This window comes from Endozoicomonas sp. OPT23, assembly GCF_009653635.1.
Taxonomy (GTDB): domain Bacteria; phylum Pseudomonadota; class Gammaproteobacteria; order Pseudomonadales; family Endozoicomonadaceae; genus Endozoicomonas_A.
The window spans coordinates 1-57,671 of record NZ_PPFD01000006.1 but is presented as its reverse complement, the minus strand read 5'-3'; the positions used below and the strand labels follow the sequence as shown (position 1 = coordinate 57,671).

General features: G+C 46.4%; 21 protein-coding genes (1 of these 21 running past the window's edge). 9 read left to right on the top strand and 12 right to left on the bottom strand.

Features of this window, described 5'->3' with window-relative positions; genetic code table 11:
• The 5 genes from EOPP23_RS14230 to EOPP23_RS14210 form a co-directional block, all read right to left on the bottom strand.
• Positions 1–845 carry the 5' portion of a nitrite/sulfite reductase gene (locus EOPP23_RS14230; protein ID WP_153766675.1) on the bottom strand. 811 nt of this gene lie to the left of the window's left edge, so 845 of the gene's 1,656 nt are visible here — the first part of the coding sequence; it begins with the start codon at positions 843–845; the stop codon falls past the left edge of the window.
• 374 nt (positions 846–1,219) lie between these two features.
• Positions 1,220–1,420, bottom strand: a complete 201-nt coding sequence (locus tag EOPP23_RS14225) for a DUF2970 domain-containing protein (protein ID WP_153766674.1) — start codon at positions 1,418–1,420, stop codon at positions 1,220–1,222.
• A 38-nt stretch (positions 1,421–1,458) separates the two neighbouring features.
• On the bottom strand, positions 1,459–2,820 hold the full coding sequence (locus EOPP23_RS14220; RefSeq protein WP_153766673.1) for a hypothetical protein: 1,362 nt from the start codon (positions 2,818–2,820) through the stop codon (positions 1,459–1,461).
• A 208-nt stretch (positions 2,821–3,028) separates the two neighbouring features.
• Positions 3,029–4,468, bottom strand: coding sequence for a hypothetical protein (locus EOPP23_RS14215; protein WP_153766672.1), 1,440 nt, complete (start codon positions 4,466–4,468; stop codon positions 3,029–3,031).
• 199 nt (positions 4,469–4,667) lie between these two features.
• Positions 4,668–6,629, bottom strand: a complete 1,962-nt coding sequence (locus tag EOPP23_RS14210) for a monovalent cation:proton antiporter family protein (protein WP_153766671.1) — start codon at positions 6,627–6,629, stop codon at positions 4,668–4,670.
• A 136-nt stretch (positions 6,630–6,765) separates the two neighbouring features.
• Between EOPP23_RS14210 and EOPP23_RS14205 the strand changes: the two genes are divergently transcribed.
• Positions 6,766–7,026, top strand: coding sequence for a glutaredoxin family protein (locus tag EOPP23_RS14205; RefSeq protein WP_370514771.1), 261 nt, complete (start codon positions 6,766–6,768; stop codon positions 7,024–7,026).
• Positions 7,027–7,106: 80 nt separating this feature from the next.
• Entirely contained in the window at positions 7,107–7,994 is an 888-nt protein-coding gene (locus EOPP23_RS14200) for a cation diffusion facilitator family transporter (protein ID WP_153766670.1), read from the top strand.
• On the opposite strand, the gene EOPP23_RS14195 is transcribed toward EOPP23_RS14200, so the two are convergent.
• Positions 7,972–8,775: a TatD family hydrolase gene (locus EOPP23_RS14195; protein ID WP_153766669.1), complete on the bottom strand. Its 804-nt coding sequence runs from the start codon at positions 8,773–8,775 to the stop codon at positions 7,972–7,974. The two genes, EOPP23_RS14200 and EOPP23_RS14195, sit on opposite strands and share 23 nt — an antisense overlap.
• Positions 8,776–8,859: 84 nt before the next feature.
• Here EOPP23_RS14195 and EOPP23_RS14190 point away from each other — a divergent pair, with 84 nt between their 5' ends.
• Positions 8,860–9,669 (top strand): MOSC domain-containing protein, encoded by an 810-nt coding sequence (locus tag EOPP23_RS14190; RefSeq protein ID WP_153766668.1) that lies wholly within the window; start codon positions 8,860–8,862, stop codon positions 9,667–9,669.
• A gap of 80 nt (positions 9,670–9,749) precedes the next feature.
• Here EOPP23_RS14190 and xthA read toward each other — a convergent pair whose 3' ends face one another.
• Positions 9,750–10,568 carry an exodeoxyribonuclease III gene (gene xthA / locus EOPP23_RS14185; RefSeq protein ID WP_153767210.1) on the bottom strand — a complete coding sequence of 273 codons (819 nt, stop codon included), beginning with the start codon at positions 10,566–10,568 and terminating at the stop codon, positions 9,750–9,752.
• A gap of 246 nt (positions 10,569–10,814) precedes the next feature.
• Between xthA and EOPP23_RS14180 the strand changes: the two genes are divergently transcribed.
• Together EOPP23_RS14180 and EOPP23_RS14175 are read left to right on the top strand one after the other, a co-directional pair.
• Positions 10,815–12,011: an efflux RND transporter periplasmic adaptor subunit gene (locus tag EOPP23_RS14180; protein ID WP_153766667.1), complete on the top strand. Its 1,197-nt coding sequence runs from the start codon at positions 10,815–10,817 to the stop codon at positions 12,009–12,011.
• Positions 12,008–15,112 (top strand): efflux RND transporter permease subunit, encoded by a 3,105-nt coding sequence (locus EOPP23_RS14175; RefSeq protein ID WP_153766666.1) that lies wholly within the window; start codon positions 12,008–12,010, stop codon positions 15,110–15,112. The genes EOPP23_RS14180 and EOPP23_RS14175 overlap by 4 nt, the downstream gene beginning before the upstream one ends.
• Here the strand turns inward: EOPP23_RS14175 and EOPP23_RS14170 are convergent.
• A complete protein-coding gene (locus EOPP23_RS14170) occupies positions 15,109–15,330 on the bottom strand; it encodes a KTSC domain-containing protein (protein WP_153766665.1) in 222 nt (73 codons plus the stop codon). The two genes, EOPP23_RS14175 and EOPP23_RS14170, sit on opposite strands and share 4 nt — an antisense overlap.
• Positions 15,331–15,891: 561 nt before the next feature.
• Here EOPP23_RS14170 and EOPP23_RS14165 point away from each other — a divergent pair.
• Entirely contained in the window at positions 15,892–16,221 is a 330-nt protein-coding gene (locus EOPP23_RS14165) for a MarR family winged helix-turn-helix transcriptional regulator (RefSeq protein WP_135514287.1), read from the top strand.
• A gap of 74 nt (positions 16,222–16,295) precedes the next feature.
• On the opposite strand, the gene EOPP23_RS14160 is transcribed toward EOPP23_RS14165, so the two are convergent.
• Positions 16,296–17,609 (bottom strand): hypothetical protein, encoded by a 1,314-nt coding sequence (locus EOPP23_RS14160; RefSeq protein WP_153766664.1) that lies wholly within the window; start codon positions 17,607–17,609, stop codon positions 16,296–16,298.
• A 14-nt stretch (positions 17,610–17,623) separates the two neighbouring features.
• Positions 17,624–48,661, bottom strand: coding sequence for an anthrax toxin-like adenylyl cyclase domain-containing protein (locus EOPP23_RS14155; protein ID WP_153766663.1), 31,038 nt, complete (start codon positions 48,659–48,661; stop codon positions 17,624–17,626).
• Between the two features lie 1,124 nt (positions 48,662–49,785).
• Between EOPP23_RS14155 and EOPP23_RS14150 the strand changes: the two genes are divergently transcribed.
• The 3 genes from EOPP23_RS14150 (at position 49,786) to EOPP23_RS14140 (ending at position 53,136) form a co-directional block, all read left to right on the top strand.
• Positions 49,786–50,862: a DNA-binding protein gene (locus EOPP23_RS14150; RefSeq protein WP_153766662.1), complete on the top strand. Its 1,077-nt coding sequence runs from the start codon at positions 49,786–49,788 to the stop codon at positions 50,860–50,862.
• Positions 50,862–52,004: a site-specific integrase gene (locus EOPP23_RS14145; protein WP_153766661.1), complete on the top strand. Its 1,143-nt coding sequence runs from the start codon at positions 50,862–50,864 to the stop codon at positions 52,002–52,004. Before EOPP23_RS14150 ends, EOPP23_RS14145 begins: the two co-directional genes overlap by 1 nt.
• A 112-nt stretch (positions 52,005–52,116) precedes the next feature.
• Complete coding sequence (locus EOPP23_RS14140) at positions 52,117–53,136, top strand: protein DA1 (RefSeq protein ID WP_153766660.1); 1,020 nt, start codon at positions 52,117–52,119, stop codon at positions 53,134–53,136.
• Positions 53,137–53,144: 8 nt separating this feature from the next.
• On the opposite strand, the gene EOPP23_RS14135 is transcribed toward EOPP23_RS14140, so the two are convergent.
• The gene (locus EOPP23_RS14135) at positions 53,145–54,479 is read right to left on the bottom strand and encodes a TolC family outer membrane protein (protein WP_153766659.1); all 1,335 of its coding nucleotides are present in this window, start codon (positions 54,477–54,479) and stop codon (positions 53,145–53,147) included.
• A gap of 94 nt (positions 54,480–54,573) precedes the next feature.
• The coding region (locus EOPP23_RS14130) for an Ig-like domain-containing protein (RefSeq protein ID WP_194842612.1) at positions 54,574–57,671 on the bottom strand (3,098 nt) is incomplete at its 5' end.

Sequence of the window (57,671 nt, the reverse complement as noted above, 5' to 3'; positions counted from 1 at the left end):
GGCAGGAGCGTAGCCCTTTCCTTCATAATTTCCCATTCAGCTTCAACTTTCTCTGCAAAAACAGCAGGCGTCAGAGCCTTAACCAGTATTTTAATTCGAGCTTTGTATTTATTATCCCTGCGACCATAGCGGTTGTAAACGCGTAGAATAGATTCCAGATACGTTAACAGGTATTCAGGTTCCAGGGATTCTCGAATCACACTGGCGGTCATAGGGGTACGACCAAGACCGCCACCGACAAGAATCTTGAAGCGAACGTCGTTGTTGTCATTTTTGAATGCATGCACACCAATGTCATGCACCATTGTCGCCGCCCGGTCTTCCTCTGCACCACATACAGCAATCTTGAATTTTCGTGGCAGAAAGGTAAATTCCGGGTGGAAAGTTGACCACTGGCGAATAACTTCACACCAGAGTCTTGGATCTACAATTTCGTCATGTGCAACACCGGCAAACTGGTCCGAAGTGGTATTTCGGATACAGGCACCACTGGTTTGAACGGCGTGCATTTCCACTTCAGCCAACTCGGCAAGAATATCCGGAACTTCTTCCAGAAGGGGCCAGTTCAACTGAACGTTCTGACGGGTCGTGAAATGCACATAACCCTTATCGTACTTACGGGAAATTTCTGCCAGACGACGAACCTGTTGCGTACTAAGCAGGCCATAAGGCACAGCAATTCGCATCATAGGCGCAAAGCGCTGGACGTAGAGACCGTTATGAAGTCGTAAAGGAAGAAAATCATTTTCGGCGATTTCACCGGCGAGATAACGGCGAGTCTGGTCCCGAAACTGACTCACTCTCTCGTCGACGATTCGCTGATCGTATTCGTCGTATTTATACATGAGATATTATTCTATTGTTTACCCTGAACACCTATTCATCACCAGTAGTGATAAGAATTTTTATATGTTCATGGCTGTTTACAGGCTAAGGCACCGACTGCCGTGACGATGAAAGATAACACCAAATAAACAAAGAGTAATAAAAAATATTTTTATATAACTAGATGAAAAGGGCATATCACCCTCAATAGAGAAAGTAACTTGCTGAAAAAACAACTATTCGCTAGCTTGATAGAAGCACTGAAAAGGAGACGATAGAGTATGGCGAAGAGTAAACCTATGACAGACAGTCAGGCAGACTCATGGGCTGCGGTCAGCATCATTTTTCTGGTAGTAGTAACAGCTATTTATTGGGTAAGCCATCAATAGGTAGATCACTCAATCTGACTGAGAACCAGTTTGACAATTAAACCAAGAATACAGATGAATGCGACGGTACCAATAACTCCGGCGATTATGAAGTGCGCTGGCTCTCCCTGACTAAAGTCTCTTTCCCTGTTCTTGTTACTCTGAACGCCAAACGCTGCTGCCAGCGCACTTTGCACTGTAGCGAATATACCTGTCCCTTTTTTCATACGGCTTACCTCTCATTCCAGATATGAGGCATAAGAACTTACTGACTGCTGAACATCATATAGCTCATGTAATAAATAATCATTGGCATGGTTACAGCATACACGTTACTCATACCATTCCTAAAGTCTGTTGCCGCAGGAGCAAAATATTGTGTTAAAGCACTGACGGACAAAGCACCTCCAGTGACAACAACCATTTCTGTCGCCTTGTTGACATACTGGTTATTCAGCAACTGTGAAACAACCCCTTTCAAAGCATAAGCAGAGCCTTTAAAAATATGCCCTCCAGATACAGCAATAAAGGTAACTGTTATGTCCGAACTGACCCGGTACTGCTTCATTTTCAGAGCAATAGGTATACCAATAAGAGCATGAATAGCTGTATTTAATAAGTGCGATAAAATCCCCGGTTGAGAACTGATTTCATTATTTTCATCAACAACTATAGATTTATCATAATCGCCAAGTAATTCATGTAATAACTTCTGTAATACCTTACCTTCATTACTCCATGCACAGGAGAGACAATGCCCCATAGGAACAGATACAAGAAGATTATTACCGTAATCGTCACCTCTTACCGCTTCGACAAAGAGGTAGCTCACCACAAGAGTTGTACTTGAGGTTATTCCTGCCTTCACCTTCTGATAGACAGTATTTGCATCGTCATAGAACTGGGCGTAAAACTTATTTAGATATAGGGTCAGCATATTTGCTGATACTTTCGACATCATCATCAAGATAACGACATCATGGGTTACTTTCGTTTTGTCTATAGTCGCACTGCCTTTGGCTGCACAACCTATAACTACTCCCGCATTCATCAACAGGCATGTATCGATTTCCGAAGAGCCTGTCAGGCTCACAGAGCTTTCTGACAAAGCTTCATTAGTTATCCAACCTGCATACAGAACCTCTGAGAGAGTGTGCGTTTCAACCATATGGCCGTAATAGCCATCTTTCAGATTAACTTCTTCGTCCCCTGTGCCTGTATAGAAATACTGGGTCAACATAAAGTCAGCCAGTAGTGCGACTATTTTGCTGACAAAATCCGTAAAATCCATGGGTTGGCTATCGGTACCGTCAAGGACGGGAGCACTTAAATCACGACAGTGCCTGCCAGGCTCAACCATAGGTATTGAGGAGCTGGCCATTTTTGGACCTTCAGGCCAGAAAAGTGAGGGGGGCAGAGGCCTGTAGCCATTAGCTATAGAATTCGATTTATTATCCAATTCATTTAGATTCAGATATTGAATAGTAGGTTCAACGAGAGATGTTGAACTGGGCATATAGCCTGAATGAAAAAACAACACTGCTGGTGGTCTTCTATCACCATCAAACGGCCATTCATGTGTTTTCCAGTAAACTTCATTTTGGTCACTGAAGAAACCTGACATCATTATTAATGTCGGGATGAGAGAGTCACTATCCTGAGTCTCAACCTCTCTTTCCTGAAAAGCCAGTGCGTTGAGACTGATCGTTAACAGAACCCAATAAAGGGCTGCATGAATCACACTACTCACCATTAACTACAGCTCCACAGGGACATTCATAAGTATGGCAATCTTAGACCAGAATTATTATTAGCTTTCAATCAGAACTCTTCTTTTAGAAAGAGGTGTTTTCAGGCAAACAGTAGAAGGCGCCGTCCTCTGTATCTCTTCTTTCATAGCCGCCCAAAGATACAGGGCGCAGGGCATAGCCATGAGACAGTATGGCGTTGGAAGCTTCCAGAAGCATTAACAGTCCTGCACCGTGGACAGCATTAGTGGTCAACAGAGTATTAAAAGTTTGATCCAGTTTAACCAGCACTCCTGTATAGCCCGCTCCTAATGACAAACCGGCCAAATCACCATAAAGGGGGTCATCAAACCTGCTGCGACCATAACTGATCAATGCCTCTGTAAACACCAAAGAACTTGCCTCTGCATAGTTCTGCAGGAAAAGTGATTTGAATGAATCTTTACTGAAACGTATCAACCCCTTATCTACCAGTAGTGCCAACACAGTAGATGTAGAGAACTTACAAATCCGAACTTTTGCATCATGGTTAAAGTTCTCTGCATCTGGATAAAAACTGTCAAAACTGGCAACACAAGTGTTTTCTACGGCTGATTGCAGCGAATAGGCCGCAGAAATGACCATCGCCTGAGGCAGCAGGTCATAACCAAAACCTTTGAGTCGCTCTGCCTTCCCTACAGATGATTTTAAGCTGCCTTTTTCCATGGCACCTAAATAAGAACCCAGAGATACGATGCCACTGTAAACTGCAAAAGTACTGAATGAAGCCAGGGCTTGCGCCTGCTCATCTTTCAAGCCATGGTTTCTCAGAGCATTATTGGCTGCTCGATTCAACTGCGCTTCAACACCACTGGTAAGGGCTATGGATTTGTATCCAATGGCGCCAGTACCTGCCAATGACAGTCCTGAGCTTGGAGTGCTCGACTGGTGAGTAAATCCCAGTTCGAGCAACATATTCAAACCAAAGTTTATAGTTCCTGTAGCGCCTGCGGTCAGCAGGGGAGTGATAACAGGACGAGCATTGGCCTGCCTTAAAACATCGCAGGCATCTGCAGGGCAGCTATTTTCAAACTCGGCAGGGTTCCAGCCGTGGATAAAAGCCTCATCAGCCGACATTTTCTCCCAGTTTTCAAGGGGGCATTTGGTATCAGGAACATAGCTGACTTCATAAGGTGATAATCCTTTAGTAACTGCCTCAGTCTGCAATTGCCGAAAGGTAAAGATCGATGAGAAGAGCGCTAAAAGCGTAAATTTACCCAAACCATGATTATTAGGGTTTACGCTCTGACCAGAAACAAAATAACCGACCGCTGCAGCACCAAAAAGCAGTACCAGATTGCCACCTTGAACAAAGTAACTTTGTTTGGCCTCATCATGGATGTACTTGTAAGGCATGCAGACTCGATCATCTATGAGTCTGATATCTGTCTGATTAAACAATGCGCTTATGGTACTGGTGTTTCCAGCAAATGACTGGGAAGAAAATAATAAAGATGTCGTAAGAATTACCGCTAAGAGTGCTCTCATTACTTTCTCCCAAGAGTTCCATCTACTTTATTGATCTAAAAGAGGAATGAATTATAGGAGGTTTGACATAAAGGATTAAAAAAGGTGTCTAAGTAATTAGAATAAAAGGAAATTAGTAACGAATGAGTATATATAAAAAGTGATTATCAAACCGCTTTCCCGCACATAACATCATGAACAGGAAAGCGCAGAAACTGCTTTAGCTCAGGTTTTTCTCCGTCTGCTGGAGAGCACCCAGAGAACCAGAGAGGATCAAAATATCACCAGCCTGAATCTGACCACACAGGTCTAGGGAAAGCGCCTGCTTCTTCCTCTTTACCTCAATTACGGAGACGCCATCTTCTATATCAAGCCCTGAGACCTCTTTACCAACAGACTCACTTTTATTAGAAATGGTGACCGCATGGCGCAACGCACCTTGTCCCTGCTCAAGGAGAAGGTCTTCATAACCGGGGTAGAAACCACTGAGAATATCGTAGTGCTGTTCACGGGCTGCAATAATCTTGTCACGCACCTTCTGACGATCCATACCCAGCATGATCAATACATGCTTAACAATCATCAGACTGGATTCCAGTACTTCCGGGATAACCGCTGTGGTACCTGCAGCTTTCAGTTCATGACTCAGGCTGTCATCACGGGTTCTGACCAGAATAGGTACTTCAGCATACTCACTGCGAATGGTCTGGACGATTGCCAGTGCGCTGGCACTGTTATCAATGCAGACAATCACCTGTTTCGCTCTAGCAAGGCCCAAAGACTCAAGCAATTCAAGCCTGCGACAGTCGCCATAAAACACGGGTTCACCCGCCAGGCCAGCTTCGTGAACGTGCAGTGGGTCATCATCAAGCGCTACAAAAGGCAGTTTTTCCTGAGACAGGAAACGGCTGATGGTCTGTCCGACACGGCCATAACCACAAATCAGGGTATGACTGTTAATGTGCTCAACCTGCTGCTTCACTCGCTCTACATCGTCATCCACTCTGGCCTTCTGCTGCTCACCGTAGAAAAGGTTGCAAAGGCGATCACTGTTACGAATCAGTAACGGTGCAACGATCATGGATAGGATAGTTACTGCCAAAACAATGGAGGCTTTCTCACCACCGGTCTGGCCATATTGAGTAGCGAGAGCAATCAGGGCAAAGCAGAACTCACCGCCCTGGCTGAGAGAAAGAGCGGTTTTGAAGGAGGTCGTTTTCTTCTCCTTCATCAATCTGGCCAGCACAGTGATGACACCAAACTTAAACAGGATCAGCGCAAGGGTGCCGAGCAGAACGGCAGGCCAGTATCGAATCAGAATATCAAGGTCGAGCATCAAGCCAACGGAGACAAAAAACAGTCCCAGCAGAATATCCCGGAAAGGGCGGATATCGGCTTCAACCTGATGTTTATAGTTGCTTTCGCCCAGCATCATACCCGCCACAAAACCACCCAAAGCCATGGAAAGCCCAAGTACATGGGTCATCCATGCCGCCATCAGGGCAATCATCAGTGCGGTAAGTACAAAGAGTTCTTCAGAGCGTACTCTGGCCACTTCATTAAAGATCGCAGGCATAAACCATTTGCCGACAGCGGTCATTATCAGGACAAAAATCAGCCCCTTAGTCAGTGCCATACCGATAGTGGTGAAAATAGACTGGCCTTCCGAGCCCGCAAGGGCAGGGACCAGAATAAGAAACAGCACCGCAGCAATATCCTGAAACAGCAGAACGCCGATCGCCAGTTGGCCCTGACGGCTGCGAATCTGATTACTCTGGGTTAATTCCTTGGAAACAATCGCAGTGGAAGAAAGGGCAAGCGCTGCAGCAACGATAATGGCTTCCTTAGTTGGGCTCTGCAGAACCATCAAGGCGGCAAAAATACCGACACCGCAAAGAAGCACCTGTGTTCCACCTAAGCCAAACACTTCCCGTTTCATGGATTTAATGCGCTTAACGGAAAACTCAAGTCCAAGAGTGAACAGGAGAAATACCACACCAATCTCTGCCAACAGGGTAATATCGAAATTACTGTCGATAAAGCCGCTAGCTGTTGGGCCAAGCACTATACCTACCGCCAGATAACCGAGACTTTCCGGCAAATTCAGGCGGTGAAAGAGGGCGATAGTGGCCACCGACATGGCCAGAATCATCATTAACTGGTTAAAAAAGCTAAAATCCATATTTCGACCTGATTATCTTTATTCGACGGGATTAGACTGTACTGAGTCATTTCAGATGATTATCAGCCTAGTCCCTTAATACTGAGCCCTGATACAATTGTACCTAATTTTTTTGTGTCATTGTTCAGGTTACCCTGTGATTTCTTTCTCCTTTTACACTACAGCTGGCTGTCATCTCTGCGATGATGCTGAATCCTTACTCAAGGTTCTCGGCCAACACCCGCAACTGGCCAATCAGTTTCAGTATCATCCGGTAGAAATCAGTGACACTGATGAACTCATAGAAGCTTATGGTGTTCGTATTCCAGTACTGGCTAACCGTCAGGGTGAAGAACTGGGTTGGCCTTTCAGTATCGAAGAGCTCGGCCAGTGGCTTCTTGATCAAATTGAGCCATAACGAACAAGTACAGCCTTGCCCAACGATTCGCTATTCCAATAAAGTAGTGAAAAGGATTTAACTGATTCAGGCGGAATTGAATGCCTCAAACCAACACATTAGACCAGGCCAACCATGAAAGGTTGATGAAACTGGCTTCAAGAGCCTCGGTTTTTACCGCAGCTACTCTAATCATCGTAAAGCTGGTGGCCTGGTTTATGACAGGTTCCCTCAGTGTTCTGGCAACACTGCTGGACTCAGTCATGGATATCATCGCTTCGGTGATTACGCTGGTAGCCGTAAGAATCGCTCTGGCTCCGGCCGATGCCGAACATCGCTTCGGGCACGGTAAAGCTGAATACCTTGCAGTACTGGCTCAATCGATGTTCATCTGCGGTTCAGCCATCATTCTGTTTTTGAGCGCGATTGACCAACTACTCGCAGGCGAGAGTCATCTCGAAAACGAAGCCGTCGGCCTCTACGTTATGCTGTTTTCCATCGTAGCAACCCTTGCTTTGCTGACTATTCAGTCCTACGTAGTGAAAAGAACCGGCTCCGCCGCCATTGCCGCAGACTCCATGCATTACAAGGTAGACCTGTTAACCAATATCACAGTGATTGGTGCCCTGATCGGAGCCAGTTATGGTTATTTCTATTTTGATGCCGGCTTTGCCCTGATCATCTCTGTCTATATGCTGGCCAGCGTTGGCAAAATGGCCTGGGATGCCACTCAACAGCTGATGGATCACTCCTTACCTGAAGAACAGGTAAAGGAGATAGAGCAGATTGTCATGTCGGTAGAAGGCATTCGAGGCATTCATGAAATGCGGACTCGAATCTCAGGACGTGTACCTTTTATTCAGATGCACCTTGATCTTAATGGTGACCTGCCTCTGAGAACAGCCCATGATCTGGGGCAGATAGCTGAAGACCGCATCCTCGCCTACCTGCCAACAGCGGATATTATTATTCACCTTGATCCAGATTAAAGAACCTCTTCGCTGTTAAAGAGGTTTCTTCTGCAATCAACGCTTCTGTTTTACCGGTCTGTTCAGCAATGGTTTTAACAATCCATGGCAGAAAGGCCGGTTCATTTCTACGCTTCTTCGGTTTTGGGCTCATGCTTCTGGGTAGTAACCAGGGTGCATCGGTTTCAATCATCAAACGATCTGCCGGAATATTCTTCAGCAGAGGATGCAGATGCGTGCCCCGTCGTTCGTCACAGACCCAGCCGGTAATACCAATATGCAGGTCGAGATCCAGATAACGATAGAGCGCTTTTTTATCCGCCGTAAAACAGTGAACCACAGCCCCTGAAAGATCATCACGAAACTCTTTGATGATCTCGGCAAACCGTTCAGAAGCATCCCGTTCATGGCAAAAAGCAGGTAAACCTGAGTTAACAGCCAACTCCAGTTGCTGCTCAAAAACCTGCTCCTGAACCGGTCTTGGTGAAAAGTCCCGATTAAAATCCAACCCCATCTCACCCGCAGCAACTACTTGAGGAAATGCCAGTAACTCCTTGATAGTTATATATTGTTCATCTGTCGCATTCTTTGCGTCGTGGGGGTGAATGCCCGCCGTCGCATAACAATAAGGAGCAAACTGTTCAGCCAGCTCTGCGACTTCAATAGACTCCTGACAGTTCGTGCCAGTCAGAATCATCGTTGTCACGCCAGCTTCTACCGCTCGTTCAACAACGGCTTCCCGGTCACCGGAAAATTGTTTATCGGTCAGGTTCACGCCAATGTCTACCAGTGTCTGCTTCATGAATCCCCACTGAGCAAATGAATAAAATCTGGTACATTCTCTCATCAACGCTCTCTGATCAACACTTCTCTGGAATGCCTTTTTATGCCTGATAGACACCTGACCATCAGTGACTTGATTATCTATCCGATCAAATCCACTAAAGCCATTCACTTACAGCAAGCTGAAGTGGAACAGCGAGGCTTCAGCCATGACAGGCGCTGGATGCTGATTGACAGTGACGGGCAGTTTCTCAGTCAGCGCAAGCATCCGGCCATGGCTTTGATTAACTGTCAGCTGACGAATTCAGGCATAACGATTTCAGCACCAAAAAAAGCTGAACTAGAGATCAGCACGCCTGACCATAATGCTCTGTCTATTTCAGGCACCGTCTGGGGAGACGATTGTCAGGCTTTGGATGCAGGGGAACAGGCGGCGCAATGGTTCAGCGATTATATAGGGTTTGAATGTCGACTGATCTATATGCCGGACTCTACTCAACGGCAGGTAGACACACGCTTTACCCAACAGGGTGACATTACTGGCTTTGCTGATGGTTTTCCGTTCCTGCTGACAACAGAAGCATCTCTGAAAGAACTGAACAGTCGTCTGGAACAGCCCGTCAATATGCTGAATTTCCGTCCAAACATCGTGATCAAGGGTGCTGGTGCCTATGATGAAGATAACTGGAAACGTATCAGGTTAGGGGGAGTCATCTTTAACATCGCAAAACCCTGCAGCCGTTGCGTAATGACCACTGTCGATCCTGAAACGGGAACGAAGCAAGGCAAGGATCCATTGGCCACACTTGCAAAATATCGAAGAACAGAACATGGCGTGATCTTTGGCCAGAACCTGATTCAGGAAAATAACGGCATTATTCGACTGGGTGACGAAGTGGAAATTCTGGAATAAAGGTTTGATAGAACAGAGGCGACAGGTCACCGCCTCTTAAGTTAAAACCGGGGCTTTTATATCTAATCAGTGCCTTCTAATCAGTAGTCAAACTCAACCCAGAGCGGCGCATGATCTGAAGGTTTCTCCATACCTCGGATATCATAATCAATGCCTGTTGCCTTGCAGGTGTTATTCATAATATCAGTGGCAATGACACCATCAATTCTCAGGCCACGCCTAGGCTCACGATCGAAACCACGACTGCGGTAATCAAACCAGCTGTATAGCTCTTCACTGTCGCCAGCAATTTTTTCCCGATAACAGTCAATAAAGCCCCAGGCCAGCAGTCGATCAAACCATTCTCTTTCTTCTGGCAGGAAACTGCATTTGCCAGTACGCAACCAGCGTTTGGCATTATCAGGACCAATACCGATGTCTGTATCGGTATGGGAAATATTGAAATCCCCCATCACCAGCACAGGCTGATCAGCTTTGTAATCCTTATCCAGCGTTGCCATCAGGTCTTCATAAAAAGCTTTCTTGGCAGGAAACTTGGTTGGATGATCACGGCTTTCGCCTTGTGGAAAGTAGCCATTCAATACGGTATAAGGTTGTCCCTGTTCAGAAACGTAGGAACCGATAATCATACGGCGCTGGGCGTCATCGGCATCTGAGGCAAAGCCTTTCTGGATAGAAACCGGCTTGTTTTTGCTCATCAGGGCTACGCCGTAATGGGTCTTCTGACCAAAAAACTCTATGTGGTAGCCAAGCTCATTGATAGCTTCGACCGGGAAGTCTTCATCGGTCACCTTGATTTCCTGAAGGCCAATAACTTCCGGCTGATGCTTTTCAATCAATGCTTTCAACTGGTGCATACGAACACGCACACCGTTGACGTTAAATGTAATAACTTTCATAGCCTTATGATCACAATCCCTGAACTGATTGAAGTGGATAGCTGTATAAATAGCCGTGTAGATACACGTAATCAAATAGTGATTCAGCCCAGTTTAGCTGTGATGATCCACTGAGTGAACTTTTGAGTAGAGATTCTGGGCAGGACTTTTGGTAAAGCGTTGAACCAGTAATAAAGCAACTGACGTCAATAAAGTGAAAAGATTGCCAAACACTCCGCTGTTTTCAATACCCTATTACAGAATACGGTGGAACTGTACGACATCAATAAAAATACTAACAGCGGCCCTTTCACTATGCGCTTTACGACGCCTTTCAAATTGCTTCAGCAAGTCGACATTAACCGTTCATGGTTACTTGCCGGCCTGCTATCCATGGTACTGGCAGTATTTTTGCTGACCGCAGATTACATACAGCCAAAAGAGTCAGAGCAAGCCATTGCTGAAAACCCTGATAACCGACCTGTTACCGATAACAAGCTCGCTTCTGTTGTCGTGCAAAACCTTAACCCTGAAACTATGCACAGAGTCATCACACTCTATGGTGAAACCCAGCCAGACCGGACAATAACCGTCACCGCTGAAATGGCTGCCCGAGTTACTGCTGTATCAGGCAAAAGAGGCCAACTGGTGAAGCGCGGTGATGACATTGCAGCACTTTATCAGGGCAGTTTGCCGCAACAGGTCAAGGCAGCTGAAGCCAGAGTAAGTCAGACCAGTATCGACTATCAGTCTGCGTTATCACTGAAAGACAGTAACCATATTGCCCGCAACCGTCTTGCCCAGTTGGAAGTTGATAAGAGTCAGGCTGACTCAGAGCTGGCGCGACTTAAGGTCATGCTGGCCAACACACAATTAAGAGCGCCAGTGTCTGGCGTCCTCAACGAACGCTTTACAGAACAGGGTGACTTTGTTGATAAAGGTAAACCGGTAGCCACCATACTCGACCTTGATCCGTTGATCGTGTCCGTATCATTACCACAGGGCGATGTAGGCAAACTGACGACAGGTGACAGCGCAAAAATTCTCTATCTCGACGGACAGCAGGTAACAGGAAAAATTCGATATATCTCCAGCCAGAGTGATCAGGGCACCAAAACCTACCAGGTTGAAATTGCGATCAATAACCCGGGTATGGCAAAACCGGCCGGCATGAGTGTAGAAGCTGAGCTGATGCTGGAAACGGTTACCGCTATTAAAATTTCTCCTGCTCTTATTTCCCTGAGTGAAGTCGGTGAACCTGGTATTAAGTGGATTGATAGCAGCAGGCATGTCGGATTCAGTCCCATCGATATTGTTCGTACAGAAGCTGACGGCCTCTGGGTAACAGGTATTCCAGATCAAGCTCGCCTGATTACCAGAGGACAGGGCTTTGTAAGGGAAGGAGATCTGGTTACCGTTTCCGTCGATGCTATTCCTGAACTGGTATCGGGGACTGTCCAATGACCGGTTTTATTCGACTGTCGCTGAGTCGTCCACGAACGATTCTCATGCTGTTCGTTCTACTATTGGTCAGCGGCACAGCAACCTACCTTTCGATACCAAGAGAGTCTTCGCCAGATATTCCGATCCCGTTTGTCTATGTCTCGGTACATCATGAAGGTATCTCACCGGAAGACGCTGAACGTCTACTGGTTTTCCCTCTAGAGAAAGAGCTGCAGGGGCTTTCCGGTATCAAGGAGCTGAAAGCAACCGCCTCCCATTCCCATGCATCCATCACTATTGAGTTCTCTGCAGGAACAGATCTGGGTAAAGCGCTCAGTGATGTCAGAGATAAGGTCAATCTTGCCAAGAGCAAGCTGCCCAATGGTACCGATGAGCCTGTCATCAAAGAAATAACCATGGCCAGCGCCAGTCCTGTGGTAACCGCTATATTGTCTGGGCCTTTACCTGAAAGAGCTCTGGTCAGAACCGCTCGCGCCATTAAGGATGTTCTGGAGCAGCAGCGACAAATTCTGGAAGTGGACATTGCCGGAGACCGCGAAGAAGTCGTCGACATTATCGTCGATCCACTAAAACTGGAAAGCTATGGTCTGGTGCCTGCCGATGTCGTCAGCCTGGTGTCCAATAATAACCAGCTGGTTGCTGCCGGTAATCTTGATACAGGCTCAGGCCGCTTCTCCATCAAAGTACCCGCCGTTTATAAAACACCCGCAGATATTCTTAATCAGCCCATCAAGGTAGAACAGGGCAGGGTTGTCACCTTTGCCGATGTCGCTACCGTGCTAAGCACGTATAAAGAAGGTGGCGCTTACGCACGGCTGAATGGCCAAAGCAGTGTCGCCCTGGAAATAAAAAAACGTTCCGGTGAAAACATCATTGAGACCGTAGCGCTTGCTCGCCACATTATCACTGAAGCCATGCAACAGGCTCCGGAAACTCTGACAGTTCACTATGTCGGTGACGAATCAAACGACGTCCGCGATATGGTGACCGACCTGCAGAACAACGTACTTTCTGCTGTTATTCTGGTAGTGATCATTATTATCGGTGCTCTGGGCGCTCGCAGTGCTTTCCTGGTCGGCATCGCTATTCCCGGCTCATTTCTCTCGGGTATTTTGATTCTGGGTATGATGGAGCTGACCATTAACATGATCGTGCTGTTCTCATTGATCATGGCCGTAGGCATGCTGGTCGATGGCGCGATAGTGGTCACTGAATACGCTGACCGCCGTATGTCAGAAGGCGTTCATCGGCGTAAAGCCTACCTCGAAGCATCCAATCGTATGGCATGGCCGATTATTGCCTCGACGGCAACCACGCTTGCCGCTTTCTTCCCGTTGATGTTCTGGCCCGGCACCATGGGCGAATTTATGAAGTATCTGCCACTGACCCTGATGGCTACTTTAACCTCATCACTGGTGATGGCTCTGGTATTTATTCCCACCATTGGCTCGCTGATGGGCAAGACCAGAACACTCAGCGCAAGAGAACAGAAAAACCTGCAGGCAGCAGAGCAGGGTGACTGGCAATCATTGTCAGGTTTCAATGGTATCTATCTAAAACTACTGAGAAAAGCGGTTAACAATCCGATTAAAACGCTGATGACTGCGTTTACCACGGTCGGCGTTATCTTCTGGAGTTTTTCCAACAGTTCGCTGGGCGTTGAGTATTTTCCTGATGTTGATAACAACTCGATTACGGTCACAGCCAGAGTGCATTCCGGCAACCTTTCCGTGGATGAGAAAGACCGGGTACTGAAACAACTGGAAGCAGCTCTGTCGGGCGTCGACGAGATTGAAAGCCTCTACGCCAAAACAGGCAAGGATCAGGTGGTGGGCATACTCAACATCACCCTTGTGGGTTGGCAGTACAGGGTTAAGACACAAGAGATAGCACAGTCACTTGAGCAAAGACTGTCTGACTTCCATGGTCTAGCAATCAGCGTCGAACGAAAAAAGGACGGCCCGCCGAAAAAGAAAGCGCTTGAACTGGTTATTCGGGCAAACGACCTGACATCACTGGCCACCAGTGTCGAGCAGGTGAAGAAACTTATGGCAAACGCTGACGTCTTTCTTAATATCGAAGACTCTGGGCCAGCCCCCGGCTACGAATGGCGACTCGACATAGACAGGGAAGATGCAGCAAGACTGGGCGCCAGTGTCAGCACAACAGGCAGTATGGTGAGACTGGTTACATCAGGGCTGGTTGTAGGTAATTACCGGCCGGACGACGCGGATGATGAAGTCGATATCCGTATTCGCTTTCCGGAATCTGACCGCCACCTGGACACCATCAGCCATCTCAGGCTAATGACTAATGCAGGGCTAACGCCTATAAGTAACTTTTCAAATATGGTGATCAACCCCAAGCTGGACAAGATCACTCGACTTAATGGCCAGCGCTCCATTACTGTTACTGCAGACTTGCTGGATGGTGAACAGCTGGCAAACCATTTACCCGCGCTGCTCAGTAACATCCGTCAATCAAGGTTGCCTGACAATGTCAGTTTCGAGGTTAAAGGTGAACAACAGGAGCTGCAGGAAAGTGGTATCTTTCTGGCCAAGGCATTTACTGTCGCTCTCTTTATCATGGCTATTATTCTGGTGACCCAGTTCAACAGCTTCTATCAGGCTGGCCTGATTATGTCGGCAGTTATTCTTGCGACCGGGGGCGTGTTTCTGGCCCTGATGATTACCGGACAAAATTTCGGCATTGTTATGAGCGGCGTGGGCATCATTTCTCTGGCAGGTATTGTCGTCAATAATAATATCGTACTGATCGACACCTATAACGCCCTGAGGGCGGAAGGGCTTGATGCCATAGAAGCCAGCCTAAGAACCGGAGCACAACGTCTGAGACCGGTTCTATTGACGACGATTACCACCATACTGGGTCTGATGCCTATGGTACTGTCCGTCAACATCAACCTGTTTAATCACAGCATTGAAACAGGCGCACCCTTTACGCAAATATGGAATCAGCTGGCAACAGCCATTGCCGGAGGGCTGGCGTTTGCCACCATACTGACTCTGGTGGTCACGCCAGCATTTCTGGTACTTTCAGGATTAAGGCAGGATAGAAAGGCTGTTTTGGAGGCAGCCTAAACGGACTGAAATCTCTCAACGATGTCTTGTTCATAGAACTGATCGGGTGAATCTGAAGCAGTCAGACTGCGAAATATCTTACTGGGAACATTAAGGTAGGTATAAGTGGTGCCACTGGCCGTATCTGTCTGCTTCAATTCGACCTGAAGGCGTCTCGATTCATCATTGTATGTAGCCAGTCTTATTTTTGCTGAATTGATGAACTCTGTATGTGTCATGACCGCATCCTTACGTGTTTGGCTTCGAAAGTGTTTTTCTTAAAGATAGTAGGAAAACAGGGGTTAATGCAGCTCTTAACAATTCTGGTACAGTATACCCACACAGGATTTAACATAATATATATTATGCGAACTATTATAATTATGAATAAACTGTAAAAGGCCGTCGAATTTCACACTCTATTATTGGTTTCTGACACATTCAAGACCTTCTCCGAAGCAAAGTAGCGATGCACATGTCGCCTGTTTCAACGCTCTCAGCCGTGTAAAAAAAGAAGACAAAGAAAAATTGGTATAAGCGTCCATGCCTCACTAAAAAACACTTTAAATGCAGGGTTTTTATTCACCATAAAATCAAATTATTTCAGAAATAAAACCAACCAAACAAGCTGATTTGCGAGAAAATTTGCCTTATCACCCTAAAACTGTCTAATATTTATTCTGATGTCTTAATTAGTGCATCCGTTGTGTGGTAAGGCATTCAGAGATGTTGAGACATAAAGTAGACGACGCCTAATAATCACGACGACTCTGAACTAACCATAAAAAGGTACATAAATAATGACACTCAAAGGCCTGATTAAACTGACTCATCTTCTGCAGGAATACCCACTGACCATTATCCAATGGCAAATCCTTATGGTGGTTGCAGAAAACCCTGGTGAAACCATTACCGATCTGGTTAATGCTGAAAAGCTGACTTGCGGTACACCCAGTGATATTGCCGTCAGTGTCAAGCGTCTGGGTGAAGGCCGTCATGACCGCCCAGGGCTAGGACTGATCAAGAAGCAACAGCATGAAGACGATGGTCGTTTCTTTAAACTGACTCTGACTGCTAAAGGTAAGAAGCTGGTTGAGAAGATCAAGAACAAGTCGAAGAATATCCGTTGATTACTCTCTTACCTCTCCAGTCCTATACACAATAAGTCTGGAGAGGATTTCATTTCGATGACTCTACCTTCAAATCAATGTTTTTTAGCTGTATAGCCTGTAATTATTCCAATAAAGATTAAAGCAGCTAATACTATAGGCACTACGATTCCTGCAGCGATGTCGGCGTCATTATCATCTTGCACATTCGTTCTTACAGGGCGTCTGAAATCAATCAGATAGTCATGTTTCTGGTTTCCCGCTAACACCAGAATGGAATCCTGTGTCGGAAAAAAGTTTTTAATGGTGGATCCATCAGGTACCAGATTCAACCTTTCTGCTACTACCCAGCCTTGACTTTCGTCATGGACAAACACGGTGAGTTGTAACTGATCAGGGTCACTGAGAACCAGTGTGCCACCAGAGTTTACGAATTTCACCGCAGGCTTAAGCTGATTAACGTCAGCCAATTCATTGAAATGTATAGGGTGATGATCAATCTTTGTGCTGTCAGCACCCTCCTGTGGAGCAAGAAAAGTCAGCCCTTTCCTACTGACCAGTGCCAATTGTTTATGCTGCTCACTCCAACTGCCTGACCAGATCCTTCGAATTCCCAACTCTCTGAGTTTTGCATTCAACATTTCATTGACTGAAGTATCCGGCTCAAATACTTCTGTATCGAAAACAGCTAATGGTGTGTACCTGTCTGTTGTAAGAGCAAAGAGATAATCCTCACTGCAAACCAGTTTGTCGATCTGATTGAGAATGAACCCTCCCTCCTCCAAACCACCATAGCTCTCCTCTGATGACAGTCGTTGATATTCCTCACCAGTAATAGATGACTGGCTCAACCGCCCCAATGTTGTTTCAACCAGGCTGTCACCCAGAGTACAAGTGTCATACAGATTATTCGGAGCAATTCGCTGCACACTATTATCGCAGGTGTGGTTCCATTGGTTTCCTGTATATTGAAAGCAATTAACCAGAGTACCTGAGCGTCCCAGGCTGCTCTGAACAAAGCTGAACTGGCCACTATCAGTGAAACCAGACGTTATTGGTTTATTAAAATTTTCAAGCAGTATCCACTCATTACCATCAGTAACAGTGGTTTTTGCATCAGTATATCTTGATGACACTTCATAGAGGCTGCTTTCAGTATTCAGTTTAAGTCTGATCATACTGCTGTGGGCACTGCTTATCACCTGCAAATAACTGCCGTCAGAGCTTGCACTTATATCATTGATTCTGTCACCAGCAAACAAACCCAGCTGATCCGGGGAATAGACATTTCTGATCTCAAAACCTGGCAGTTGTGCCGCTGAGATCATGAAACTCTGCAGAAAAATGTTCCAGGCACAGAGTGAAGCTACAACTATGTATTTTTTCTTCTGGTGTGCAACGTCAATCATGGTTACGACCTTTCTCACATGGAGACACTGGTTACTTTGATTTCTAACAATCCTGTCTGCTTGTTAATTTCCGGGTTCAGTGATAATCCGCTCTGCTCTTTCCAGCCCATTGTTCCCGCGTTTTGCGTCAGCACTTCAAGCTCTCTTGAGACATTCCTGCTGAAATATGAGTGATTATTTACTGCTTCTGACTGCGATTCGACCCAGAGTTCATCACCTGTTTCAGCACCGTCTTTCTTAAAAATAAGGTGTGTTCCTATGGCATTAACCGCTGTCTCAATATCATCCAGACCTATTCCGGAGTTCATTCTGATACGATTGTTTTGCCCTTGAGGTTTCCAGCTGCGAGTCCCATCACCTAAACCGAACTCAAACAAAGTACCTCGTAAAGAGTGTGTTTCTATCCAGTCGGTGCCCGGTCCGGAGCACACATGTATGCTGCCTGCTGTCACAGAAAGTCTATTTGCAGTCTTACTACTGCCAGTCACATCAACATGCTGTGCAGTCCCCCCCCATTTAATGGCTTCTATATCCTGAAACAGTGTCTCTAATTCATTGCCACAGTAAAGTGCCCAGTCGCCCTCTTCTGCCCTGATGGTGGCTGACTTGCAGTCGCCATTAATCGACGCCGAATCATAACCAGCTCCACCTGCAACCAGGCGAGTCTCACCAATTTTCACCTTAAAAGAGTCTTCTGTCTGACTGCCGATCAGAATGTTGTCATGACTGTGCGGGGTAAGGCTGAATAATTGATCAGCTTCTATTCCATGAAGATCAAAGCTGCCGTCATTGAGTCGAATCAATCTCTGGCGATCCATTTCGCTAAGGCGACTGACTACCTCTCTTTCAAGAGAGTGCTCCCAATCTTTGGCTGATAATGGCTTATCTGCCCCGGAAAAATAGTTCTCAACAGTGACTGACAAAAGCGAGTCTGCATAAAGGTGGGACGCAGGCTGGCTGTTTTTGAAGTAAACAAGAAGGTTTTTTTCTTCTCTAACAAACCTCATTTCTTCAAGAGTGTGAGACGCTATCAACTCCTCGGCACTGTTTCTCTGAACCTGACTGGTGATCTCGGAATGATGATAGATATGAGTTGCCTGAAGAATAACGGTTTCATCCGGATTACTGTCAAAATAGTTTTCGAGTACCAATCGATCTTTACTGTTTATAAACAGCCCTGTTCCATCCTCTGGAAATTCATCGAGGAGAGCGACAATCAGGTCTTTACCAGAACGTATGAAAGTCACTCGTTCTGCAGGAACTCGCTCAAGATAAATGACATTTCTTTCGCCAGTACAAGATAACTGATTCTGACCAGACCCATAACTGAACCGAAGAACATCCTGATGTCCCACTGAACGCCGTTTACGCAATACTTGATCGTTATCGTTCAGAACATCAGCATCAGTCTGCTCATTAGTACTAGCAGTCGAATCGTCCAGTGACGGAATATGAAAACCCAGTAGAAACTCACTGTTATAACTGGTTTGATCATCAAAAGTCAGATGATTTGAATAGCCATTAGTAACCGTTAATGTTGCACCTGTCTCCGAATACCTTAATACCTGAATGGTCCCGGACTCTGAGTTCATTAATGTTTGAATCAAAGCAGCTGACAGCTCATCATTATGAATAATCAGGTTTTCAAGATAGAGTGTTTTCCAACGGGCATGCATCACAAGTCGGTTGATTTCACGAACACCTGTTGCCGGCAGAATATCCGGATCGCATGGAACCGCATTGCTGTTAGGCTGATGTCTCTGATAAGGGTGAGGGCTTAACTCTACGCACGCAGAAGGTTGAGGGAAGCCGTCTCGATAGAATGTGACCAGCGACGTGGCGCTGATAGTCATCGCAAAATGGTGCCAGCCATCGAACAGAAAGTAATCATGTACCTGCCATAGCTGCTGCCGACCATCAGCAGACACTGACCTGAGTCTCAGGGTATCCTGCCTGGAATTGCTATGTTTACCGATCACTAACTGAAGAAGGTTATTACCATCCGGATCCATTGACTCCCAAAGCACAACATCACCATAGTAACCAGGCTCAGGTGTTTTATGCCAGAAAGCAACGGTGAGAGGGTAACCTGTAATTTGTGCGCCAAGGTCTAAAGGTCCAACATCATATTCCGAGTAGGAAACGTGTGACTTTACAGCACTACCTTCTATACCGGTTCTGCCTAATGATGGCTGCCAACGCCTGTAGTGAGATCTGACCCTCTCTTGTGGGATATTAATGACATACTGTTGTATTATTGTATGTTCAAGTTCGCTTAGCTGAGTACGATGCTCTTGCCTGCTGTCATGTACAAGTATGTTTCTAAGCTGGCCAGCAGGGCCACGGCTATCACTTTCCAGATTAATAATGGTATGGCTCTGGTAGCTGACATCCCACTGATAGCTGACTTCCGCTGAACCAGTGAAGTGGCTTTCGTCATCACCACCACGCGCATGAATCATTAAAGAGCCATTATCAGCCGAAAAACTGTCTCGTTCGCCTCTCTTTCCTCTTACTTCCACTGCGCCAGGGTTGCGCCAGTCAATGGCTGAAAAAGCCTCTATGACGGCTACCAACTCGTCATTAATCTTGATGTGCCCTACGTCCAGATTGACTATGGCACTACCACCTAATGCTATAGGGAAATCAAGGGTATCAAAGCCTGAGCCACCCACCAGATAGTTACCAGACAACTGATGGATAATCAGTCGATCATCACCATCAAGGCAAAATACAGCCAGTTGATCATGGACAGGAATGACATCGCCAACTGATTCGGAGGAAGAGCCAAAAGTAAGATAATTTCCTCTTTGACTTCCTGATACAAGACTGGAACCTTCATAACGGCTCACCCTGCCAGTCACAGCATCCCGGCGTTGGCTGTCGACCTCACCACTAAAAAGCGCTGAGTCCGGAATATAATTGATACAGTTCTGAGTGGCTTTGAATTTGATAAATTTCTGCCAGCGAACCTGTGTCCAATGGCTGATATGATTTAGATTTTTGTCACTCAGGTCTACAAATTCCGGATGGTTTTCAGAGCCCGGCTCAACAAAAGGAATATTATCCTGTGACCATTGTTGTAGTCTGTCAGCTGAATCAATTCTTAGCCTCAGAGCAGGAGATGGACTGTCAGAGAAGTAATTCGGTTTAGTAAATGGAGACAGCTGATCAAGTGTTTCATGCTGAGTACTGAAAGTGCTTAACACCCGCTGATCAGTAATAATAATTTGCAGATCATTATCGTTTCTAAGAAACCTTAACTCTTCCAGCGCAGCTTTTTGCAGCCAGTCGTCAACAGTAGGGAATGGTGTAGCCGAGTTCAGGGAATGGCGAACTGCCGCCGGGTTCATGACCTCCTCACCAATTCTCAGAGCACTGGCAGCATTACCCCTCTGAAAATAGTGAACAAGCTCCAGGTGATAGTTCAGTTTCGACCAGCTGGTCGTTTCCGTATCTATGCTCCCTTCCACAAAATGAATCAACAGATTTTCATTTTTCTCTTCAAGAAAATAACTTCTTTCTGGAAGATCTTGCCTGAACTCTACAACTTTATTCGAACATTGTGTCAGTTGCTGCTCTAATGACACAGAGCGTCGACTACTGTCGGTGAGCAGACAATAGGCAGAATCCAATTCTGCTTCTGATTCGCTTTCCAAGCCATCACTGTCGCCTGAGTACGTCAGGGGTTGTCCATCAATAAACTCGACAGTATCCGGTAAGCCGTTGATAACAGTTACTGTTGAACGTTCCTCACCAAAATCAAGTCGCAGTAATGTGCCGGTTTGAGTGTAATAAAGCTCACTGATCTCTTCCGGTGAGAGAGCACGGTCAAGAACGGTCAGTTGCTCCACTGCAGCTGTAGTAATTCCAAGCTCAGTAAGTGTCAATTGTGAGTGAGGCTCATCATCCTCACCTCCATTCACAAAATAAACCCTGCTGTCAGTAAACACTTTATTAATAGGACGAATTTTTCGCTGAAATTCAGGAAACTCACGGAGGAAACGTGTGGGCCAGTCCTTTCTCACTTCCTGACCATCAACATAGAAAGTTGCACTGTCGCCATCCCTTAAAACAATTGTGTAATGATGCCAATTGTTATTATCAAGGTTTCTAATGCGCTCAAGTAAATATATTTTCTCTTTGTCAATCGCATCTATTTCTGCATCTGACCGGTAATACAAACTCAACCATAGCTGGTGTGGTTTACTAGGGTCTGTTGAACCGGAATAACTAATTCTGACACTTGGATAGTCTCGCCCGAAAGAACCTTCTTCTTCTGTTGATTCCCACAGAATTGGTTGATAGACATACGTTTCAGATGCCTCAATAGTGGCAGAATCAAATCTGAACCAGGTGCTAAACGTCATATTCGGGCCTGATACAAAATTATCAAACCGTACTTCATTTTCCTCATAGAGGAAATTGATCGCCTTATTGAGTTGTCCCAGATGACCTACGGTATAGTGAAGATTATGCTGCTCTGACAGTGGTAAAGGAGTAATAAGAGACTCTTCGTGTAACTGATCTCTTGTAACAGGCAATACCAGAGTCTTTAATGATCCCGGATTGCTCCCTGCCGATGAGCTGGTCAAGGTAATACTGGTATGTCCGGAGCCCTTTATCTCATAATCCACCTCTGCCAGAGCATGAATCAGAACCGTGTCATTACCACCAGCATCACAGATCGACATTTGACCAGATGTGATTTCATAGAAGTTATTATCAGTAGTACCTGTTATTTTGCCGTCAAGGCCACAGCTTACCTCTTCAAATGAAGCGATTGTATGCAACAACGAACCATCAGCCTGTATCTGGCCTGTAATCAGATCAATATCAATGGTTGCAGGCAGCTCTGTGAATTGGCAAACCAGACGGTCCTGATCAGCCCCACCATCCAGATACGCAGCCGACAGAGTCTTAAGAATAAAGTGATCCTTACCCCCTTCTCCCCAGGCAGCCAGCTGCCCGGAAACGGTAATGTGATCACCCGATTCATCGTTGCTGTAGTCTGCACCTATGGCGTACATAGGAGCCGCGCTTTCGGATTCAGATACTGACTGCACCGCCCTTAATAAACCGCTCTTGTCGTAAGGGCTATAGTCGTAAGAACTTTCGTAGTATGAACTATCGTTGTAAGAGCTATGGTCAGTATCGGATGAACCGGATCCCTCAGTATGCTCCGGTGACATTCCCTGCCCTGATCCCGCACCAGACTCGCCGGAATAGTCCAGCCCTGCTCCAGATTCTGAATCAGACCTTGAAGTCATTGAGCCATTAAGTACCAGTGTCTGTCTTGATAAAGCGGAGGTGATTTCAATAATTTGCTGTCTATCAAGATTTAATACAGTCTCTTCGAATACAGACTCAGGAAGCGTTGACAGCAATTCAAGTGTGCTCAGGTCACCCTCAGTAAGTGCTCTGGACTCGTCAAAGGCCGGTACCGCCAAGGTGATATTTTCGGGTAAGCGTTCTGGGTCAAAGTAATTTCGCACAAAATAATCAAAATGCCCTCTGGTCAAACTATATGGGGAAGCCGCGTCACCCTGGTTGAATGGATTTTCAGCAGCAAAAGCAACTCGTAGATCATAACCATCCTTAATAAGGTAGGTTTCTCCCAGCTCTGCCCGGCTTAACCACTCGACGGTGTCAGGGAAATTTTCAATACCCTGATCAATAAACGACTGAGGCAGGCGCTTGCCATCTGCATAGATAAGACCTTGCCAGTGATCTCTTACAAAGTAATCCCTGATCACAACCCGATCAGTGATACTGGCCATGGATACATCATCAATATTCTGCTGCCATGGTGCGATATGAATGATGAGATCACTGTCTCGCTGCTCAAATAACAACTGTTCCTGCTGAATGTCATCGGCCAGATACAACAGGTAGAAAATATCGTCAGACTGAATCAGGCAGTCGGATAAAGACTCCAGAGCCTGCAACCCCTGCCCCTGAAACACAGTCAGACCCGTTGCAGCACTGTTGACTTTATAGCTGTAATCACCGTCCTGCTGAGAACGGGCACGATCGACAAACAGCTGTTCAACACTGTTTCGGCCTTCAACCAGTTTTGCCTGTCGCTCCGGATCATAGAACTCCAGTTGATCTGGCATCGCCCCGGCAAGAATAACATCCATAGAGCCGCTGCCACTTCTGAGATGCCAATACTCTCTGTCAGCTAACTCAGCATCCAGCTCAATCAACTCACTGGACATAGCCTGATCAATCAGTGAAATCTGAGAGATCGCGCCAGTAAATCCAGAGACCTGATCAGTTGCTCCGAGAGTAGCGGTAAGGTCATCTATCCGTTGGGGCAGGTAACACTCAGCCTCAACAGACAGTACGCTGTCATGATAGATTTTTAGCAGTCCATCACCCTCTAAAGTAACGGTGATTTTGCTCCACTGTCCTGAAGGTAACGAAATCGTATCCGTGATAGCTGTTTCTTGTCTTAGCCCCCCTTCCGAGGAACCGGTTTCTTTGAGATTGGTATGAGGTGTCAGCTGAATAAACCTTCTTTCAGCAAAAGGTAATGGGTCATAATCCGTTGCGGTTATCACTGCCTGCAGCTTCAAAACAGAGTCGTTGTTGCTCAACTGCAACTGTATACTGTTCTCACCATTGGCATCAGACAGCAGCACAATTGCACCTTGCTGACTCTGATCGTCAACATGAAGCTTGAATGAAACCGTAAAATCGCCACCTCGATAGTTCAGATTCTGCAGTTGCCCGGACGCCGTACTGTCAATGAACTGGATAACGTCAGTGATGGAATTGTCATGACTCAACCCGGCCGGGTTCAGCACCGCACCACTGAGCAGCTTGATGTAAGCATTATCTGTATCCAGATTATTGATGTTCTGTGAGCCGGATGTAATCAACGATTGAGCACTGTCAGAACCAGAGCCAGAAACTTGTGACAGCCCATCACTGCTTACGCTACTGACCGATGCCTGAACAGGCAGTGCACTACCGGTGACCGGTCGTTGCTGCAATGCCACCTGATACGAAACAAACAGGTCTTCGAACCTGAGATGGGCAAAACGTATTCGGTCATACCCTGACTCTTCCAGTTTAATAATGCCCTTACTGGTTGAACCGAGAATCACTTCATTGTTACCGCTGCCAGACAGAACGACTCCCTGCCCTCTGATGGCAGCAATCTGGTCATTACCCGTGCCGCCGTCATAAAGAACCCAGCGACCATCATGACCTCTCAGTCGTATTTGCCTGTCTGCTCCTGGCCCACCCCTTAGCATCAGATTCTCTGTGCCATCGGTAAATAGCGTATTATCCAGAAATGGATTTTGCTCAGAGATGAACTGGCTTTCATAATAAGCCTGAAGGTTTTCTGTTGCTTTGTTTTCCTCTGCCAGAAGTTGGCCATTTTCCGCTCTGTTAATGACCCGAACATAACTCCAGCTGTCGATTAGTTCTTTAATAAAATGCTGTGTAGAAAGGCTTCCGTCTTCGCGAATTCTTCGTATTTCATCCGTCAAAAATATTGTGGTGATGAGCTGGCCTTCATGGACTATGTCAAGCACCTCAAACTGGTTATCATCACGGAACTGCCATTTGATACTGGTAAACGTAAAGCCAGTCCCTTCCAGAATCAGGATGTTTCCCTTATCCGGATCCATGATGAGGGTGCCAGCGGCTTCCTGCTTGACCCAGTAGATATCCTGACCTTCCATGCCTTCAAGAAGGTCAGCATCCATGTCCGCGATCAATGTATCCTGTGCAGGGCTGCCAATCAGATGGTCAAAGCCAGGGCCACCTTCCAGCACACTGCCGGTCAATTCACCTTCTATTAATGATGCTGCGGCAAACAACTTGTCATCGCCGTGCTCTCCGTATAACTGACTGCCTCCGTACTGAGCATGTGCCTCATCATTACCCGCTCCTGCCTGAATACGACCAGAGGTGAAAGGCGAACCATAAATGATATCGTCGTAGGGGGATGCTATTACGTTTTCTATATTTCGCAGTTCAACAACGACGGTTCTGCTTTCATCGTGCTCATCACATATAGATTCCGGTGCTGTACAGAAAGTCCCCCTGAGACGATACCTGACTGCACCATAACTTTCCGGAGACTGGCAGAGACTCTCTTCTCCAGTACTAACCTCGGTTCCCAACCTGATCAACAGGCCTTTTAACTCCAGTCCACCTGAAGCACTGAACTCATCACGACGGAAATTACTGAAGTCTATGGTGTCGCTATCAGGCCCACCATCTACATGAGCCGGGCCATTGGCATAGTCCGTAACAAGTCCAAATTCAAAGTGGTCGTCTTCACGGTAGCCATAAAAAACATCACGACCACCATTACCTTTGAAATAGTTCGGTAAGTCACTGCCATGCACTTCATCGTCTTTTGGAGTGCCGACAAAATGAGTAAAGCCGATTGCCTGAATAATAGTATCAATACCACGAAGCTCGGCATCCCCCTGATGCATTTGCAGGAACACACCATCATTGCTACCCGAACCGGCCAGATCGAGCTGAGAAAAGTCGAGGGTATTACTACCACTGGGTGACGTTATCGTATAATTGCCAACCTTCAGAATCTGAACCGTATCATTGCCGCTGCCAGTATCCAGGCTGATGGTGCCGCCATTAAGAATGAAAACATTGTTTTTATTTGAGCCTGCAATACTGGCTGTCACAGGCGGTAGAATGACACTGTTGATGCCATCAAGGCGGTCGTACCAAACTTTAAAATTGTTTTCATTGGCTTCTGTATTGACACGATCTGCTCGCCAGCTCTGTTTTACACAGCCATAAACAGCATCCAGGCCCAGAGAATGACCATTCTCGCAGTTACCAGACAGATCAATATCCAGTTGTTCAAGTGTGTAGGTATAACGGAAACCATCAGTGAACTGGGTAAAACTGTTCAGACCGGAATAATCTACAGTAATATGAGCTCCCTCTTTACCATAGACTCTGTTTGCATAACGGCTTCTGGGGCCACCGGGTCCTGCAATGATTCTGGTTTGACCTCTGCCAGGGTACATACTGTCACCACCATGGCCAGGGGAAAAAACATTGTTTTCATCATTCCCTTTGATGGTGTCATCACCCCATCCCGTCTGAATACCTTCAATGCTTTCATAGATTGAATGCTCGGGGTTATCAGACGACAAATCTACGTTAATTCCCTGAGAGTTGATGTCAACATCTTCTGCTGCCAGTAAACGAGAGTCATCAAGCTCCTGTCGGTAACCAAGGTTGGCGACCGGAGAAGGATCTTTATGCCAGTAAACTTGAGTGTTATAAACCAGACCTTCAACTATGTCGTTAAAATCAGCGCCTTCAATATTGAGTTCTGAAAGAGACCATTCACGTTTTTTCTGAGCGCGCTGCTGATAGGGAACCGAAGGGCTTTTAAGAACCTCGTTTTCAAGATCAGTGCCAACTGGCAGCCTTACAAATCGTTGCTCCGTATACTGTTCATGATTCTCCGTATACATTTGATAGGCTGCATCCAGCACATGCTCTTTTGCTGGTGGAATGGCCGTATTTATATCCTGAAATCCACCATTGTTTTCATCCAATACCCACGGGACATAGGGCTGCACATCATCAAAGTAAATCAGGTAGCGATTATAAGTCTGGCTATTGACCGTAACTCTGAGATGGCAGACAAGAGTTTGATCCCGGTAAATACCATCCAGATCAGGATTAATAATGACACTCTGCCTTGTCAGGTTGATATCAAATATTTTTCTTAGCGACGGGTATCTGGGGTCTTTGCGAGTATTAACACTGATCTGCGGTTTTCGATCAGCAATCATCCAGTCAAATTGTGGGCTGCCAATATAGTGTTTCTGACCTGAACCATAAATAAAAGTCATTGGAGCGGATCCGGCTATTGCAATATCCCGCCCGCCTAGCCCATCAAAAGTGACAGGGTAATCACTGCCAAAAAACAGGTCATTACTATCTGTGGCCTGGATAGTTTCAGCATTGATAATGTACGGCGCAGTGGTTAAATTCGCCTGTTCAGCCAGATTCTCGGGTATTACTACGTCTTCGGGAAGACTTAGAGACCAGGGCGATGTCAGTGAATTCAGATCAATATCAGCCACGGCTCTGAGGTCAATATAGATACTGTTTTTTCGGTTATAATATGTGACTGTGTCCTGTTTTCCTGCCCCCATATCAATGTAGTCATGGCCACCAAGGGGCATGGCGGTATCATTATTATCACCACCAAAGAAAAACTCACTGTCTCGGCTGCCCAGCATGGTGCAGTTCTCACTGCTCAGACAGTAATACTGGTTACGCCCCCTTCCGCCAGACAGCTGTCTGGTATGACTGTCTGCTTTCAGAACACTGGCATAGTTGCCATCATGAATATTCTCAATACCACTGACAAACCCAGAGGTTCTCAGGGCATCCAGTACATGGGTATAGAAATAGGCAACATGGTTCTGCTCTTTTTTTGCTGCATCAGCCAGATCAGCAAAATCAAAAACGAACATGGTTAGCCTGCCGCGATCTTCAAAGACTAACTTTGAAGGTGATCCTGTCACCACACCCTCCTGATCAACTTCCTGTGGCGCTGTCAATGCATAAAGGTGTCCCTGCCAGTGTTCTGAATCCCTGAAACCATCACAAAAAGGAAAGTATCGAAAGATATCATCAGTACCTGACAGATAGTGCCCTTTCAGGGTTCTATAAGTGATTCTGTCCCTCAGGGTGTAAAATGCCGGGTCATCACAGGAGTAACGGCCTGATGGTGTATGCATATTACAGTTTGTACGGTCATTACCTCCTCCCGCAAAGGTATGATGGTAACAATTGCGTTGCCAGAAACTATTGCTCGGAAACAACCGTCGACCTATGGCCAGACTGACCCGACCCAATGACAGTTTTTTATACTCGACCCTGTTGTCATACATTCTGGTCAGTGTATTAAAATCATGATCGGTTACTGCCGAGAATTTCTGCTCGTAGGGAACCACATCATGGAGATCCATATATTCCTGAATCTGATTCAGATAATACGTGTTGCCCAGGTTATTCTTCTGAATTCCACTCTGTGGAGCAATGAAAAAACCGACGGGCGACTGAGGTATAAACCGGCCAACAGTGCGATGCTGGTAACGCAAGTGACCTTCCCAGGCATGCGTCCAGAAATGCCGCTGGCCACTGCCGAAGTTATACCGGTTTTCATCATAAGGCTGGAATTGATAGCTTCCATCACTTTGGCGAGACAGCAACTCTACGTTAAAAATACGGGTAAGCAGGCTGTTAGCCGGTGTCTGACCATTAACACTGAGATAACCATTTGCGGGGTCAGACATATGACTAAACAGCAGACTTTCGATACGGTTACGGGATAAGTCCACTTCAAAAAATGGCAGGTCACTGGGAGTAATCGTATAGGTATAGGTTCTACTGCGATCCATAAACAGCTGGTTTATGGAAGGCATTAGCAGTGTATCTTCGTGATCACCACCTCTTACATAAGCTGGTCCGGTGCCTGGATCAAGGGTGTCGTCCTCTGTTCCTCCATCCAGAACATCCGCATCCAGACCACCTGAGAGGTGATCGTCGTCCTCATTACCTTCAAGAACATCAACACCCAGCTCTCCAAACAGTTCATCCTTACCACGGCCACCTATTGCATTGTCATTACCAGCTCCCAAAAATGCCTTGTCATCACCAGCGAGAAGATCAATGACATTAGCCGCATCGCCAAGGAATCTAAAGAAATCATCGCGATCGGTTCCTGAATCGGTCGTATCAAGGTTGGTATAATCCAATAACGCCTTGCCTTTAAAACCATTCAGTTCCTTGACGACTCGATAGGTCAGGTGGCTGGCCTTGAGATTATCGTTGTAATAGTTTTCAACACCCAGCTGTTCGGCATCCGTCCGATAATCCAGTTCGCTGTAGCCTTTTTCCTCCCACTCCTGGGCTATCTGATCAATACGTTCCTGAAAAGCTTCTGACTGAACTATGGACAGAAAATTTTGCTCTGCATTGGGTGGTGGAGTGAATGCAGCGATTAAGGTGTTGACAAGACCCAGTACCGTTGAGATGACATCAACGACAAAACTGATAGCCTGAGTAATACCGAGCGGGATAAGATCAAGAACAAAACTAATGCCATCAAGGATCAATGTCAGAGAGTCGATGACTATCTGAACCGCATAAGAAGCAACCTGCGCGGTATTGGCAGTAGCAATTGCCCCTTGAATAGCTCTTGCCGACGAAGCCAGAGAGAAAACATTGGCTGCCATGCCAATAGCACTGCCCGCGCCGCTGATAAAGCGCAGAAACATTTTGGTTTGTTTGGCTCCAAGGTTGGCCGCTTTCAAGCCTCTGCCAATCAATCCACCCACTTCATCACTGTTTTTAACAAACAACTTGCCGCCCACACTACTGACGGTCTGTATCAAGCCAAGGCTGGATCCGGCAATACCAAGCGAGGCTCCCCCATAGCCAAAGACTTTGGTTTCAGTATCAAGGTAGGCGTCAAATTTGGAGAGATTATTGATAGCAACAATGCTTTGAGCAAAGCCAAGTGCGGCCTGAACCCCACCAAAAGCCATCTGAAAGCCTTTTACTTCAGAGGTATCAGCAAATGCATTGATCCTTTTTACCGATTCATTATTATCCCATTGCACCATCTTGTTCCTGACCATGCTAAACAGCGTCGGAGATGATGAATCAACATCAATAATATTCTGCCTGCTTGTGTCAAAACGTTGTGTATCACCGGATAGCTGGTAGTCTGCAAGCAGTGTCGTAAAGTCCTGGTTTTTGAATAACTCACTTTCAATGTTGTCGACATAATCACCAAAGCCATCGACTTCAGCCAACCTTTCCAGACTGGCTCTGATAGCTTGCTCCGGATAGACAATATCGGAATTTGAACTTAGCTGCTCCAGCGTGCTTTTCAGCAGTGCCTTTTGGAACTCTGGCAAACTGGCAATATCAGGAACATCAACAGAGGGTGTTCTCGATGACAAGAATTCACCGGCAATCTGGTCAAGGCTGTTTACATCTGCCAGTCGGGCAGTATTGTTACGTTCTTGTTGTTGCAGCTCAGTCAGACTATCCAACAGACTGCCATCGGTAAGGAAGTGATCTATTTCATCATTGACCTCATCCAGTATCACATCAGGTGTAGGACGATCTTCCGGCCTTGAACGCTTCTTCATTTTACTTCTGAATCTTCGCTCAAGTTTTAGACGATCAGGCGCAGGTAAAGAACTTGATTCAAGACCGGACAGTTGTTGCCTGATGTAATCGCGATTTTTATCCAGCGACGTTCCGGATTCCAGTAACTCCGGCCGCTGCAGTTGCACCAGAACGTCTGCAATAGAATGTCTGATCTCTCCGGCCAGCTGATGTCGCCCGAGTTTTTCAAATCGATCAGACAGGTCTCGCAGTTGCAGTACCCGATCGATGGTTTCTCCTACTTGAAACCGTCCATCCAACGCCCTGACATTTCTTCCTTCAGCATCCCATTGCAGGGACACCAGGCTGGAGCCCCTGCTACAACTTCCCGCAGCACGCCGACACCGAGCAGTACCAAGCAATTCTGTGGCAAGTACTTCCAGTGCCTGCCCTCTGTTATTGGCATCAACCTGTTGCTGATCGAGATCTCCAACCCCCAGTACGATCTGATTCTGATCCTTGAGGGTATAAGAGGAATCAATGGTCAGGTCGGGGCGCAGCTCAACATGAACCTGTCTATCCGCTATCTGTATGTCCAGATTAGCCTGTTGGCCATCACTACTGACAAGTTGACCTAGCTCCAGTCTTTGCTGTTCTGTCAGAGCTGTACCGGCTGCCAGCTGATCGAGCAGTGCAGGTAGTTTTCTTTGCAGTAAAACATCAGCAAATTGTCGTTTGCTGTTGCGAATAACCGCTGTTTGATAAGCATCAAGTCCGGCATCAATGACTCTGGTTTCATCCAGAAAGAGTCGGGTAATTTCGTTGTTGAATTCGGGAGAGCTACCCGCTAACACACGCTCCATATTCTGTTTCTGTTGCGCAAGGGTCTCCGGATTAACGGATTCCATGGCATGCAGGACATTCTGGCCCCAGGCTTTCCTGGTTTCTGGTGAACTGTCAGGAGTTCGCTTGCCCTGACTTAAACCGATAATTTCACGATAAGGCTTACCATCAATACTTTCACCATCAAACCCTTTGGAGTGGTCGGCATTTAACGGATGTGCATGCTCTCGCACCTCAAGCACCAGATACTTTTTATCACCGGAAGCATCAGTGTATGGCTCTCTGCGTGACCTTGGTGCGACAACACCTAAATCTCCATATCGGCTGTCATCCAGGTTGCCATTCTTACTGTTGGCAGGAATAATGAAAGGGCTGCCTTCCTGCACTCTTAAGTTCAGCGTGTTTTCGAATGTTCCTATCACTCTGCCTGGCAAGCGTTTCAGTTTCAGACCGCTGCTGTAGTCGGCACCAAAATTTTCCTGGTATATATTCCGAACCGAACTGATGATTTCTCTGCCAAACGAGGTGATTCCGGAACCGTCTCGATAAGCTTTTATCTGCTCAATGGCCCCCTGGCTCATAAACGAAGCAACAGCATCCGATGCCCCTGCTCTGAACAGCGAAGGCACGCGAGTTTTTGCTGCTTTATTATCAGGAAACTGTGCGTGCAATACCTCCTGATACACAACCATCGTCATTAATGAGGACAGTTCCGGGCTGTAATCGCCTGAGATTTGTCGTGCCAGCTTTTGTCCCTGAACCTGAGCATCCCTGAACAGTTTTTTCTGTACCGGATCTGAGGAGACCAAATCCGCAATACCCGAAAAACTGTCTCCGATGGCATCAAAATCAACCGCTATATTTAGCTGCCTGAAGATGGAACTATCTTTGTTTGCGGCCAGAAATGAGCCATCACGGGCTTCCGGCTTCACAATAGAAAGCCTGAATTCCGGATAATTTACTTCATTCAACCGGTACGCTTTTCCGGCCTCACCTAACTCGGCATCGATCTTGTTATTAAAAGTGTCCGTCAGAAATTGCAGTGTTGGTCCCTGTCCGGAATCAGGGATATTCTCTCTCAGGGTATCCTTGAGCAACTGTCGTGCCCGGCTGAACAATGAATCCTGATCACTACTGCCATAATAGCGTTCCGCTTCCTGTGGCCCGTAAACAACTTCAAGCAGATGCTCTTTTTTCTTGCCAACACCAGCCGCAGAATCAGTGGTTAATTCCAGCCTCGGCAGACCATGATCTGTTGCTTCACTGTACGCCAGTTTTGCGTAGCCACTGCCTGTGTATTCGCCGTTGCCCGAACCGTCGCTTATTCGATAGGCAACAAACTCCTCTTCAATACCCACTCTTCCGGGTTCGGCATCTATGGTTACCCTGTTATTAACAGTACCATCGGCCTCAATAGGGGAAATTCCGAACGCTGTTCTGGCCCAGTTTTCTTCAATGAAACGATTTTCAAGTGCTGCAAGGTCTCCGTTGTAAGTGCCCCCAGCCTGATCGGAGGCAATATTGAGCTGCGTCAGTAAGTCAAGACTTCGATGACGATAATCCGCTTCGGAAATAGCCCTGCTGGCCCACTGCTCTTCCGTGAAACCAAAGCCGGGGTTAACATGCAAAACACTTAAACTACCAGTGTCTGATGCTGCCCCCCTGTTCCAGGCAGACGGCAGCACACTTGCACCTGGATTATCTTCCAGATTAATAATGACTCGAACATTCTCGGGGATGGGCTGATCTGCAGCACGGGTCTCAATCAGATTTGCATCAACCAGTTCGCTGATTGAATTCGGTGTCTGAACAACGCTCTGTTTCTTAATCTGTTGATTGACGACATCACCGTTCGATGTCTCAAAATAATCAGAGAGATGGTAAGCCATCTGTTCCAGCTTGGTGTCCAGGTTGGGCTGGTTTTCAGCGAATTCAGGCGTGATAAAGAAAGCAATTTCAGGATGCTCGGGATGAATAAGTAATCGTGCATCCGCCTGTATCTCAGGTTTACTGGCCTCTACAGAGACATCTGCAGCTTTACCGATTTCCGTTGCTGAGGCTTCCTGAACCAGTAGCAGACGGCTATTGTCAGGACTGTCCTGCGGATTTGAGTCCACCTCAACAAGGAGCTGATATCTACCAGCTCCTTCATCCTGAAGCTGGTAGATATCGTGCAAATCTGCTTCGGGGTTATCCAGGTCGTCTGGCGTAATTTCGGGCAGTAAGACTCCATCCGTTAGCGGCCGTGCTTCATAAACCCCTTCGTATTCATCGTCCAGAGCCTGAAAAACGGTACCATCATCCTTGCGGCGCAGAAGTGTCAATTCAGAGTCGTCAAACTCAAGGGTAATATCAACAGGTTCACCCAGTGGAGGGTTATCTCCAAGTACATCAACAGGGTTACCGCTGGTTACCGGCCTGATAATATCGCCGTCATCTCCGGATGTCTGATAATAATATGTGTCTTCATGCTTGAAGAAGAAAAATTCGTCAACGTCACCGGCATCAAGGTTAAAGTTTTGTGACTCAGCCTGTGCGACAGCATCTGCCAAAGGAATATCAGCGGCCAGATCATCATCAATAATCAGGCTGTTACGCTGTGAGCAGCCGGGCGTACCTCTACGACAACGTTCAGTTAATCTGGGTCTGAACACTATGGCATCAGTATCATCCTGCCCGTTTCTGTAGAGACTGAAACCTGAATCTTCAGCATTATCAGGCAATCGATCAGTAATCCCCAGAACCCGTCCTGCTTCCCCTCCGGGATTCTGAAGCTGTACGACAGTAGACAGCTCTATATTGGCTGGTACCTGTACATCCAGAGCGTGTCGCCCAAAGACAAAACCTTCAACCCGGTCATCAACACTGATCGCCCTGCCCAGGGTTCTGACATCGTCCAGAGAATCACTGGCCCTGCCAATATTGGCTGACAATGCTGTCAGTCGTCTTTTGAGTTGTGACTGATCTTCAGGCAGGGAATCCCTGAGTGTGCGTATAGCCTCCCTCGGCAGGTCAGCCAGAAACTGCCTGCGGGTAGTTTCTGGCTGATCACGAACCATCTCAAGAAGGGTCGTGGTAAAATCAATAGCTACAGGATCACCGGGATTGTCTGACAGCCAGCGATTAGCACGGCTGATTGCCTGTTCTAAGTCACTACTCCCTACCCCCTGCCAGAAATTCAGAGCGTTCCTGAGGTCGCTGGTATTATTGCCACTGCGTATCATCAGGTCATGACGTGCCTGACCCAGCATCGCATGATAGAAGGTATCGGTACTGTCAGGGAGACCAACAAGACTGTAGTTTTCTGAAAGACCAATCTGACGGCTTTGTTCAACTCTAAGGCTGAGCTCATTAATACCAAACCGGTTTTGAGCGAAACTTCTTGCCAGCGGCGCATCTGTTTTATCAAAACTGGCTATTAATGCCGCTCCGTATAGTTCGGTAACTTTTCGGCTGACAGTGTTAGCAGGCAGGACATGACGGTCGTGTACACCCAGCTCTAACCGAACAGGCTCACTGGAATCACTGCCTTCAGGGAAAATTACTCGGCTTTCATGAAGATCCAGTTCTCCATTCAGCGTTATTTCAATACGGTGTCCGGGTTGACCATCAACCCCGGCTTCCTGAAACTGTCGCTGCAACAGTGTTGCCTGACCCTTGATTTCCCCACGACTGGCCAGCGAACTGATAAAATCAAGATCCGTCTGAACCAGGGCCGCCCTTTCTACCCCCTGCTGAAGTGCATTCTGATAACTGGTCAGATCAATGGTCAGGCGCAGTTCAGGCAGCTGAGAACTGTCTGCCTCATTGTTGCGGCTGTAATAGAGTTCAAACGATGGATTCGCAGAAGTGTCGTCAACCGACACCTTGCTGTAGCCAGGACCATTATCTGAATACAGCAGGTCGTTCCTGAGACCTAATACCAGTTGTGAACGGGCATCTCTGGTGACCCGGGGGCGGTTGTCATTCTCGATGGCTCTGTTCTGCAAAGCCAGCAGGCTGGTTATTTCCTGTTGATCCTGCTCAGGTAGAAGCCCCATGGGTCGGCCAGCCAGCAGCTCCTGAACTCGACGATTATTAAGAGCCTCGGCAAAGTCACGATTGGCACGTTGTTTAGCAGGACTGTCCAGAGCGGCACCATCACCCGTTTGTGCAATAAACGAACGACTCAGATTTTCTGCCTGTTGGCGGTCAAGACTGGCAATTCTCTGTGCCAACTCTGCCCTGATAACAGGGTTGTCTGCTTCAAGAGCCCTTTGTACATTATTAACCCAGACCCCTGTTAAATCTGAGTGACTGCCTCCAGGCAAATCAGTTCCCTGAATCAGGCTTAATCTGCCAGTTTCTCCTGCCTCATTTGTCGGACGGAACAAAATTTCATTAAAGACATTGTATCGACGACGCACTTCAAGAATGACAAAAGAGGTGTCACCACTGGCATCGGTATAGACAGGCCTTCTTGACAGACTGTTAACGGAGCCAGTATCAACAACCTGTCGTGAATTACCATGCAGCGTTGCAGTGTTTGAATCGGGTGTTTTTCCGACCAGAAAACGAGAGTCTTCAACCCCAGGGTTGATCACTCTACTGTATCGCTCATTCAGTGTGACTTTGAGGGTGTCGGAAACTCTGATGTCTGTACGCGACAGATTTAGTTTATCCGTTGCCGCCTTACCGAATACAGACTGTGTTGCAGTGTCCAGTGACTGCCTGAACTGCGCTTTAAATCCGGTGTCTGGTGTGTCAAAACTGTTATCAACGTAGGTTTTAAGAGCCCTGATATCACTTTCTGGTAAAATAGAAGCAACAGCATCAGCCGCACCCGCCCTGAACAGGCTGTCCAGTTTTGTTTTATCCGCTGAGCCATCGGGTGACTGGCCATGCATCAACTCCTGAAAGACCATCATGGTCATCAGAGATTTCAGCTCCGGGCTTGATGATGCAGAGACCGTTTCCGCCAGCCGTGTACCTTCAAGTTGTGCCTGACGGAATAAGGCTCTTTGCTCACTCCTGTAACCCGCTAGAAGGTCCAGACCAGAGAAAACATCACCAATTGAACGATAATCAATGGCAACATTGGTCTGTATTCCCCGCTCGTTTCGATTAAGACCAGGAATGGATGATGCTAGCCTGTAATCCGGATATTCAACATCCGTCAAACGATAGGCATCACCAGCAGAGCCCATTTCATCTCTGAGTCTGTCGTTAAACTGCTCAACGATGGTCTGAACACGAACCCCCTCCTCTTCATCATTGGGAATCGAGTACAACACTTCAACCAGAAGGTCTCTGGCTCGATAAAAATCAGGCTTCTGCTCGCCACTCTGTTTAAACTCCGAGCCGTCCTGATAGCCATAGACAATTTCCAACCGGGTCTGCTTGACGAAACCTTCATCAATAGTCAGTTTGATTCTCGGGTTATCGTCATCTCCTTGTCTACTGCCTGCTAGATCCAGGCGGCCATTGTAGCGGCTGTTACCATCAGTATCCTTGATCTTGAAACCGTAAAATTCTTCCTCAAAGCCAACAGTACCCGGTTGTACTCGTTGTTCAGGCAGCGTTGTTTCCGAGACATCCAGTTCAGGTAAATCCAACTGCTTTCTAAGATTGTTTTCCAGTTCATGGAGGTTATCAGCTGTTCTCTCGGTATACCGACCGACAACCTGCTCTGCTCCCTGAATAACCTGACGGAAAAGATCCGTTGAACGGGAAAGGTAAGGTGTGAAATGTTCGTAACTGGCAGATTCTCCGCCAAAAGTGGGATCAACCCTGATGATACTAAGGCTGCCTCCACCATTATTCTTGCTGTCCGTTTCACTCCAGGCGACTGGTAAACGGCCTGATGGCTCTGTGTCCGGAGTTTCCAGGACAATCAACAGCCTTGCATTGTCTTCAATGGCGGGGTTGGAAGGGTCTGAAGAATGTATCAAGCCTCTTTCGGCCATATCATTAATCGTATCAGGTTTTTCTGCGGGATTATGCTGCAGTAATTCTCTGGCTCGTTTACCAAAATCAGTACTGAATTCAGCAGAAAGTGCGGTACTCAGATCCCTGATACGTGTTTCAAAATCCGGTACCTGCTGCTGATACTCGGGAGACACATAAAACTTGATCTCGGGGAAATCCCGATTCTGATAAATGCGCCCTGCGGGTGCAGGATCCGTTGCCTTAACCGCAACATCAGACACCTTGCCAAGGTCATCTAATGACAACTCGGCGGATGCCAGAAGAAGACGCTGGTCAGGTGTTTCCTGCCCATCTGCAGAACGAACTTCAACAGCCAGTGTTTCACTGCCATCACTGTTTTCCAGCGTCAGTACATTTTGCCTGATGGCACTTTCTTCGACAGAAGATAACAGCTCATTATTATCTAATGGCCACCCCGTATGCGTCTCTCCACTTTCATTAGATTCAAGTGCCTCAAATATCTGGTTAGTACTTTTATCAAGCAGTACCAATGCAGACTTATCACTTGTCTGGGCAATATAGGGTTCAGCATTCCCAACCCCCTGGGGTTGAGTTCCGGTTATGGCTTCGACAATACTTGCCTTGACGGTTTCTTCCCGAAGAACAGAAACGCCCGATTCCTCATCCCTGACTTCAACCTGATAACTCTCCAGTCGTCGTTGTTGAACATCTCCGTTTTCAAGCGTCTCTATCAGATAGAGGTCATCTCCGCGACGCACAAATTCATACTGTTCTACCTGGTCATCGGCCAGAGTGGTAAGCCGACTTCTGGCTTCATTAACCTCATCAGTCAGAGAGTCACTGTCATCAGAGTTTTTCAGAGTGACGCTGTCATTGTCATCACAACTGTTTGTACCCCTTCGACACCGAGCTGAACGCAGACGAGGACGAAAGGCCAGTTCAGCGTTATCACCATCACTGCCACGAATGATCTGAAAGCCAGTGTCTGAAAATGCATCATCCGCTTCCACCACCATGACTGTACGTTCAGGCCGTTGGCCACGTCTTGGTCGCCTTATTACCTGACTGGGCTGTTGCCCCTCTGGCAGATTTGCATTTATTTCTGCGGGATTAAAAACAATATGCGGAGTATCGGTTCGATCTGAAACAACACGGCCAACTCCATCTGCGGCCTCTTGGGATCGACCATCAAGACTGATTTGAGCACTGAGTTTTGATAGCTGCAGTTCAAGTCCCGAGTCACTGTTACCTGTTTCACTGCGCAGTTTTCTGACCAGTTCCTGAGGTAACTGAGCACGGAATGAACGACGCTGTTCAGGTGACGGGAGATCACGGCTGGTATTAACCAAAGCAGTCGCCAGGAGAGCTGCACTCGGGTCGTCAGGATGCTCTGCCAACCAGGTATTAGCACGTTCATAGGCTTGTCTTGCCTGTTCCGTGTCTTGCTGCCGCCAGAAGGTGATTACATTAGCCAGATCAGAATCGCTACCAGAAGCTATCTCGAAGTCATGTCGACTTTCACGTGCCAGAGCATGATAAAGTGTATCTGTTGTCTCTGGCAGTCGAACCTGGTTCAACCCCTCATCAAGTCCTATTCGGTTGCCTAGTTCTAACGGGGAGTTGGTGATACCAAAACTTTCCTGAACACTTATATTCGCTCCATCAACAGATGAAAGTGCAGAAAGACTGGCCGTACCGTATAGTTCACTGAGCTTGCTATCGAGAACGGATGGGGCATAGTCTGGTAAATCCTGAGTACCAACAATGATGCGTACTACAGAGTCAGCTTCATCGTTACTATCCGGCAGCTCTAATCTACTCTGTTCAAACCTCAGCCCTGCCTGAAGACTTATTTCAATATTGCGGGAACTTGCTGGCATACCATCAGAAGTCTGGCGACTCAGCTGTTGTTCGAGCTTGTTTTTATTGTTTGCTATCACACCCTCTGACAGTAACCAGCCAAAATAATCCAGATCCCCTTCAATAAAATTGGCACGGCTAAGGTTATTAGCAGCCTGCTGCTGATAGGACTCAAAATCCAGTTTTATTACGGTATCAGGAAGCGCTCCATTATTGTTCTCACCGGCAGCAACGAAGCTGCCATCTTCAGTCTGGTAGTAATAACTGCCCTCAGGATTGAATGAAAGGTCATCCCTGCGCCCGAGGGTTACACCACTTTGTCCTGCATCATGGACATCGATACTCCTGAAACTTCTTTCTGCATCAAGAGTGACATGAATTTTTCGGTTATCAGAAAGGGTGATATCCAGTGCGTCAGTATCAGGTAGATGATCCAGTAGCTGATTCAGCCGTATACTGGCATCCATATCCGGTGAAGCACCATTCAGAGTTATTTCTACTATTTCTGCCAGCCTTGTTTTAACAAGTGCCTCAGTAACTGGCTGCAATACCCGTTGATAGCTATCTACATCGAACGTCTTTCGTGGGTTTGGCTGATTTCCATCAGCCAGCTCATCAAATGAGGCCTGTAGAGCTCTTTCCAGGTTATCTCGCTGTGTGGCGTCCAGCTTCTCTATCTGTGCCGACATTGCGTTATTCAGGAAAGTTTTCAGTTCGCCATCTGCGTCACTGTATGACTCTGTAAACTGATCAATAAATTCAAAGCTGGCTGCGGAATCGTTCGCCACTAGCGCAGGGTTTTGTAGGATCTGCAGGGAGGCTTCTATTCCGGCATCTCGGAAATTGGCATAAGCCCCTTCTCTTAAATGCTGGCCAGAACTGCGAACCTCTGCAACAACATAATAATGCCCATTATTTTCCAGGACAGGTGCTCTTGAGGGAGCATTGATAGCATTTAGCTCATAAAGAAATCGCCCGGTTTCTGGTACGCTAACCACATTGGCTGCTGTATTTTGCAACGCTATTCTGCCGTTTCTGGCACGTTCAGCAAGCAGGTCTCCAAATAATGACTGGTTTCTTACTGCCAATTTCTGACCGTCCACAGACCACCCAGAGACATCCGGGCCATAGACCTTTTGGCCAATTGTATCGACAGCTGTTTCTACCCTGCTGCCAAACTCCTCAAACCCTATAGTGTCGATAGCTGCTTTCAAATCAGCAGCAAGAGGATCATCAATGATGCTGGCAATGACATCAGCCGTTCCTATTCTCAGCTGCATTTCAGCTTTTTCTTTTTTTAGCTTGAAATTGGGATCGGTAGCGTCCAGCGCAGCCTTAAACAGATATTCTGTCATCAAGGATGTAAGTACAGGGGATTGCATCGACACTAATGATTTTGCCAACTTGCTTCCTTCAAGTTGAGCGTATCTGAGAAGTTGCTTCTGGAAAGAGCTGCCACTGTCCGAAAACAGCCGATCTATTCCTGATAACGGGTTGCCGACTGCTTCAAAGTCAAACTGAACATTGGTTTGTATCGAACCACTCAGTCCAATTTCATCCGCTCGATTGATTACTGTTGCTTGTTTGTGTTGTTCAACCGTATGCAGTTTGTATTTTTCAAATTCATCGACCCCCAGTTTTGTTTCCAGTTGGTTATTATATTTTGTAACCAGATCATCTACTGTCTCGGTCGTTCCTCCCTTAACGCCATCCAGTACTTCGTCAAACGTACTGATGGCTGTGTAATAGGCTGACTGCTCCGAATATTGTTCTCTTGCCATAGGAGCCGTGACCACTTCAAGAATATGGTGGCCGTCATACCCGTCTACGGTGATATCAAGCAGTGGAAAGCCCAGCTCAGTGGGAGTGGTTGCCGCAACTCTTGCTCTCAGTGGTGCATCAATCTCAACATTGCGGGTCTCAATTTCAAAACCGACTCTACCTGGTGCACCATCTGTTTGAACAAACTTATCGTCAAGAGCCAGTGCAGGAAGGCCAATTTGATCCCTGATAGAATTTTCAACTTTGAAAACATCAACACCTGCCCCCCCGTCTTCAACAAGGTTTGATGCATATACCAGTTTTGCCAGTATGTCTGTTATTTCGGAATTTAGTTGCCTTGGCTCCAGATTGGCATAACGCTCACCATTCAGATACACCAGAGCCGGACTTCCAGATGCACTGTTTGTTGCTTTAACAACAGGGCTACCAGCTACCTCCGCATTGTGTAAAACCACCAGTGTTCGTGCAGTATCCGGAATGTTCAGATTGTTTTCAGGCTGGGTAGAAGCCGTTGAAAAATCCAGCAACCCTTTTGAAAACAGATCAGCAACGGTGCCTAATCGCCCATCGACACCGGGAGATTCCAGTGCACTCAACATTTCAGGACCCTGAGTTGTACGCTCAACTAATCCATCGAGTAAAGTGCCAATATTATTCACAGTGGACGCAGCACCATCTGGGTTAGCAGACTGGTACTCAGGCGTGACATAAATAGCAATACGAGGGACTCCGCCCTCAACACCGTAGGATTCCGGAGCCAATATGAACAAACGCCCGATCTGTTGAGGTTCACGGGGATTGATGTGATCAGCAGCAGATTGCACCAGTTTCTGAGTGGCTGGAATATCTCTTACAGTGTCACTGTCGTTCAGCGTAACAGCAGCTTCATCGCCACTATTTACCGCAATGGCAAAATCGTAACCATTGGTGTCCAGAATATCCTGACGAGTATTACCTGTTACCTGCTGGTTTCGCTGGTAAAGCTGGGCAGGCGCAGAGTCTGTTGCAGCTAGTTGCTGCAGGCGATAACCCTCTGATGTGTTTTCAATGACCTGAGATAACTGATGATTAGCTGTGTCTTCAAGAACCTCATAGGGGATGTCATAAATAACGGTTTGTTCGGCTTCGGGTGTTGCATCCAGAACACCGTAATCGTGGTCATCGGGCGTAACCGTCAAAGTTCGACGGGCGCTCTCAGGTCTGCTGTCCCGGTAGTCCGGGTCAACCCCCTGTGTTACAGAGTCGACTTCCAGAACAGCGTAGGCATCAGTCTGCCCGGCAATCGGCCCCTGATTATAAAAGAGTTGCTCACCCTGCTGAATAAACTGATGTTGTCGTTGACGTTCAATAACGGTGGTCTGGTCAGACAGGTAGCCATCACTGCCTATCGTCCGTAATACTCGCTCTCCATCCTCACCAACCGTACCGAGTAACTCCTTATGGGGCTGGCCGACTTCGCTGACAATCGTGGTCAGTCGTGCACCGTCATCATTAAACGTAAAATCCTGAACATCTCCCAATTCACTGCTAATGCCGTCCAACGCAGAATGTACTGAGCCGGTCAATACTTCCCTGACTTTATAGAGCTGACTGCCTTCAGCAGGTGCTTCAACGACCTGATAGAGCCTATCGTTTTCAACAATAAATGACTGCTGGGTACTTTCTGATGGAAGCGCAAAATCAAGCGGATAGCCGTCAGGATCAACTTCAACGGTCGCTACCGAATCATGCAGGTCATTGTAGAGTTGAAACAGCCTGCCATCCTTATCCTCAACCACCGGAATAAAGACAGTTTCATCATTGGGAACCAGTCGTCTTTGAGGTCCAAGCGCCTGCTCATTACGTGCAACCCCGTCCCGAATACTTTGACTGTAAACTTCCCGGACTTCATACCGTATAAAATCCGGACGAAGCTCCGCGCCATCAGGCACAAAAGCGACCCGCTCATGGGTATCCGGATGCCGGGCTTCAACAACGACGTACAGTTTGTCATCCTGAATAAAGAACTGATGGGATTTTTTCTGGTCTGCCACAGCAGTCTGATCATTCGAACTGTCTCCCACCAGTTCTGCCAGGTGCGGTGTCAGTTGTTCGTCCAGTCCCAATCTTCTGACGACATAGTAATTATCCTGCTGGCTATCCGTAACAATAAGGTAACGGTGATCCGGATCATCAGGGCTTGAGAGCAACTGATAGGCGGTTTTATCAATATCTTCAGGATTGAATACAAAACGACTTTGCCCGTCTGCATCCCTGATCACCATCTCAAGCTTAAGGCCGGTCGGTGCATCTGAAACTTCGGAAGGGTCATAAACAAAATGCGCATCGTTATTGCCATCAAAGACGACTTCGGCGATGCCATCGTTGCCCCTGACTGACCTCTGGTCGGCCTCGAAGCGGCGCTGCATGGAACTGAACTCGCCGGTCAGTTCGCTATCCACACCGTTCAAACCACTCTGAAGCAGACGGAGATTCTCTTCTCCTACTGCTGACCGGAATTGTCTTTGTGCCTCCCAGCCCTGAAGACTGTCATGATGGCGAACCAGTGCGCCAGCCAGTTCAGAAACATCGGCATCCGGGTTCGCCCTCACATAGTCAAAAGATTGTTTCAACGATGCTGACAGTGCATCGGATGTCCGTTCAGTTTGATATTGAAGAAACGTATCAAAATCAGCCCCATTACCCGGCAGCTGGTCAAAATCACCGGCACTGCCTCTGACCAGTTCACTGTACAAAACTGGTGGCTGTTGCTCCTGCGCGACACGTTGCAGACTTTCACTGAGCCGATACTGCTCAGTACTGATAAGAGACTCATCCAGAGACCAGGTTTCGAGGGCATTTTGTCTTATTAACTGAGAGCGATCTGATGAATCATTTGGCAGGCTTTTGGCTAGAGCGACCCCGTACAAATCATTCATCACTGATGCCATGACACGATCCGGTGTCGCACCATCAACATCGTTCATGCCAAGGTGAATAACCGCAGGTTCACCAGAACTGATAGCATCTACACGACTTTCATTCAGATTTAGTTCAGGGTGAACCCGTACGACAACACGGCCATCCGTAGCAGCACCGGCACCGTCACCGCCATAAGTACGTCCCAGGTAGTACAACAGGTTTTCATTAAAACGGTTGTCGCCTCGGAAAGTGTTTACAACACGATTAAGGTGGGCCTGTAAGTCATACTGATTACCACCATCCGCGAGATAAGCCCGATAGTCATTTAAATCAAGTTCTATACGGGTGTTCTGAAGTGGCCGTGCGGAGTATTCAGTTTCTGGTGTTACAGCAACCCTGACTCGGTTTGATTCGGTGCCCAGAACCGTATAACCATCACCAAACTGCCTATAAACAATACCATCACCGGTCCTGACACGAGGCGCCTCATCATCGGGTATGCTGGCCGGGCTGCTAAGAACTCGACCAGCGTCTTCAGAAGCCTGATGAATAAGCAGTCTGGACACTTCCGGATCATAGTGACCGCTGAGTACAACCTGCTTGCCATTAAGTCCTTTGCGTAAACCGGGGTTGTTAACTCTGGTGGGATCGTCCAGATAGTTATAATTTTTATTGGTGTATGTCAGGTAGTTTTCTGCCTGATCATAATATCGTATAACCTTGTCCGCCTGATTCAGCGTCTCTGTCTGAAAAACACGACCCTGATCATCGATAAACAGAATATGGTTATCCGTTTCAAGATAGTCAGGGTTATCCTGCTCACTGCCATGATGAACCAATACGGGTTTACCCAGCTCTGCCGCTTCCTGATTCAGTTTGTTAATCAAATCCCGCTGATAACTGTTGGTTCTGCCCAATACAGGATCAAACTGTGATCGTTCGCTCTGCCCTAGTCCGGCGCGCACCCTGTCAATGGCTGACTGCCATTTTTGTCTGACCAGACTGCTGTAATCGAGAACACCTCTGCCTGTGCTCAACTGTGTGTCAAAACTTCTTGCCTGAGCGACTACATCAGCAAAACGATAGGTATTGATATCTTTGGTCTTCTTGAACAGACCGAAAAGATCCGCATCTGCTGTAAGGATCTTTGCAACCGGCTGCCCGGAACTGTTATCAATGTCAGCCATGACCAATAAAGGTCGGTACGACTGTAACTCACTGTTCTGTGAGCTGTATTGACGACTTTTGTACTCCACAGACCAGAGGTTATCGTCGCCGCGAACCAGACGATACTCGAACTGGGCATACTTGAACTGGTCGGGCTCTGGTCCGGTAGGTATCTTTGCCAGTGCTGTGGCGGTGATCATGCTTTCTGTTTCAGAAAAAATTCTGAGTTTGCCGTTATCCACCCGTCGGCCGATCGTTTCTCTGCTCAGCCTTAAAGGCACAGCATCAACACTGTCAGTTTGAATAGCTGCCTGGTTGGCCGTGTTGGCCAGAGATACATCGGACGGTTTACCTATGATTTTTGAAAGTTCTGCATCAAATGGAATCAGCCCTGCCTGAATGCCCCAGTCAGAAGACTTACCCTTCACAGACAAGCCTTTGGTGGCTAATTCAATACCTGGCCCAAGACCATGTGCGAGTACTTCACCGGCATCCTGATTCACCGGCCTGACCGCAATCAAGGCACCTTCCTGCTGGGCAAGCCGACTCCAGGCTTGAACGACATCAGCCGGAACCCCCGAACGGGTAATAGCCTCTTCCGAAGTCAGTAGCTTCCCAGCCAGCTGTTCCGGTGCAATATCACCCACATCCTGTCTTGAAGGCACCGGACCACAACTGTCTCCGGCACCGCGGCGGCAACGAATATCTACGCCAGAGTCAAGCAGTTCCGTATCGTCCCGAGCCGTGTATACATCCAGCAACCTTCCTGTTTGATAGTCATAAACACTGGTGGCCTGATGGTCACTGATCACCTGCTGGTAGCCTGTACCTTCGCCCTCACCCTCTACGACGATATAAGAATCAAAACCAGTGAAAGGTTCTGACGTATCCGCTTCCTGTGCATTCAGGTGTAAAAACTGATGACGGAATATTCTGGCCTGAAGTGCTGTCAGTGTGTTGACCTGACGGGTTTGGCTGGCAAAACGTAAAGCTCTTAAATCCACTTCCGGATAAGGCGCTGTTTCTGTCAGAGTCTGAATCTGGTCGTGGGCATTATGAATATCATGAAATGCCTGCTCTGAGGACTCAGAAACAGGAAGTTGTAATACCTTGGCAGCGAACGTTTCTGCATAGAAATCAATTTTATTATTTATGGCCAGTGGCGACACTGCGTTTTCAGCATCCCTTACTGGAGGAATTGAAAGAATAAAACGTTGTCGAATATTCGGTATTTTGCAGTCGTACCCGGTATCCAGATGACCAGATTGCCCTGGCAGTGCAAGAAACTGGCTGGCTGTGAACTCCTGCCAGTACTCACCCGGATTGACGGCCTCATTGACCACTTGCCCCAAGAGGTGCAGCAATAAGCCCTTGCCACGCTGAAGAATTCTACCATTGCGGCCCATTCCGTTCGCTGGCATCCGGCTTTCTATAGAGTCTTCATGGAAAAGCGGTTCATCTACCCTTAGAAAGCGATCACTCAATAAGAAAGTTGGTACACCGCTGTCGGATATAAAAACAGTATCCTTTAGCCCAGTCCGTGGAGAGAGATATAACTCAAAAGTTTTACTGATATTCTCTGGCAACAATCCTGATTGAGAAGCACTGTAGAAACTTTCATGAACCGCTTCTCTGGCAAGTTCAATAGCGGCTGGCGATAGATAAGAACTTTCATTTAAATTCTCAGGAATCAGATCAAATGCCAGTGTCAGATCAAACTCTCCGACCAACAACTGTTCTCTTAAAAAGCCATCAGCATCCGGTGAAAGTCCCTGCTGCTCAAGGGTATCAAAATAGAGATTATGTAGAGAAGTATTGTCTGCAGGAAGTCCTGCCAGTTGCGCAGCCACGGATGACTGAACGGTATTCTGCTGTAATAGCTCAGCCAGTTCATGGCTTGATGAAATATCTGCGTTCGCTAGCAAAGGTCGACGATAGTTATTCCTGCTATCCGCATTTCCCAGTTTCTGCTGTGCCCACGCCCCCATAATAAGATCAGAAACTTCATTATCTCCCTGTAATGTTTCTGGCCTGTACTGGGCAAATGCCAGCTTTTGCAGGGGTTGCTCTCGTCTCCATAACCCGTTAAGCAAAATCAGCTGATTTCTGGCCAGTTGTTCAAGCCCTGACCACTGATCCAGACCGTAGTCTTCCAGAAGCTGATAATCACTGGTTATATTTTCAAGCAGATCTGCAAGCTGTTCTCCATCAGCCGCTGCTGCTACTGCGCTTTCGAGAATCAAGCCATTCAGTTCAACCACACTAAACTCACCGGGAACGGTAAGGATGTCACCCAGTGGTTGAAAAATAACATCAGGCTGACTGCTTAATACTGATGTCAGTTCATTAATGTCCTGATCACTGAATGCTTCCGAATCCCCGGAATGGTCACCTTCTGAATGAAACCCAAGCACCCTGGCCAGCAAATTCAACGGTCTAAGGCTGTCTGTTTTGCTGACGACAAGATCAGTGACGGGCTGATCAGTATGTCCTGAAGCAGAGGCTTCACCAGTGCTACCCTCATTGCTGTCACTGGAGTTAATTGCAGGTTGTGCATTCTGGTTTGAGAATGAACGATTTATAGGTAGAAAAGAAAGGTCAGTAAGGAACACTCCTCCAGCTTCAGACAGAATGTTATAACCTGCCAGTTTTGCTGCTGCCTGCTGGTTTCCTCGCAATACCAGTTCTCTGGCATAAATGTTTTTTAAAAGCGGTTGTTGTTGCCAAAGTTCATCCAGATCGCGAAACTCAACGGTATCTTCCAACTCAGCGGTTAACGAAGATACCTGTCCGTCGTATTCATTGATTGCAGCAGAAACCCTGTCAGGCTCTATTGCGTAATTATCTGAAAGCAATTCGTCTAATGCTTCTGTCAGGCTTTTGCCAGCCTGAATATTTGAATGAATGACATCCCAACTATCCGATTGTTCCAACAAGAAATGTTCTGCCAGTGCTGATGGCTCTGCTTGCTCTTCCAGTGCCAGAGTATTCGATGTCAGTATTTGTTGTAACAAAGAGGAGAGGGGAAAAGCCTGATCCTTCCAGATAAAAAATTCATAATCTGGGTTAATGGAGATCCACAGTCTGAGCGCTGTAAGCTCTTCGACCTTAAGACTGGAGTGCAGTACCAGATGAACCTTTTTCGTTATTGTTTCAAGGTTCTCTACAAGGAATAAATCAATATCAGAGATACTATCGGAGAAATATTTCTTACGATCAGGGAAAAGATGACAAAATGTATCGACGTGTTCTTTTAAATCAAGAACAAGCTTGTATTTTTCTCTTTGGCTAAACTTTGAGTTTATGAATACTTGTTCATGTTCGATTATTTTATTGATCAGGATTTGCTGCTTTTCATAGCTGTTCAGAACTTTATTAACGATTTCTGATAGACCGAAGCCTATAGAGTTAGATCTGGATAACATACAGCACCTCCTGTTGAATCCTCTGTTTATTTTTATCTTCAAAGGTGAATGAAATATTTTCTACTCACACAAAGTCATTATCCTTATACACAAAGTCAGGGTTAGAAGACAAAATAGAACATGCACAGTATTATTTCTTCGCATTCATCATAGTTTTTAAAATGCATATTATGTGAAATAAATTATTTTAAAAAAACAAACGCTAAGATTAACAATGAATATAAAATAAGAACAAATATTCATATTCAGAAATGAATAATTGTTCTTATTTTAATTTTTGCAATAGACAACATTGAAAGGGAGAAGTAACTTAATCCAATAAAAACAACACCAATAAATAAGCAACCAAGAATCCATATAAGGAAATAAAACTCAACACTAATAACAATATTTTTATAAAATATTAACTTAAAGCATATTGCATAATTCTTTAATAATAAAAATGTTTGTATAAATTTTAAGACTTCTATTCTCTAGTTGTTAATTCTTCTATATTTTTCGCTTTCCAGGCAACACTATTATCCTTTACATCATCGAAAAATGTCTTTGCAGCAAAGCTCTTATTTTAAGTGATCTTACCAGTATAGTGTTCGGATCTTTTAATCGATCCAACCAAATTCTGAATGCGAGACATTGCCAGCTTTAAGGTTACCTCTGACCCTAGAAAAACATGCATCTGCAAAAAGCGCCCTGCTCTCCAGTCACAGGTGCCCCGGCCCACCCTGCTGTTCGCAGACTCCTCACCTTTGTCAGCGCCGTTCAACTGAGCATCATCCAAATACTGTCTTTTCCGTGAAGGAGGCTCTGGTGTCGATACGCCATCCATATTTATCTTTCTCTATATCGAATCTGCTTTTAGGCGTATCAGCGCTATCAGAGACACTTACTATTGGCGACTGTTCAAATCTTAACCACATCACCCCATAAACTGGCCTTCAACTCTTCCTTCCTTGCAAATCAGTTCATTTTATAAAAACCGAGATAAAACCAGCAATTACTACCGGTAAGTTCAGTTACCGGTAGTAGTTTTTTTATTTGAATACTAACAATACCAGTATTATAATACTGGTATTGTTAGTTAGTTTTAGTATTTAGAAACAGCTTAAAAGGTAGGTAACCAGCGAATGAACACTTCAGACAAGGAAATACAGCGCAGAGAACTGGTGTTCAGAGTTTTGGACGATATGAAAGCCAATGGCGAACGTATCAATGCAGACAAAGTGGCCAGACTGGCAAAAATGGGTAAGCAGACTGTTCTGCCGCACTACAACGAATGGCGCTTTCTGGATGACGCAGAAAAGGAAGTCGATGAAGAGTTGCCCGCTGACCTGGTTCGAGTATTAAAACGCGCTCTGTTGGAGTGGCGTCACACGGCAACAGAATCACAAAGGCAATTTGAAGAAGACGCCAATCAGGAAATTGATCAGCTTCAGGCGACACTGGACCAGATGACGACGGATCAGATTCAGCTCAAGCAATCACTGGAAGAGTTAAAGAATGAACGCGAGCAATTCATTAAGGAAAAAACAGCGCTCCAGCAACAAACCGAAGAGCTGAGAAGAAAGCTCGCTGTTGAAGAGTCGTCACACCAATCTCAACAGACTGCCAATGAGCAGCTACAGGAACAACTCAAAACGCTGAAGTCGGAACAGACACACGCACTGACCGCTCAGGAAAAGAAGCTGGACAACCAATATCAGGGGCAGATCAACCACTGGATCAAAATGGTCGATAATGAACGACGGTTACGCTCTGATCTGGAAGCTCAGCTGAAAGAAGAGAAGAGCTCAGCCCTTGCCATGGAAAAAGAGCGCAACGATCTGCATATTCGTCTTGAAAACAAATCAAAAGCCTACCTTGATGCCTGCGAGGAAAGAAACCAGTTTAAACAGCAACTCAAACCACTTGCTCAGCTCAACACCTATGTGACAGAGCTCTCGTTACTACTCAATCAACCTGCCGAGAAGGTTACACTCACAGTTCGAGAACTTATCCGGCAAGAACAGGATAAAGATAAAGAGCTGGCCTTCGTCCCTGCACTGAAAGAAAAATCCAGACAGTTGGAAAAGGATCTGGAAAACTATCGAGGCAAAGCAGACTCAATGGTAAAGCTGGAAATAGAACTGGAAAAACAGAAAGGCTATCGGGAAGCTCTTGAAATGGCGCTTGAGAAAGCCAGCAGACCGATGGAAAAATCCTGATGAACCTGCCTGTTTTCGATAAAGAGATGGCAGAGATTCTACCAGCAAAACAAAATCGTACTGACTTTCGACAAAGTATACCAGCCTTGGCGGATAACCTTGCTGGTGCCAGTAACGACAGTGAAATCCTGACACTGTTCTTGAACAAGGCTTCCGCTCGCTCATCAGAAACTTTTCGCCGATATGAACGTGAAACTGTTCGTTTCACTGCCTGGCTCTACAAAGAAATGAGTTCGGGGTATCAACAGGTTCGATTAAAGCATCTTCAAATGTATCTTCACCACCTACAGAATCTTCCTGAGCACTGGCTGAAGCCGGGTATTCTCTCGGGACAGCCAGAGAGAGTTCTATTTCGTGACAGTATTAAAAAAGGCAAGAGTACCGATCAGATCATTGATGTGCTGTCGTCGTTTTTTTCTTTTCTGGAAAGGAACCGCTATACATCCGGCAACCCGGCAGTCTCACTGATACGATCCGGCGAGAAGCAGGCCAGAGGCTCAACCGTCATTCGTTTCTTTCACGATAATGAGTGGCAGCACGTACTTTCATGTCTTGAAAGTATGCCCGAGAACACTGACAAGCAGAAAAAAGAGAAAAACCGAACACGATTTATACTCTCACTAGGTTACAGCCTGGCATTACGTGAATCCGAGTTAACAGGACACAGCTGTAATGACATTCATCCTGACGCAGAAGGAAAACTGTTTATATCCGTACTCGGTAAAGGTCGAAAAAGGCGTCAGCTGCCACTTAATGACAGCATTTTGCAATTAATAGAACAGTACCGTGGCATTTATGGCTACAACGGGATCACAGGTGACAAATTCCCTTTGGCACCCCGCACTCGTAAGTCAGCAGGGGCGCTGAGTAACCTCAGCTCCAGAGGGCTCAGGTTCTGGTGGCAAGGATTCATGCAATACTGCGCAGAAAGCTGTGAGACTGATGCAGTTGCGCAACGATTTGTAGAAATGCCTTTTCACTCATTGCGACATACCGCCCTGACCCATCTTGCTCGTAAAATGGACATTGAAGATCTGGCGATATTTGCCGGCCACGATTCAATCAATACAACCAGCCAGTACTACCATACTGAAGCCAAACGACTCAGACAGTTGGTCTCGGAACACCATTTGGCGTATTAGGCCACTACCCCTTCTAACCTGTTAGTGACCTAAGCCGATAGTCTTTGAGATATACAGTGGAAGATTTCAGCTCTGACCTGTATATCTCAAACGGCAATCACACGGTAACAGCATGGCAACCTGTCAGAACTGTCGAAAACCGATCCACGGTAATGGCTTGCAAGCGCTGGGCAGTCACTGGCATACCCACTGTTTTAACTGCCGCACTTGCAAAAAGCCACTTTTAGACAGCTCATTCGTTTCCTTCGGTGGTCGCCCCTTTCACCCTCGCTGTCTGAAATGCCCTGGTTGCAGAAAAACCATCAAGTCGGAATACATTGAACACGAAGGCATGCCCTGGCACCTTCCTTGTTATCGAAAACAACATCACCCTCTTTGCTCTGTCTGTCGTAAACCATTACCCTCCGAATACATGATTGATTTCTGGGGCAATTCCTTTTGCCCGAATCATCAGAGATATTCCAACTGCTCCAGTTGCGGACGCATAGTCTGCAAGCAGATCACCGATGGCGGCATGCAGTACCCGGACGGACTGGTGATCTGCAATATCTGTAATCTGCGTTCTGTCAGCACTCAACAACAGGCAGACAGAATTGTCGCTGAAATGAAATCAGCGTTAGCCTCCGTCGGCTTAATCCTTCATAAGTCCAGCACTCCAGTCACACTCTGTGGCCGTGACGAACTCAGAGAAGCCAGTCGTCACAACTTCCACAATGAGCGCCCTATTCTCGGCCTCGCCCGCTGGAGCACCACGACTGCAGGAGGTAATGTTATCGCCAGGAACTTTCAGGACATACTGATTCAGAAAGATTTGCCAGAAGAACATTTTCGAACCGTTGCCATACACGAATTGACCCACGCCTGGTTCTTCTACAACCAATATTATGATCTGCCATTACAAATAGAAGAAGGTATGTGTGTCATGATGGAATACAGCTGGTTGAAAGGGCTGGATACAAAAGATGCCGAATACCGAAGGCTGGCAATAGAAAACAGTGACGACCCTGTTTACGGCGATGGATTCAGAAAAGCAAAGGCATCACTAAAACTGATGCCTTTGAAAACACTGCTGAGTTTTATTAAAGAAAAAGGCTGCTTCCCTACTCGCTGGTCTGCCTTTTTTTATCATTAATCAAAACATCACATACAATGTGCCGCTTGATTCGGAAGACGAGCATTCAAACTTGATAACAACGACCCTGTGCTTCTTAACAGACGATATTGATTATACATCAGATCGTTCTGGCCATTGGTATAAGCACTCTGAGCGGTGAAGAACTCGTTCTGGCTGTCGAGTAAGTCAAGCAGGGTTCTTGTACCCAGATCAAATTGCTGGTTGTAATAATCTCGGGTTCGCTCAGCTGAACGTACATGTGCTGCAAGGGCATCCAGTCTATTCTGGCCGAATGTAACCGCAACCCAGGCCAGTCTGACTTCTTCATCAACCTGACGATGAGTTCTGTTTTTAACCTCTATCGCCTCATTCAACAAGTTAGCGGTCTGACTTTTACGAGCCTTGTCAGCACCACCGTTATACAAGTTGTAATTCATCCGAAGCATGGCAGTAGTATCATTAATGGTTCCTTTAGAACCTTCCTGGTCTTTACCCCAGGTTGCACCCAGTTCAGCCGTAAACGTCGGATAGTAGGCACTCTTGCTGGATTTATAAAGTGCTTCTGCAGCCTCCACATCGGCCGCTGCCAATTTAAGACCTGGGTGATTACCGGCTGCTGTCTCCATAGCCACATCAAGATCGCCAGGAACAGTAGAGGGGGAAGTAGGATGATCAAAGCTATCTGGCAGGTTGCCTACTGTCTTTCTATAAACCGCTTCAGCATCACCCTGAGCAGCTTCCAGAGAAATCAGGTTAGCCTGAGCTAGTACCAGACGCCCCTGAGCTTGAACCAAGTCAGCATCTGAACCCAGACCGGATTTGGCTTTTTTCCGTACTTTCTCTACAACCCTTTCGTGGTTATCAAGATTTACACGTCCATTTTCAACCAATCGGCGAGCCCTGAGTACATTTATATATGCCTGTGCTGCCTGCAGAGCAATATCTTCCGAAATAAAACAAACATCCGCTTTGGCTGATGCATGCCTTGCAGCCTGCTGGGAAATAGCGCTTTTTGTTCTAAGACCATCAAACAACATTTGTCTCAGAGTAATTGCACCTTCACGACGAGTACGCTGCGCATGCTTATCTTTAAGATCACTGTCGTTCAATGTCGTAGCATTTCGGCTGTCTTCAAAGCCAATTCCGGCACTCAAATCAACCCGCGGTAAATAGCCTGCTTCCGCCTGACGAACTTCATCCCTACGGGCACTGGCTTCACTGGTGCGAATAGCGATTTCAGGGTTACTGGCCAGAGCAAGGTTGACCGACTCAACCAGAGAACCTGCATTTGCATTACCCGATATCTGTAGTGTGGCAAGCGCAACTGCGACTGATAGCCCCCTGACTGCTGTAGTAGCCATGTTTTCCTCTCCTTGAAAACTGCATTTCGTTTTATTGTTATTTATATTTTCGCCGTGACAGCAAAACACGGCCTAATTAGTATTTATGTCAGAATTAAACAATCAATTGTCCGTTACTGATAAGTTGATGCAGTACGTCATCTGCACTAACAATACCATCCCCTCTATCATCCCAACTGCCTTGGGCATGACCTTCCAGAACAATTTTCAAACTTTGCAGGTTTGATTGAGCCGGCAAACTGCCATCAAACGTGATTACAGTCTCTGCCGGGTTCTCAAAAGAAACGTTTAACCCTTCACTTTTAGCCGCACTAATAAACGATTCTATATCTGAAAGATCTGAGCTTATCAGCAGTTCAGAAAGATCTATTCTATCTGCATCAAGGTCATCACTTATATTGCCGACTTTAAAATCTGTAATTCTGTCAATCTGAACGGTTGCACCATCTATCAAATCATTCAGATTAAAAACAAATCTGTCCGAACCATCACCACCATTCAACTGGTCATTACCCTTACCACCAATAAGCGTATCACTCCCGGCCTTTCCTTCAATAAGGTCTTCATCCTTACTGCCCACGAGAATATTGTTATTGATATCACCCATAACATTATGAGGTTTGTCGACTTCAACATAGGTAATTTTCTGTATCAGGTAATCATTATCAGTATCTTCTGGGTCACCAGGTGCAGAAAATATAATTCGATCAAAAACTTTGCCTGTTATATTGATCTCTTCATCTTTTGCATTCGCCGTAGTTCGTCCTTTTCCTACTTCCTGACCATCAAGATAAAGTGTATATTCAGCGTCTTCTGACCCGCCAAGCCATGCTAGTTTAACCGTTGCCTGTTGAATATGATTATCAAAATTAACAATTAGCTGTTCTGATAAGCCAGTAGCATGGTGATAACCAATTTCTGCAGTACCTTTTGAGTCGTTAGCAGTATTACCCCTAACACCAAAACCACTTGGGCTTCCATTCACAATAACGTCTCCATCTACCAATACACCCTTACGCGGATCAGAAGAAACGAGATCTGATATGGCTAAAGCGGTAACCTGAAAACCTAAGTGTGTGCTAGAGACATTACCAGCTGTAATCATTCTATTTTGGTTGGGGGCGAGATAGGTAAAGGTTAATGGATCACTCGATACCGATTCATTACCAGCGCTGTCCACAGCTTTAACCAAAATAGTATTCGCCCCATGCACAGGGTCATAACTGGATGTCCAGGTATTACCGCCATCAAGACTAAATAGAACAGTAGTACCTTCCTCAGAGGATATATTCAGTCCTGGATTAGTGCTTTGAAGATCTTGAAGACCAGTGTCTTCAGCAAGCTCAACGGTTGGCGCATTGATCTCAATACCATTTACAGTAATCCGTAGCTCAGCAGTATCTAGACCGCCCCTGCCATCATTAACGGTATATGTGAATGTATCCACTACAACCAAGCCTGAAGGCACAGCATTCGCAGTAGCTGTATAGCTATAACTACCATCAGAGTAAATTGTCAGCGTTCCATACGCACCTTGAATCTGGTCACCCGTATCACCAGAAGGAACTGCCTTGCTCACACTGCCTGATGAAATGTTTGAAACGACAAGGTCACCACCATCAATGTCACTATCAGGAGTTCCACCAAGAATCACACCGTTTTCAGCATCTACGGTGAGGCTCGCACCCTCTTCCACTGAATTCACATCACTGGTTGCTACAGGGTCGTCATTCTCACCATTGATTCGAATTTTAGCTTGAACAAAATCTGATTCTCCTGTGCTGTCATCAATAACCGTATACCAGAAGCTTCCCGTTGCAACGACTCCTTCAGGTAATACATTGATATCATCAGCACTTGATGCTGAACTACCAAATATATAGCTACCATCGCTTTTAACCAGTAGTTTTGACTCTAAAGTTTGTAGATCACCATTTTTGTCAATATACGACATTGTAACCAGAAGCTGATTAGAGCCATCCGCTCTGACAGCGGTTCCATTCTCTGTAGCCTTAAACATACCCACTTTGATTATAGAATTATCATCATCTATATCGTTTACGTTTGAAAGTAAGTTACTAACTCCTGAGCCGACACTATGTCCTCCGGTGACTACGTCCTCATCAAAAGTAATGGAACCAGCTATGAGCGCAGGATCATCGTTAACAGGTAGAACGGTCACTGTAACGGTTGCTACATTAGAAATATTTCCTGACGTATCTTTTACCGTATAGGTAAACGTATCCTGACCGAACTGGTCTGGATTAGGCGTATACGTTACTTTACCTGTTACAGGATCAACATTTACCTGACCCTTTGAAGGATCAGTTACAATTACAACAGAAGTCTCATCAAGGTTACCATCCTCATCAGTGTCATTATCGGTAACACTGAACGTTATCGCCTGATCCTCGCTGGTAACAATTGGATCACTACTACTATGAGACAAATTTTCCGGAACCCAGATATTCGTCTCATTAGAATCATTTAACTGCAGATCAAGAAGATGCTCTCCTCCTTGATCCCAATAGACAACGACAACACTGTGATCACCTTCAGTCAGACTAATTGATACTGGACCCGTTTGCTTTGGCCCTGTAATACCATCAAAAGCAAGAACCTCCTGCCCATCGATATAAACAGCAAAACCATCATCATGAGCAACATTCAGCTTATATGTACCTGCAACCTGAACGTTGAGAGTACCTGTTAGCAGGATAATCCCATCTGTTGCTTCATTAGTCGCACCACCGTTTACGGCTACAAGAGTGTTTCCATCACCGTTAACAGTATCGCTGTTTTGATTTAGGAATTTTCTAAGGTTACTTGGAATATTGTCATTACCGACCGTATCAGCTAAATCGCCACTACCTACAGACTCACCCTGATCGTATTTACCATTACCATCGTCCGTATAGCCATAATTAATCTCTGACGAAACAAACCTGGCCTGAGGATTGGTTGAATTAATATGAGCGAGAATCTGGGCAAGAGTTGTTAGATTGGGGTTGTTCGTATCATTGTATTCATAATAAGAACCTCGTAGCCCCCCTGATATATCTGACTCTGGGTCATGATTGGCTATTGGTGAGTGGTCATTATCAACAATGGTGCCGGTGGCAGTCTCACCACCAATACTCAGATCAACGGTTTCGTTGTTCTCGTCCAGGGTGTCGTCGGTGGTGGCAACCG

Coding starts and splice junctions, on each gene's coding strand:
- EOPP23_RS14225 (WP_153766674.1), bottom strand. CDS start 1,420: ATGAAAAAAGGGACAGGTATATTCGCTACAGTGCAAAGTGCGCTGGCA.
- EOPP23_RS14220 (WP_153766673.1), bottom strand. CDS start 2,820: ATGATGTCAGGTTTCTTCAGTGACCAAAATGAAGTTTACTGGAAAACA.
- EOPP23_RS14215 (WP_153766672.1), bottom strand. CDS start 4,468: ATGAGAGCACTCTTAGCGGTAATTCTTACGACATCTTTATTATTTTCT.
- EOPP23_RS14210 (WP_153766671.1), bottom strand. CDS start 6,629: ATGGATTTTAGCTTTTTTAACCAGTTAATGATGATTCTGGCCATGTCG.
- EOPP23_RS14200 (WP_153766670.1), top strand. CDS start 7,107: ATGCCTCAAACCAACACATTAGACCAGGCCAACCATGAAAGGTTGATG.
- EOPP23_RS14195 (WP_153766669.1), bottom strand. CDS start 8,775: ATGAAGCAGACACTGGTAGACATTGGCGTGAACCTGACCGATAAACAA.
- EOPP23_RS14190 (WP_153766668.1), top strand. CDS start 8,860: ATGCCTGATAGACACCTGACCATCAGTGACTTGATTATCTATCCGATC.
- xthA (WP_153767210.1), bottom strand. CDS start 10,568: ATGAAAGTTATTACATTTAACGTCAACGGTGTGCGTGTTCGTATGCAC.
- EOPP23_RS14175 (WP_153766666.1), top strand. CDS start 12,008: ATGACCGGTTTTATTCGACTGTCGCTGAGTCGTCCACGAACGATTCTC.
- EOPP23_RS14170 (WP_153766665.1), bottom strand. CDS start 15,330: ATGACACATACAGAGTTCATCAATTCAGCAAAAATAAGACTGGCTACA.
- EOPP23_RS14165 (WP_135514287.1), top strand. CDS start 15,892: ATGACACTCAAAGGCCTGATTAAACTGACTCATCTTCTGCAGGAATAC.
- EOPP23_RS14160 (WP_153766664.1), bottom strand. CDS start 17,609: ATGATTGACGTTGCACACCAGAAGAAAAAATACATAGTTGTAGCTTCA.
- EOPP23_RS14155 (WP_153766663.1), bottom strand. CDS start 48,661: ATGTTATCCAGATCTAACTCTATAGGCTTCGGTCTATCAGAAATCGTT.
- EOPP23_RS14150 (WP_153766662.1), top strand. CDS start 49,786: ATGAACACTTCAGACAAGGAAATACAGCGCAGAGAACTGGTGTTCAGA.
- EOPP23_RS14145 (WP_153766661.1), top strand. CDS start 50,862: ATGAACCTGCCTGTTTTCGATAAAGAGATGGCAGAGATTCTACCAGCA.
- EOPP23_RS14140 (WP_153766660.1), top strand. CDS start 52,117: ATGGCAACCTGTCAGAACTGTCGAAAACCGATCCACGGTAATGGCTTG.
- EOPP23_RS14135 (WP_153766659.1), bottom strand. CDS start 54,479: ATGGCTACTACAGCAGTCAGGGGGCTATCAGTCGCAGTTGCGCTTGCC.